This is a genomic window from Flagellimonas ochracea (assembly GCF_009903685.1).
GTDB lineage: Bacteria > Bacteroidota > Bacteroidia > Flavobacteriales > Flavobacteriaceae > Flagellimonas > Flagellimonas ochracea.
The window spans coordinates 57,672-115,342 of the sequence record NZ_JAAABI010000007.1; the positions used below are offsets into that span (position 1 = coordinate 57,672).

Below are 57,671 nucleotides of genomic sequence, written 5' to 3' on the forward strand. Positions count from 1 at the left end.
GTCTCCAAAATGGCACGGTTGCGCTCTCCTTCAGGTTTGGATAGGTCAATTGCCGCTATGAGTTCATTGATTTCCGACGTGGAAAGGGTGTCTGGTAGTTTTCTGCCCACCTTTGGAGTTTCAATTAAATCCATGGGATTGTCGTCCCGATAATCCTCAAAAACAAGGTAGTTGAAAAAGCCTTTCAATCCGGAAATAACCCGAGCTTGAGAGCGTGGATTTACAGTTTTTGCAAGATTATGTACAAATTGCTGAAGGGTTTCTTGTTGGATATCGATTGGGGAAATGGCCATGGCATGTAGCTCTAAAAAATCCATTAATTTTTGCAGGTCCAAGGCGTAATTGGCGATGGAGTTGTCAGAAAGACCACGCTCAATTTTTAAGTAATGCTTATAGTCAAGCAACGCATTTTGCCATCTCATGATAGCAAAGATAGGCACATAAATTTTTGTTCCATTCATTCACCGATTGGTCAACTGAAATGGGTGTTTGGTCAATTTACCCGGAAAACATGGATGAGGTTTGGATAATTTCATCCAGGATTACCAAAACGGTTTTTTAACATTTTTGATACTATATTGACTCAAGTCCCGTTTAGGCTTTAGTAAATTTTAACAATTATGAGAAAAACCTTATTAGTAACTGTGAGTTTGTTGGTATTGGTAACTATGAACAGCGTTGCGCAAGACAGGAGTAGTTTTAAGGCCGGAATTAATGCAGGGCTTCCAGTGGGCGATGCATCGGAAGTTTCAGATTTTAGTATCGGACTCGATGTAGCTTATCATTGGGGGGTATCAGAATGGCTGGATGCCGGTTTGGCCACTGGCTTTATTAATGTTTTTGGTAAAACAGAGACTATTTCCGAAGGACCAATAACTGTGACTACGGATTTTGAAAACTTTCAGTTTATACCCTTGGCAAGCTCCTTTCGTATTTACCCAACCTACCATTTTAAGTTTGGTGCCGATGTGGGCTATGGCGTTGCAGTTGATGCAGAAAGTGATGGAGGCTTCTATGTTAGACCTTCCGTTGGGTACAATATTACTGGAAATACGGAACTCAATGTCTCTTATATAAATATTAGCAATGATGGGAATTTTTCTATCGCTACGCTGGGAATTTTGTTTTTGTTCTGATTATTTGAAGGCAAATAGCAAAACAAGAAGAGCAACACCAAAAGATGAGAGCTATTGAAATAAAAGTTAATAACCCCGAATCAAATTTTAGATATTAACCACTAATTACTTATGAAATGAAAAAATTATTATTTGTTTTCGCATTTACCTCGTTGAGCATGATAACGGCCAAGGGTCAAACAAGCTATAGTGCTGCATTGGGCTTGGGTGTCGATACAGCTATTGAAGACGCAACCTTTGTTGGTGCAACAGGAAAGTTTTTCTTCTCCGACAATCATGTGGGACAGGCCGATTTAGGCTTTGAGGACAATGCTACCATAATCACTGCCTTGTACTCATACCATAAACAGTTTGTGGGAGCACGAGGGCTGCGATGGTATGTGGGGGTAGGGCCCAGTATTATCCTAATTGAGGACTTTGACAATGTTTTTGCATTACGTCCCCATGGTGGATTGGATTTTAAAGTGAATGGAGCACCTATTGTAATTAACTTTGATTGGCGACCTTCCATTATTTTAAGCGATGGTCCAGACAATGAAGTTGCAGCTTTTGGTCTTGGGCTTCAGTTTGCCTTTAATTAAAAATAATAAATGCACATAAAGGGCGGGTTTATCCCGCCTTTTCTTTTTGTTGTATTTTTATTCCCATGAAGTTAATCATTATCAACGGCCCCAATCTTAATCTGTTGGGCAAGCGCGAACCCGAAGTATACGGGAATACTACTTTTGAGGACTATTTTAAGAAACTACAAGAAAAATATCCCCGGGTGGCGATGGAGTATTTTCAGTCCAACGTTGAAGGGGAGCTCATAGACAAAATCCAAGAGGTTGGTTTTCATTATGATGGAATCATATTGAATGCGGCTTCATACACCCATACTTCCATTGGAATTGGTGATGCGGTAAAAGCCATTGATGCACCCGTGGTAGAGGTGCATATTTCCAACACCCATAAACGGGAAGAATTCAGGCATATATCTTACATATCCCCTGGAGCAAAGGGAGTTATTTTGGGCTTTGGCCTGCAGAGTTATGATTTGGCCATACAAAGTTTTTTACCCTAAATCTTTCAAATATTTCCTATCCGCATAAAAGGTTCCAAAGGGCAAGAGGGAGGCTAAGAAAAGAACTATAAATCGTTTTATGCTCCATTTTCGCTCCCAGCAAAACACTAAGGCCACAACCACATAAGCGATAAAGAGAAACCCATGTGCGTACCCTACAATCTTATTGGGTTCGAAGATTTCGGCCCAATATTTTAAAGGCATGGTAATGCCAAACAGGGCCAAATAGGAAATCCCCTCCAGAATAGCGGTTGCCCGAAAGAGTTTTAGCATCTCAGTTACAGGTGGATTACTTCGTCGTATGCATCAGCCACCGCCTCCATGACGGCTTCACTCATAGTAGGGTGGGGGTGGACTGCCTTGAGGACTTCATGACCTGTTGTTTCCAATTTCCTCGCCACAACGGCTTCAGCTATCATGTCGGTGACTCCTGCGCCAATCATATGGCAACCTAACCATTCACCGTACTTGGCATCGAAAATAACTTTGACGAAACCATCTGCATTACCCGATGCCTTGGCCTTACCACTGGCAGAAAACGGAAATTTACCGACTTTAATGTCATACCCCTTTTCCTTGGCCTGTTTTTCAGTCATTCCTACGGAAGCAACCTCAGGCATGCAGTACGTACATCCGGGAATATTTCCATAATCCAAGGGCTCCACATGCATTCCGGCAATTTTTTCCACGCAGAGTATGCCTTCTGCTGAGGCCACGTGTGCCAAAGCTTGTCCGGGAGTAACATCCCCAATGGCATAGTATCCTGGAATATTGGTTTGGTAGTAGTCGTTGACCAATATTTTGTCCCTGTCCACGGCGATACCTACATCTTCTAATCCGATATTTTCAATATTTGTTTTGATTCCAACCGCGGAAAGTACAATGTCAGCCTCCAAGATTTCTTCACCCTTGGAGGTTTTTACCGTGGCTTTTACACCATCACCGGATGTATCTACCTTGGTAACTTCCGCTGAAGTCTTTATTTTCACGCCGGCTTTTTTAAAACTACGTTCCAGCTGTTTGGACACTTCTTCATCTTCCACAGGAACAATATTCGGTAAGTACTCCACAACGGTAACTTCGGTACCCATGGAATTGTAGAAATAAGCAAACTCAATGCCGATGGCCCCACTACCTACCACAATCATTTTCTTGGGCTGCTTTTTTAGGGTCATGGCCTCGCGATATCCGATTACCTTTTTCCCATCTTGTGGCAAACTGGGAAGTTCCCGGCTTCGAGCGCCTGTGGCAATGATGATGTGGTCAGCTGTATATTCTGCAGTATCACCGTGCTCGCCTTTCACCAAGACCTTTTTACCGGGCTGCACTTTCCCAAAGCCGTTAAGGACTTCAATTTTGTTTTTTTTCATCAAGAATTGAACACCTTTGCTCATACTTTCAGCAACACCACGGCTTCGATTCACCACGGCATCAAAATCGTGTTCCACGTCCTTGACACTTAAACCATAATCCTCAGCATGTTTTAGATATTCAAAAACCTGAGCTGATTTTAGGAGTGCTTTAGTGGGAATACAACCCCAATTGAGGCATACACCTCCCAAACTTTCCTTTTCCACAATCGCCGTTTTGAATCCTAGTTGCGAAGCACGTATGGCCGTCACATAACCTCCAGGACCACTGCCCAAAACAATTACGTCAAATTTGCTCATCAGTTTTTGATTTTAGTTTTTATTCTTGAAGTTGCCCATTTGGGCAGCGCAAAAGTACGGAATTCAAAAGGCAAATCCCAAGGGCTAAAAATGAAAAAAAACTTTATTTCGGAAATCAGGTTTTGTCCTTTCCAAACATTTTTTTGTTAAAGGCTTCGGAACCTCCCTTGGGTATGGATAATGAAATCCACTCTTTTCCACGAATCATTTTTCCCAAGAAAACAATTTGCCCGACATGGCTTGCATAATGTGCCAATTGACGATTGAGAGCCTCAATGATGGTATGTTCTTCGTCCCTGATCTTGATTTTAGCATCAAAATTGGAAGTGTTTACCTCCTCCAAAGCATCGAACAAACATTGCCAACCTTTCTCCCATTCGGATAGCATTTCTGCTTTGGAGGAATAAGGGCCTTCAAATTCCATCTCACGTTCGCGCCATGTTTTTTCACCATCTTCGGTCAGAAAATTGGTCCATCGGCTCAGCATATTGCCCACTAGATGTTTCACAATAATGGCAATGGAATTGTCCGATTCTTGATACTGCCAACAAATGTCCCGTTCCGAAAGCTGTTCAAAAGTTTTATCCCCAAGCGTTTTATAGCGCTGGAATTCAAATTGGATGTTGGATAGATAGTTTTGCTGAAAATTCATTTTTCAGTACCGGGTTCAAAATCGATGCTTATAGAGTTGATGCAATATCGTTGCCCTGTGGTTTCTCTGGGACCGTCATTGAAAACATGGCCCAAGTGACTACCACAATTGGCGCAGACGGTTTCAGTACGAATCATACCGTGAGAAGTGTCTCTTATATATTCAATGGCACCCTCCACAGCTTGATCAAAAGAGGGCCATCCACAACCACTTTCAAACTTATGCTCGCTTTCAAAGAGTTTTGCATTGCAAGCCTTGCAGTGGTAATCCCCGTTATCGAAATGGAGGTTATATTCCCCTGTAAATGGTCTTTCTGTTCCTTTTTGACGTAGAACCCGATATTCATCGGAGGAAAGTTCCTTTTTCCACTCGTCCTCTGTTTTTTCGATACCATATTTTTTCATTCCTCGATACTTTTTGTGAGAGCTTAATTTACTGAAGCTGGAACAAAATCAAGGGCTGCCCCATTTATACAATGCCTTTTTCCAGTAGTTTCCCTTGGGCCGTCATTGAACACATGACCCAAATGACCACCGCAAGTGGCGCAGTGTTCCTCCGTACGTGCATAACCAATTTTGTAATCTACGTCGTAGGCTACGTTGCCCTCAATTTCCCTATCAAAACTGGGCCAACCGGTACCTGAATCAAATTTATGTTTACTTTCAAACAAAGGCGTACCGCAACCGGCACAAACATAAGTGCCTTTTTCTTTATTGTTCAGTAGTTCGCTGGTAAAGGCATTTTCAGTGGCTGCCTTTCGGAGAACATAATATTCCATATCGGTAAGTTCGGCCCGCCATTCCGCATCCGTTTTGGTGACAGGAAATACTTTTTCTTCCTTTTTGATGTCGTTTTTCTCTTCTTGGGAAATGCCTTTGCATCCGACGATGACAAAAAAGGCAATCCACAGCAATTTTTTCCCCATTATTATTTTAGTATTTAGACGAGTTTTCAATCTATTCCTATCAAAAATAAAAAACAAAAAAGTCCTATTGAAAACAACAGGACTTTTTATATGTACTATTTAAAGAATTATTGCAGGTCAAGTTTTTGAACACCAATTTCTTCAATGCCAAGTGCAGTCATTACATTTTGAATATTGGAGAGGTCTATTTCCGAGGAATTGGCAAACTCACTTGGCACAAAAACAATTCGGAATAATTGGTTATCCGTAAATGCGGTATCAAGGGCCGATAGGTCAAAATTTCCATCAATAAAAATCTCCACATCCAAAAATGTGTGAGTTGCAACATATTGAATGGTTCCTTCAGGCAGGAAAAAACTTTGGGGAATCTGGCTCCATGCATCGGCAGTACTGCCATCATTTAAATCGATAAGACCGTCAAATCGATATACTAGAACTGCGTCGGACTCAAACACTTCAAAATTAGTCACATCACTAAAAGTGATCAACGTACTGAAGATATTGCCATCTACATCGTAATCAAAATTTACGCCATCTACCTCAACCACCTGTCCCTGTATTCCATCCAAGCCATCTAAACCTGGCGCGCCGTCAAACCCTGGAGGTCCTGGAGGTCCTTGTGGGCCTTCACAGGAAACGATGAACAGAACAACAAGTGCACCAATAATTGTATTGAATTTTTTCATGATTTCTGATTTTTTTGATTTGTATTTTCCTTTGTCCCATGTCCTAAATCAAAAAGCGTTCCATAAATTATAACACCTTAAAAAAGCACATCAAGAAAAAAGAGGGTTTGCCACTGATTATTTGGTTTAATTTCTATATTTATCAAAACGGACCGACTAATTTAAAATTATGCTCAGGCAGCAGCGCGTTGTAATCGATAATGTTAAGCCACAACTGGATTGTGGTGAATTTTTTGTAAAACGAGTCGTTGGCGAAAAGTTGCATGTAACTGCAGATATTTTACCCGACGGCCATGATGTGATACAAGCGGAGCTTCTTTATCGCCATGAAAAAGAAAAAAACTTTGTCCAGGTTCGTATGCACCATGATGGCAATGATATTTATAGTGGCTCTTTTCAAGTAAAGAAACAAGGTTTTTACGAATATAAGTTAAAGGGCTGGGTGGATTACGCCCTAAACTGGCAACATGGGGTTGAGGCAAAACTGAAAGATGGCCAGCACTTAAAAAGCGAGTTGTTGGAGGGTGTTCAATATTTGAAGTACCTATCTGGAAAAGTAACTCAGCATGACAGCGACACACTAAAAAAATGGATGGATCAATTCAAAGATCCTGAAAAGTATGATGAAGCCCTAAAAAATGCAGTCTCCCAAAAACTACACGATTGGTTTGTTAAGTATCCGCAGCGGGTATTGGCAAACGAGACCAAAATCTTAAAAGTCTATGTGGATAGGAAAAAGGCCAACTTTAGTACATGGTACGAATTCTTTCCACGTTCTGCCTCACCGACGCCAAATACCCATGGCACCTTCAAGGATTGCGAGGCGTTGTTACCACGTATAGCCAAAATGGGCTTCGATACCCTGTATTTCCCACCAATTCATCCTATAGGCGAGGTGAACAGAAAAGGGAAAAACAATACCGTAAGCGCGCAAGAAGGAGATTCTGGAGTGCCTTGGGCGATTGGTTCCAAGCATGGAGGGCATAAATCCATCCATCCTGAATTGGGAAAGGAAAGCGATTTTAAACGCTTGGTTAAGAAAGCAAAGGATTTGGGAATTGAAATAGCCATGGACATTGCATTTCAGGCTGCTCCTGACCATCCTTATATCACTGAACACCCGGAGTGGTTCAGAAAAAGACCGGATGGAACCATTCAATATGCCGAAAATCCACCCAAAAAGTATCAGGATATTGTCAATTTTTATTTTGAGACAAAGGCATATAAAGCACTTTGGCAGGAACTTTTGAGCATTGTGCTGCATTGGATTGGATTTGGCGTTAAAGTATTCCGAGTCGATAATCCGCACACAAAGCCCTATTACTTTTGGAATTGGTTAATTTCGGAAATAAAGAAAGACCATCCCGATGTACTTTTCTTGGCGGAGGCCTTTTCTCGCCCCAAGGTTATGCAACAATTGGCCAAACAAGGATTTTCACAATCCTACACCTATTTCACTTGGAGGGTGAACAAACATGAGCTCACGGAGTATGTCACTGAATTGACACAAACTGATATGCGGGAATATTATCGACCCAATTTTTGGCCCAATACACCAGATATCAACCCCTATCATTTGCAGGGCGCCAATGAATCCATGCATTTGATACGATATAGTTTGGCTGCCACATTAAGTGGCAATATTGGAATTTATGGCCCGGTTTTCGAATATATGGTTACCGAGCAATTGCCCCCGAAAGAAGAGTATTTGGATTGTGAAAAATATGAAATTCGACATTGGGATTGGACCATAGAGAACAATTTGACCCATTACATCACTAAAATCAATGCAATCAGACATGAACATGGTGCGTTGCAGCAAACCAATAATATCAAATTTTGTGTTACACAGCATGACAACATGATAGCTTTTTACAAATGGGATGATGACAAGACCGATCATTTATTGGTTGTTATCAGCATGGACCCACACCATGTGATACAGGGTAACGTGCAGTTTCCTTGGTACGATTTGGAACCCATTCACGGACATGGGGTAAGGATGAAAGACCTTATCACCGAAAAGGAATACCATTGGTATGACGAATGGAATTTTGTAGAATTACATCCAAACGTACCCTTTCACATATTTCAAATAATAAAGGAGTAAACAAAAAATAATTTAGTTGAAGCCACCGTACGAATTCAATATTGCTTGGGAAAACCTTTTGGAAGATGAAGGATTTACGCAGGTTTTTCTCTCTACCGTACTTGAGGAGTATGTTCTTCGCCAGCGTTGGTATGGAGGTAAATCAAGTAAGCTAAAGTACATTGAACTTCCTGAGCACTTTAGGATTCAACAGCATGGCGAGGTTTATTATGGGCTTATTCTTGAAGTAAACTTTGAGGAAGCTTTCTATCAACATTATTTTTTGCCCATTGCCTTTGTTTCTGACGAAAAATTTGCCAAAAAGGACCGGATATTGCCACTTATTTTAAACGGACAGGAAGGATACATTATAGATGCCTTGAATCTTGATGCATTTAGAAAATTGGTCTTTGAACGTTTGATTAATGCGGAGCCCAATGACACTACGCGAGTACGATACCATAAAAGTTTGAACTTTACGGATACGGCATACCAATCTTCACGTTTTATGGGAATGGAACAGAGCAACACTTCCATTATCATGAACGACAAATACGTGATCAAGTTTTTTAGGCGTATTTATGCCGATAAAAATCCGGACTACGAAATGAGCCGTTTTCTTTCCGAAAAAAAGGAATATCGGAATACGCCGGCTTATATGGGTAGTTTGAGCATTATTGATTCCGATAATGCCAATATCACCATAGCTTTGATGCAAGAATTGTTGCCGAACAACGGCGATGCCTGGGATTACATGTTAAAGGAAATTGATGATATTTTTCAATCCTTGGAACGAAAACGAATAGATGTTCGCTCTTTACCCCAAACGCAACTTTTCAAACTACTGCAGATTTCCGATGTCCCTCCGCAAATAATCGACTGGGCGGGGCTAAGCATTTTTTTGAAACTACAGACCTTGGCCAAAAGAACTGCCGAAATGCATGTTGCCCTAGGTTCGGAATTTGAGGAAACCGCCTTTACGCCTGAGCGTTTTAATGGAGACTATGAGGTTTGGCTTAAAAATAGATTGCTCTATCAATTTCAGAATCGTCTCAATACGGTAGAAAACAATTTTGATAAATTGGAAGGGCTGTCCGCAACTCTGGCCGAAGAATTTTTAGAGCGTAAAAATGAAATTAGAAAACGTTTTATTGGTTTTGATTGGACCAAGCTCAAGGGGGAACGAATCCGTGTGCATGGCGATTACCACCTTGGTCAGGTTTTGGTAAAAGATGATGATTTTTACCTATTGGATTTTGAGGGAGAACCCGAAAGTACCATTCGGGACAGAAAAGTGAAACAACCACCATTGAAAGATGTGGCAGGCATTTTCCGCTCTTTTCACTATGCCATTTATGCCACTATTTTTAATAACGAAGGAAAATATCCCTATTCACAAGAAGACCTCTTCCATGCGGGGGAGATTCTGTACACCTATTTCATAGGGGTGTTTTTAAACACCTATGTTGAATTGATTCAAACAAACAACATCAACATTGGCTACGCCCAAGAACGCGTCTTCCTTTTGGAGTATTGCATGCTCGAAAAGGCCGTTTACGAATTGGGCTACGAAATGAATTCAAGGCCTCAATGGGCGGTTATTCCGTTGCGGGGCATAATGAGTATAATTAACAACACACAACAATGGCAAAAGTAGTTCCACATAGTTTCTTTACAGATTTCGATATCAATCTTTTCAAATCAGGGAAGCATTTTAGGCTTTATAACAAATTGGGTTCCCATTTGACGCAGGTAGATGGCGAAAATGGCACTTATTTTGCCGTTTGGGCACCTTCTGCAAAATCAGTTTCCGTTATTGGTGATTTTAACCATTGGAATGCAGGAGAGCACGAGCTTATGGTGCGCTGGGACGAAAGTGGTATTTGGGAAGGATTTATTCCGGGAGTTGATAAAGGCACCAAATACAAATACAAGATACAATCATATAACAACGACATTTGGACAGAAAAGGCGGATCCTTTTGCGAGATACTGTGAGCAACCCCCCAAAACAGCTTCATTGGTTTGGGATGCACCTTATTCATGGAAAGATGAAAAATGGATGGGTGAACGCGAAAAGCACAATGGGTTGGACAGGCCGTATTCAGTTTATGAAGTGCATTTAGGCTCTTGGAAGAAGAAAAATGGACAAGAGTTTCTCACCTATGATGAAATGGGTGAGGATTTGGTAAACTACGTGGACGAAATGGGATTTACCCATGTGGAGTTCATGCCGGTTATGGAATACCCGTTCGATCCTTCTTGGGGATATCAATTAACGGGCTATTTTGCCCCAACTTCTCGATTTGGTAAACCCGAGGAGTTTAAAATGTTGGTGGACAAATTCCACCAAAAAGGAATAGGGGTAATTTTGGACTGGGTTCCTTCCCACTTTCCGGAAGATGCCCATGGTCTTGGTTTTTTTGATGGTTCACATCTTTATGAACACCCTGATAGCCGAAGGGGGTATCATCCTGATTGGAAAAGTCTCATTTTCAACTATGGAAGAAATGAGGTGAGAGCATTCCTTATCAGCAACGCTGCTTTTTGGCTCGATCAATTTCACGTGGACGGACTCCGGGTGGATGCCGTGGCATCCATGCTCTATTTGGATTATTCGAGAGAGGATGGGGAATGGGAGCCCAATATGTACGGAAATAATGAAAATTTGGAGGCCATGTCCTTCATCCGTGAAATGAACATTGAGGTCTACGCCAGTTTTAAAGGAGTACAGACCATTGCTGAGGAATCTACTGCCTTTTCAGGAGTTACCAAACCTGTGCATTTAGGTGGACTTGGTTTTGGCATGAAGTGGATGATGGGTTGGATGCATGACACATTGGAATTCTTTAAAAAAGAACCCATTTACCGATCGTATGACCTTAATGACATAACCTTTAGCATGACGTACGCCTTTACGGAGAACTTTATGCTACCATTTTCCCATGATGAAGTAGTCTATGGGAAACAGTCCCTACTGTATCGCATGCCTGGCGATGAGTGGCAACGTTTTGCCAACCTCAGGTTACTTTTTGGTTACATGTTCACCCATCCCGGTGGAAACCTACTTTTTATGGGAGCCGAGTTCGGCCAATCTTCCGAATGGAATTTTCAAGAAAGCTTGGACTGGCATCTGACCCAATATGATTTTCATTCCGGAATTCAGGAGCTTGTCAAGGACCTGAACAAGGTATACCGCAGCAATCCGGCACTTTACGAAAAACAATTTAGTCCTGAGGGGTTTCAGTGGATTGAGCACAACGACCACGAAAATACCACCTTGACCTATATCCGAAAAGGAAACGATCCCAAGGATGATTTGATCATCGCCTGTAACTTTACCCCGGTACCAAGAGAGAATTATAGGGTAGGGGTGCCCAAAGACAAACAGTTGAGATTGATTTTCAATAGTGATGACACCAAGTATTCTGGCAGTGGAATGGGCAAGAAGACGCTTAAGCCCTCATCAAAGGAATGGAACGGATTTGAACACTCTGTTACAATGACACTTCCTCCGCTCGGTGTTGTTATTTACCGATGAACAGTTGGACGAAAACGTTGTAGTGTCAATGTTGTTAACATCCCTTTAATTTCTCGGTTGAATGTGTTTCTTTTGTTAGGCTCAATTAACTGACTAATGATTACCAACACGGAAATAGAAAAGCGGGGAAACCAACAACCCGACCACATAGTAGATTTCAAACAGGAGAATGACAAACTTCATTTTACCACCCAAAATGGAGTTATTCTGGAACTTACCATTTTGCGCGATAGTGCCATCCGGTTTCGTTATGCCACCGAGCATGTTTTCGAACCGGATTTTTCATATGCACTGAATGATGATGTGAATTCCGGTTATAATGAACTTTCCGTCGAAGAGGAAACAGCCGCGTACATAGTTTCGACTTCAAAAATCAACATCCACATAAAAAAATCCAATCTTAAAGTAAAAATAACTGACAAGGAAGGAACTGTTATTTCGGAAGACGAACTGGGTTTTCATTGGGAGGAGAACTATGATTATGGGGGTAACATAGTTAAGATGAGTAAAGTATGCCATTCTGGCGAGAGCTACTATGGCATGGGTGATAAGGCTTCGCATACCAATCTTAAAGGAAAGCGAGTGAACAATTGGGTAACCGACTCCTATGCCTACGGCAAAGATCAGGAACCGTTGTACAAGGCCATTCCCTTTTATGTAGGATTGAATCAAAACATGGCCTACGGTGTTTTTTTCGATAATTCTTTCAGTACTTATTTCGACTTTGCCAATGAGAAGAGAAATGTAACCAGCTTTTGGGCAGATGGCGGAGAGATGAACTATTACTTTTTTTACGGGCCCAAAATGGGTCAGGTGGTGGAAGCTTATACCGATTTAACGGGGGTTCCTGAACTTCCCCCCCTTTGGGCCTTGGGATTCCATCAGTCCAAATGGAGTTATTATCCTGAAAAAAAGGTAAAAGATCTAGCCGCAACCTTTAGGAAACTGGAAATACCTTGTGACGCCATTTATTTGGATATAGATTACATGGATGGTTTTCGATGCTTCACTTGGGACAAACAACGTTTTCCCGATCCTAAAAAAATGATTCAGGAACTGGAAGCAGATGGGTTTAAGACAGTGACCATGATAGATCCAGGAATCAAGATTGATCGTGATTACTGGGTATACCAAGAAGCTATGGAAAATGAATATTTCTGTAGACGGGCCGATGGACCTCATTTTAAGGGAAAAGTATGGCCAGGAGAATGCAAATTTCCCGATTTTACAAATCCCGAAGTTCGAGAATGGTGGGCGGGACTGTACAAGGAAATGATTGCCGATATGGGCGTCCATGGAGTTTGGAACGACATGAACGAACCCGCTGTGATGGAAGTTCCCACCAAAACTGCGAATTTGGATGTGCGCCATGATTATGATGGGCATCGTTGTAGCCATCGAAAGGCACATAATGTTTACGGTATGCAAATGGTACGTGCCACATACAATGGGATAAAGAAATATACCTTTCCTAAACGCCCTTTTGTACTTACTAGGGCGGCTTATTCTGGAACTCAACGGTATTGTGCCACATGGACTGGTGATAATGTAGCTACTTGGGAACATTTATGGATTGCCAATGTACAAATGCAACGCATGGCACTGAGCGGTTACTCTTTTGTAGGATCAGATATTGGTGGTTTTGCCGAGCAGCCCAACGGAGAGCTTTTTGCACGTTGGATGCAGCTGGCTATCTTTCATCCTTTTTGCAGAGTACACTCAAGCGGAGATCATGGAGACCAAGAACCATGGTCCTTTGGGCAAGAAATCACCGGTATTGTTCGAAAGTTTATTGAGTTGAGGTACAAGTTGTTGCCTTATATCTATACCACATTCTATAAATATATAAAAGATGGTTTGCCAATGATTCAATCGTTGGTGTTTTATGACCAAGAGGATACACAAACCCATTTCAGGACCGATGAGTTCCTATTTGGTGAGCAGATGTTGGTGTGTCCTGTTCAGGAACCCAACGCTCAGGGGAGAAGAATGTACTTTCCCAAAGGAAATTGGTATAATTATTGGACCGATGAGGTAATCTCAGGTGGCGTTGAAAAATGGGTTTCTGCTCCTTTGCATGTAATTCCTTTTTACATAAAAGAGGGGGCCATGATTCCAAAATATCCCGTACAACAATATGTGGGAGAAAAAGAGATAAAGGAACTCGAAATAGATATATACTTCAAAGAAGGAATGGAAAACTCCGAAGTTTACGAAGATCAGCAAGATGGCTACGATTACAAAAAAGGAAGGTTCAGTCTGCGAAGGTTTAGATTAAGGGGAAAAGAAAACGAATTGATCATTCAGCAGTTCAAAGATGGCAATTATATCACCACGTATGACATATTCAAACTTAGCTTTCATGGTCTTCCATTTACCATTGGTATTGTTGAGGTGGACAACGAGGAGGTCAGCCCGGAAGATATAAAACTGAATGGAAACAATTCGATTGAAATCAGCAAGGATTTCACCGAATTGCACATTATCGGAAAATAATTTTTTGTATTTTACCTCGGTCGACTAAATACTAAAAACGTCATGAAAAAATTAATTTTAGCCATAGTCATTTTTATGGGTGTTGCAGCGTGTAAAACGAACCCCTTTACCGGTAAAAGCACGTTGAATTTTTATCCAAACAGCCAAATTTTTCCTATGGCCTTTGCCCAATATGATCAGTTTCTGAACGAGAATAATGTGGTAACAGGCACTTCCGAAGCACAGATGATAACCCGTGTGGGCCAACGCATTTCCTCGGCAGCTGAAAGATGGTTAAATGCGAACGGATACCCGGGATACCTGAAAGATTATAAATGGGAATATAATTTGGTTAAAGATGAAACAGTGAATGCTTGGTGCATGCCTGGTGGTAAAATTGTTTTCTACACGGGAATTTTGCCCATTACACAAAATGAAACTGGAGTAGCAGTGGTTATGGGACATGAAGTTGCCCATGCCTTGGCAGATCATGGAGCCCAGCGTATGAGTGCGGGGATGTTACAGCAAATTGGCGCCGTTGCTGGTAATGTAGCAATTCAAGATCCAGAAAAAAGAAACATGTTCAATCAAGCCTATGGTTTGGGTTCCACTGTGGGGGTAATGCTCCCGTTCAGCAGAAGCCATGAGACCGAAGCGGACCGTATTGGATTACAGATTATGGCCATTGCAGGCTATAATCCTGATGAAGCAGCAGACCTTTGGCGAAGAATGAAAGCAAAAGCAGGAGGTCAGGCCCCTCCTGAGTTTTTAAGCACACACCCTTCCAACGATACCAGAATCAACAATCTGACAGCTTGGGCACCTGCAGCAAAGCAGGAAGCGGCCAAGTACGGGGTTACCTCATTCAAATAGTTTGAAAAGTATAACACAGAAATGTCATTTTGGGCATCTGAAGAGACCGCTTGTTACTATAAGCACTCTTTCATGAGACCAGAACGACATTTTTTTAAGCCTATCTATGACAAAAGTGCTGGCCATAAAAGGAAGTAAAAAATTATTGAATGCTTGGGCATTTTACGATTGGGCCAATTCCGTTTACAGTCTGGTAATTTCCTCCGCTATTTTCCCCATATTTTATGGGGCTCTTTTTCGTGTGGCCGGAATTGAAAAAGTAGTCATTTTTGGCGGCGAGATAGCCAGGGCACCATTAATAAGCTATGTAACATCCTTAGCTTTTGTGTTCATTGCACTGGTCACTCCATTGGTGTCCGGCATTGCCGACTATATGGGCAATAAAAAAGTTTTCCTCAAGTTTTTTTGCTATTTGGGTGCACTTTCCTGTATCGGACTTTATTGGTTTTCACTGGAGAATATATATTTGGGATTGACCTGTTACTTTTTTGGATTGGTTGGATTCTGGGTCAGTTTTGCCATCAACAACTCGTATTTACCAGATATAGCCTATCCCGAGCAGCAAGATGGTATAAGTGCCAAGGGCTTTTCTTTAGGATATGTAGGAAGTGTTATTTTGTTGGTTTTTAACCTGGCCATGGTGATGCAGCCTGCCGTTTTTGGAATTACGGACAGTGGTGGTGAGGTCGCCGAAATTAAGGCGATGAAATACTCATTTATTTCAGTAGGGGTATGGTGGATATTGTTTAGCCAGTACACTTTTGCACATCTTCCCAAGGGGAACAAAAGGCAAGGTGAGCCCACCAATATTGTCCTCAATGGATTTAAAGAATTACAAGGTGTATGGAGGCAACTGGGAACGGAAACCCGATTGAAGCGTTTTTTGGGAGCCTTTTTTGTCTACAGTATGGCTGTACAGACCATCATGTTGATTGCTACGTATTTTGGGGAAGAGGAAATCAGTTGGGGGTCGGACAGCGAGCGGACTACAGGACTTATCATTAGTATTTTGGTAATACAAATTGTTGCCATTTTGGGTGCAACAGTCACTGCAAGAGCTTCAAGAATTTTTGGCAACATAAGGAGTTTGATAGTAATAAACATGATTTGGGTTTTGTTGTGCATTTACGCCTATTTTCTTATTACCCCAATGGATTTTTACATAGCTGCCGGGTTGGTAGGTATTGTTATGGGTGGTATTCAGGCGCTTTCACGATCTACTTATTCCAAGTTTTTGCCTGAAACAACAGATACGGCGTCCTTCTTTAGTTTTTATGATGTGGCCGAAAAAATAGGAATCATCATTGGAACTTTTTTGTATGGCGCAGTGGCCCAAATAACAGGAAGTATGAGAAACAGCACTATTTTTTTGGGGCTCTTCTTTTTGGTGGGATTATTTTTGTTAACCCGTGTGAACAAGGAGAATAAATGACCCCCAAAATAAAAGGCCTTGAAAATTCAAGACCTTTGTTTGATTGTGTTTTTGATTGGTGATAAACTCCTGATTTATCCTTTTGTGATGTCCCCAGAACCTGAGGCTTTGGTATTTATTTTTGTTGGATTTCCCCGGTAAACGATATCTCCTGACCCGGATACCCTTGCATTTAGGGATTGATTTGCAGTGACCTTTACATCGGCTGACCCCGATATTTGAACATCAACATGTTCAGCCTCCAATTCAAAGGCCTTTACATCTCCTGAACCAGATACTTGTACATCAAGGTTGGAGGTTTTTCCCGATAGGGCAATGTCTCCAGACCCCGAGAGAGATGCACTCACTTCTTCAGCTTCTACATCAATATCAATATCTCCAGACCCTGCAATACTTACACTGAAGTCATCTGATTTTAAAGTTGTCTTGCCCACAATATCCCCAGAACCAGAGAGGGCCAAGGAGTTGATTTCTTCCACCGGAACGATTATCAATATGGAGTTGCCCCAACTGGATGGACGAAGATTAACACCTTTTTCCTTTTTAATGTGCAGTTTTCCATCCTTCACCTCAGTTTTGATATACTCTAATAAATTGGATTCACCCTTTAGGGTAATCTCCCCTTCACGGCCTTCTACTAGCTCTACATCGAACCATCCGGCCAAACCAATGGCTTCATAATCACCCACCGAGCGTTCTATGGTGACCACGTTCCCGTTTCCTTTTATTCTTTTGCCCCATTGTGCATTTGCTATTACTGTTAGGGACAATGCCAATCCTAGTGTGATGATTTTTTTCATGATTGTGTTTTAGAATAGTTTTTTGATTTGATTTTTAGTTTTGATTAAAGGTTATTCCACCATAGTCGCTGGTAATGCTGACCATGTTCCCTGAATTTTCACTTCCATAGTAACCCTTATAGTATCTTTCATTTGATTTTTCCTTGCTTACATTTATTTCAAAAGCATCTTTTCCGCTAACTCCTGCATAATCTGTTGAGATTTCAAAATCAAAATGGTACTGTGGGTTATACCCGATTTTGATTCCCGTATAGTCACTTTTAATGGTAATATCACCAGCATCTTGTGCCATTTCCTCAATTTTTAAGGACCCATAATCCGAGGTAATGTTTACATTGCCATGAATAGTTCCCAGCTTTACCCCGATGTAATCGCCGACACCATCGGCATTGTGCAATTCATGAACCTCGAGAGAGCCATAGTCGCTTGAATATTCCAAATCTTCCATCTTATTGATAACCGCGTTGGTATAGTCCGCTTTTATCGCCAGATTTCCTGCTTTTTCAATAGTAAAACCCGAATAGTCGGCTATTATTTCTGCACTATTTACAAAACCAAAGCTCGATCTTGATGTATAGTCAAAACGGAGTTCATTATTTCTGCCACGTAGCTCACCAATATCAATTTTCCCGTAATCACAATTGATTTTGGCATGACCATCAATGCGGTCTAGATAGATGTTACCGTAATCGTTATTAAGGTTTATATTATTTTTTACGGGTAGTTTTATGGTATAATTCACCTGTACACTTACCCTTTTTCTGCCTCCCCACCAGCCCCAGCGGTTGTTTCTGTCTCCAAAAATAGTTCTTGCAAAGACCAAATTGGGATTGTGTTCGAAATCAACATCGATTTCATTCAGTCTTTCCTGGACCTTTTCCTCGTTGTTGCCGTTGGTTTTGATGTGCACCTCTAACACCACTCTGTCTTCATTCCAAGAAGTGATGTTCAGGTTTCCGTAGCTGTTCTTTACTTTAAAAAGCGCGTTTGAATTTACCTTGAACTCCTTTTTAATTGTTTTTTCCTTGGTATATCTACCTTTCCATTTGTCCATGTTCGCAGATAGGAACAATGGAATCAGCATGAATGTCCAGAGGCTGCTCTTATATAGTAATGTTTTCATCATCGTAAGAATTAAAGTTTTTAATGTTTTCAATATTGCCCAACACTTCTTTGAGCAGATCTATTCTTATTTGGAAATTATTGATCATGGCATTGAGAATAATTTTGCTGTCGCCACCATTTACAAGGTCTTGCTCCAATTTTTTATAGTCCTCTTCCAGATGTTCCAATTGCATCAGTGTGTCGTCCACCAATTGTGCGGTCTGGGGTGTTTTTTCATCCTTTAAAAGCTGCACTTGCTCTTCTATCAAACTTGCGAAGTAAAACTCGGTATCGGATACCTCGGGCGCTATTTTTACCACCTGTTGCTTGATATTGGGTTCGATATTGAACACCTGTAGGCCCAATATGGCAATAAGTGCTAAGGATGCTGCTATGGACAACGATTTCCACCAAGTATTTTTTCTACTACGTAGCGGAATGGCCCCTTTATGTTTCTGCAGTTTTTCCATAAACCGCTCGCTGTGTCCTGTCACCGGTTCTTCAAAATCAATCTGCCCTTGCAGACGTTCAAAAAGTTGTTCAATATTGTCCTTTTCCATATTCATCATCAAGCATTTACGGTCAATTTTTTCCTTAAGCTTTGTTTCGCTCTCGAAATTGTAGTTCTACAATTAGCATAGCTAATGTTCATTATTTCACTTATTTCTTCGTAGTCGTACCCTTCTATTAAATGTAAGGTCAAAGAAACTCTGTAATTATCCTTCAAACTTTTCATGGTTTCCATCACTTTTTGAGCCTTCAGTTCCGTAAAACCACTGTTATTGGGCGTAACCGCTTCATTATCTTCGACCTTGTACATTATCTCGTTCAAATCCACTGCTCTGTTCTTTTGTTGTTTTTTGTAGTGATGGATGCTATTGTTGATTACGATTCGCTTTAACCAGGCCCCGAAGGCTACCTCCCTTTTAAATGTGTGCAACTTTGTGAAAGCGTTCAAAAAGGATTCCTGCATTACGTCTTCCGCTTCTGCTGGGTTTTTTACGATTCTATAGGCAACATTGTACATAGCTTTGTAATAGCGGTTATAAACTTCCATTTGCGCACTTTGCTTTCCTTCGCGACATAAGTCGAGCAACGTATCAATATGTTCATTTTGGTGGCTCAAAAAATGAATGGTTTGTCTTATAGAGGTATGAATTTATCAATTGTTACACTTATTTGTAAAAAAATAAATTTTAATGGCATGGGAATTGCCATCTATGTGTAGTAAATGAGCTTTGAATCTAGTAATTCTGTTGATTTTCAGAAGATTGTTTAGGTTCGAAAGACTAACAACAGAAGTGAAATTTTGTCCTTTATGACAAAATGACCGAAAAGATGATATGGGAGAAATGAAAATTTCAAATTTTGACAATATAGAATTACAAGGGCTGGACCAAGATGCAGAACTGATACCGTTGCTGACTCCTGAGGATGAGGAACAGATGAACCAGGAAGATCTTCCAGAAGTGCTTCCCATTTTACCCCTGCGGAATACGGTACTTTTTCCTGGCGTTGTAATTCCGATTACAGCTGGTCGAGATAAGTCCATAAACCTCATTAAAGATGCCAATAATGGCTCCAAGACCATTGGTGTGGTGGCCCAAAAGGACGAAGAAACTGAAAACCCCGGGGTTGAGGATATTAACACCATGGGTACAGTGGCCAGAATCTTACGGGTATTACAAATGCCCGACGGAAATACCACAGTGATAATTCAGGGAAAAAAACGCTTTCAAATAGAGAGCATCCTAACAGAAAAACCCTATTTGACCGCAAAGGTTGCAGAGGCGGAAGAGGTACGTCCTGAAACCAACAACAAGGAATTTGAGGCCATAATCGATTCCATAAAGGAGTTGGCCTTTAAAATTATAAAGGACAACCCAAACATTCCCAGTGAGGCCACTTTTGCTATCAAGAATATCCAGAGCAACTCGTTCTTGATAAACTTCGTTTCTTCAAACCTAAATCTGAATGTAGCTGAAAAACAAAAGCTGCTGGAAATTCCAAATTTGCAGGAACGGGCACTTACCACTTTGAAATATATGAATATGGAGCTTCAAAAATTGGAGCTACGAAACGATATTCAGTCCAAGGTGCGGAGTGATATGGATCAGCAACAGCGCGAATATTTCCTGCATCAACAGATGAAGACCATCCAAGAAGAGTTGGGCGGAATGTCGTACGAGCAAGAGGTAGATGAAATGCGGGGCAAGGCAAAAGACAAAAAGTGGTCCAAAAAAGTTGAAGAGCACTTTGAACGCGAGCTTGGGAAAATGCAGCGAATGAATCCCCAAGTTGCCGAATATTCCATTCAGCGCAACTATCTGGATTTGATTTTGGACCTGCCATGGAATGAGTATTCAGTGGACAAGTTCGACCTTAAACGTGCCCAACAAATATTGGATAGAGATCATTACGGTCTAGAAGATGTTAAGCGGAGAATTATTGAATATTTGGCCGTTTTGAAGCTAAGGAACGACATGAAGTCGCCAATACTTTGTTTATATGGACCTCCAGGGGTGGGTAAAACTTCCTTGGGGAAATCCGTTGCCGAAGCCTTGGGTAGGGAATATGTTCGCATGTCGTTAGGTGGCCTCCGTGATGAAGCCGAGATTAGGGGACACCGAAAAACCTATATCGGGGCAATGCCAGGTCGAATAATACAAAGTATAAAAAAGGCGGGGACATCCAACCCGGTTTTTATTTTGGATGAGATTGATAAACTTTCCAGCAGTCATCAAGGGGACCCCTCTTCTGCCATGTTGGAGGTTTTGGACCCTGAACAGAACAATGATTTTCATGACAACTTCTTGGAAATGGGGTACGACCTTTCCAAAGTCATGTTTATTGCCACTGCGAATAGTCTGTCCACCATTCAACCTGCATTGCGGGATCGAATGGAGATCATCAATGTTACCGGATATACCATTGAGGAAAAAGTGGAGATTGCCAAGCGACATTTGTTGCCAAAGCAATTGAAGGAACATGGTCTTTCAACCAAGGATTTGAAAATTGGCAAACGACAATTGGAAAAAATAGTGGAAGGGTATACTCGTGAATCAGGGGTAAGGGGATTGGATAAACAGTTGGCCAAAATGGTACGCTATGCTGCCAAGTCCATTGCCATTGAAGAGAAGTATAATATTAAGGTCGCTAATGAAGATGTAGAAAAAATACTGGGTCCAGCACGCTTGGAACGTGATAAATATGAGAACAACGAAGTGGCCGGAGTGGTGACAGGACTGGCATGGACAAGTGTTGGAGGGGATATACTTTTTATTGAATCAATACTGTCCAAAGGAAAAGGAAACCTGAACATTACAGGAAACCTGGGCAAGGTAATGAAGGAATCTGCAACCATTGCCATGGAATATATCAAATCCAATGCAGAGACATTTGGTATAGATGCCGATGTGTTTGAGAAATACAATGTACATATCCACGTTCCGGAAGGAGCCACTCCGAAAGATGGTCCAAGCGCGGGTATTACCATGCTGACCTCGCTGGTGTCGCTGTTCACACAGAAGAAAGTAAAGAAAAGTTTAGCAATGACCGGAGAGATCACCTTGCGTGGCAAAGTGTTGCCTGTAGGCGGTATCAAAGAGAAAATACTGGCTGCAAAAAGGGCCAGGATAAAAGAAATAATCCTTTGTGAAGACAACAGAAGGGATATTGAGGAAATTAAGGAAGAATACCTAAAAGGACTTACTTTCCATTATGTGACCGATATGAGCGAAGTGGTGGATATCGCCATAACAGATCGAAGGGTTAAAAATGCCAAGGAGCTGTAATACAAATTGATGAATAGTTACTCCTTTTCTCCCTATTTTTAACCAATGGGAAAGATAACAATAGCCATAGATGGGTATTCCTCCACCGGAAAAAGCACAATAGCCAAACAGTTGGCGACTGCATTGGGCTATGTATATGTGGATACGGGGGCCATGTACCGTGCAGTCACCCATTATGCAATAGATCAAGGCTTTACTGACCACAATGTTGATGCCCCAGCTTTGATAGCCCATTTACCCAAAATCAATCTCGAGTTCGTACCCAATCCGACCACCGGCCGTTCAGATATGTATTTGAATGGCAAAAATGTGGAAAAGGAAATCAGGACCATGAAGGTTTCCAGGCAGGTAAGCAAGGTTGCCGCAATAACGGAGGTCCGCGAAAAGTTGGTGCAAATGCAACAGCAAATGGGAAAGGACAAAGGTGTGGTCATGGATGGGAGGGATATTGGCACGGTGGTCTTCCCAGATGCGGAATTAAAACTGTTTATGACGGCTTCCGCTGAAACAAGGGCGGCCAGACGTTACAAAGAATTGTTGGGAAGAGGGGAACAGGTTACCTATGAAGAAGTGCTAAAAAATGTAAGGGAACGGGACCGGATAGATTCCACCCGTGAGGTTTCACCACTACGAAAAGCAGTAGATGCCATTGAACTGGACAACAGCGATATGGGATTACAAGAGCAGTATAATAGAGTACATGGATATGCACTCCGGTTAATCCAAAAACAAAAATAAAAGGCGTCCATGAGACGCCTTTTTAATTTAAGAAATTTGTCTGTTATAGATTTGGAATAACCAAAACCTGGTCGGGATGGATCAAATCCGGGTTTTTAAGGATGTTCGTGTTGGCTTCAAAAATTTTATTGTACTTCATAGCATCGCCATAATAGTGTTTGGCAATTTTGCTTAGGGATTCTCCACTTTTAACAGTATGTCTGTGGTATACCGAATCATCTTCAACACCAATGTTCGCCTTAATGTCAGATGGGCTTTCACCACCAATTTCCTTGATTTTGTCCCATATCAAGTTTTTCTCGTACTGGGTACCTGCGGTCCCCTTTATTTTTAGTACGCCACCTTCCTCACTTACATCCCCATCTTTGATGCTTAATTTTTCACCTAAATCCAAAACAGGTTGATATTTTGCTTTTACACTCATACTCGTATTTTTTAGTTAATAATTAGAATTTTCAATATAGGTATTATCAACATATTTTGCCATTAAATTTCGGTTATACTTTCACATTCTCCAAAGCTATGCTCCTTAAGCTTTGCGAAACAAGAATTTAGTTGTATTTTTGCACTCCTTTTTGACAAAAAACAAGAGGAAAAAGGAATTTGTAAAAAGTATTTAAAAACCCTTTCGCGGTAATTGTTTAACTCTTGTAAAACGCGGAATACAAATTAAAAATCAGCGCATGGCTGAAGAAAAGACAAATGTTGATGCAGTGGAAACTGTTGAAACAGCACAAGAAGTAAAAGAAGAAACCCAGACCCAAAAGGACCCGAAAGAATTTTTGGAAAACTTTGATTGGGAAAAGTACGAAGAAGGAATTGAGCGCGTTGACGATAAAAAGCTCAAGGAATTTGAAGCACTTGTAGAGGAAAATTTCGTGGATACTGCCGACGAGGAAGTAGTTGAAGGAACGGTAGTTCACATGACAGACCGTGAGGCAATCATTGATATCAATGCAAAGTCCGAAGGTGTTATTTCCTTGAACGAGTTCCGGTACAATCCTGATCTTAAAGTAGGGGACAAGGTCGAGGTACTTATCGATATTCGTGAGGACAAAACAGGGCAACTAGTATTATCCCACAGAAAGGCAAGGACCATCAAAGCATGGGATAGGGTAAATGATGCTCATGACAAAGAGGAAATTGTAACTGGTTTTGTTAAATGTAGAACCAAAGGTGGTATGATTGTGGACGTATTTGGTATCGAAGCATTCTTACCTGGTTCACAAATTGATGTAAAACCAATCCGTGACTATGATCAATATGTAGGCAAGACCATGGAATTCAAAGTGGTTAAGATCAACCATGAATTTAAGAACGTGGTTGTATCACACAAGGCATTGATTGAAGCGGACATCGAAGAACAGAAGAAGGAGATCATTGGTCAATTGGAAAAAGGCCAGGTATTGGAAGGTGTGGTCAAGAACATCACTTCGTACGGTGTGTTCATCGACCTTGGAGGTGTAGACGGACTTATTCACATTACCGATCTTTCTTGGAGTAGGATCAATCACCCCAACGAGGTTGTGGAATTGGATCAAAAGCTGAATGTGGTCATCCTTGATTTTGATGATAACAAATCCAGAATCCAACTAGGCCTTAAACAATTGGAGAAGCATCCATGGGATGCGCTTGGGGATGAGATTAAAATAGGCGACAAGGTAAAAGGTAAGGTAGTCGTTATTGCTGATTACGGTGCCTTTATCGAAGTAGCCGAAGGCGTTGAAGGTTTGATCCATGTTTCGGAAATGTCTTGGTCAACCCACCTGCGTTCTGCACAAGATTTTGTAAAAGTTGGTGATGAAGTAGAAGCCGTTGTATTGACTTTGGATAGAGAAGATCGCAAAATGTCATTGGGCATCAAGCAATTGACCCCTGACCCATGGACCGATATTACTTCCAAATACCCCGTCGGTTCAAGACATAAAGGTATTGTAAGAAACTTTACCAACTTTGGTGTGTTTGTTGAAATGGAAGAGGGAATTGATGGATTGATTTATATCTCTGACCTTTCTTGGACCAAGAAAATTAAGCACCCGTCTGAGTTTGTCAATGTAGGTGATACCTTGGAGGTTGAAGTATTGGAATTGGATGTTGAGGGCCGAAAGTTGAGCTTGGGCCATAAGCAGACCACAGAGAACCCATGGGACAAATATTCCAAGGAGTTTGCTGAAGGAACGGTTCACAAAGCAGCAATTGCTGAGGTAGTGGACAAAGGAGCCACTATTAACTTCAACGAAGATATTGTTGGTTTTGTACCTTCTCGACATATGGAAAAAGAAGACGGTAAAAAGCTTGTAAAAGGTGAAGAGGCCGAATTCAAGATCATTGAATTCAATAAGGATTTTAAGCGTGTTGTGGCCAGCCATACCGCTATCTTTAGGGAGCAAGAGAATCGCAATGTGAAAGCAGCCAAGAAAAGAGCGGTATCTTCAGACGAAGCGGCGCCGACCCTTGGTGATGCCAACTCACAGTTGCAGGCCTTGAAGGACAAAATGGAAGCAGATTCAAAGAAGAAGTAATCACGTTACCATACAGAATTAAAGCCCTGCCATTTTAGGCGGGGCTTTTTTTGCCCAATACATTCTAAAGAATTGATTACTTTTGTTTACAACTGAGTCGGTCGCAACGCAAATGAGTCAAAAAGTACTGCTTACTTCAAAGGAAATCCACATTATATTGCACCGTTTGGCCTGTCAACTCCTAGAAAACCACTTGGATTTTAGCAATACTGCTTTAATTGGAATCCAGCCGCGAGGAGTTTTTCTTGCAGAAAGACTGGCAAAAATCCTCAAAGAGGAATACAAGATAAAACACATTGCTTTGGGATTTTTGGATATCACATTTTTTCGGGACGACTTTGGACGCTTGGATAGGACTTTGACGGCAAATACTACCGAAATGAACTTCCTCGTTGAAGATAAGAAGGTGGTATTCATTGATGATGTGCTTTATACAGGTCGGAGTATTCGGGCAGCGTTGACCGCTATCCAATCCTTTGGTAGGCCGGCAGGTATCGAATTACTCACCTTGATTGATAGAAGATTCAGCAGACATTTGCCCATTCAGCCCAATTATAGAGGTAGGCAGGTGGATGCCATAAATGAAGAAAAAGTAAAGGTGATGTGGAAAGAGAATGATGGAAAGGATATTGTGTATTTAGTTAGCAAATAATGTGATGAGCGAATTGAGTGTGAACCACTTGCTGGGAATAAAATACCTTAATGAAAAGGATATTAAGCTCATTTTTGAAACGGCGGACCATTTTAAGGAAGTCATCAATCGATCTATTAAAAAGGTGCCTACCTTACGAGATGTTACCATAGCCAACATCTTTTTTGAAAACAGCACACGAACCAAGCTCTCTTTTGAACTAGCCGAAAAAAGGCTATCTGCCGATGTAGTGAATTTTTCCGCATCACAATCCTCGGTTAAGAAAGGAGAAACGCTCATAGATACCGTAAACAACATTTTGTCCATGAAAGTGGATATGGTTGTTATGCGGCACCCCAATCCTGGAGCTGGAATTTTTCTTGCAAGGCATGTGAATGCCTCCATAGTGAATGCTGGGGATGGAGCCCATGAACACCCGACTCAGGCTTTATTGGATTCGTATTCAATTCGTGAAAAACTGGGGGATGTTGGAGGTAAAAATGTGGTCATCGTGGGGGATATATTGCATTCCCGAGTGGCCTTGTCCAATATTTTTGCCCTTAAGTTGCAAGGGGCGCAGGTAAAAGTTTGTGGTCCTAGAACCTTAATCCCAAAGCACATAGAATCATTGGGAGTAACAGTTGAAACAGATTTGAGAAAAGCATTGGAATGGTGTGATGTGGCCAATATGCTCCGCGTGCAGCGTGAAAGAATGGATATCAGCTATTTCCCATCTACAAGGGAATATACCCAGCAATTTGGATTGAACAAACAACTGTTGAACAGTTTGGACAAATCAATTGTGGTCATGCACCCCGGACCCATAAATCGGGGAGTGGAAATCACAAGTGATGTTGCGGATTCCAACCAATCCATTATTCTTGAACAGGTGGAGAATGGGGTTGCAATTCGCATGGCAGTACTCTATTTATTGGCATCAAAAATTAAGTAAAATGATTTTCGACAAAGAAGGAACAACCACGATTGTTTTCCAGGAAAAAACTTCCTTAGCGACCTTCTTGGAAAATTTAAAAAGAGCATATCCCAAATTAAAACACGATAATATTATTGTAAATCTTTTTTCGTTCAGTAAGCTCACCGCTAACGATATGCTTGAATTTTTAGATATTTCCAATACCCATAAGGCTTCAAAGAAATCATTCGTATTGGTAACCGACAGGGTTTCCTATGATGAAGTGCCGGATGAAATGAGTGTGGCGCCTACACTGCAGGAAGCCAGGGACCTTATCGAAATGGAGGAAATAGAACGCGATTTGGATTTATGAGATTAACAATTTTAGGTTGTTACTCGGCAACTCCAAGAACGTTTACAAACCCGACCTCACAAGTACTCGAAGTAAAGAACCATCTTTTTCTAATCGATTGCGGAGAGGGAACGCAAGTGCAGCTTAGAAAGTGCAAAATCAGATTCTCCAGAATCAAACATATTTTCATATCCCATTTGCACGGCGATCATTTTTTTGGGTTACCGGGATTGATTTCCACGTTCAGGTTGCTCGGTAGGGAAACGGAACTTCATATATATGGCCCCAAGGGCATCAAGGAAGCGATTACCATATTGTTGAAGTTGGGCGATTCATGGACCAATTACCCTTTAGTCTTTCATGAACTCAGTTCCCAAAGTTCCGAACTATTGTTTGAAGATGACAAAGTAATTGTGCACACTATTCCACTAGATCACCGGGTGTATACCAATGGCTTCGTGTTCAAAGAAAAGCCATTGCCCCGCACTTTGAATGTTGAGGCTACCAGAAAATATGGGATAGATAAGAGTCAATTTATCAAAATAAAAAGTGGGAAAGATGGCATGAGTAAGGATGGTAACGTGATTGCCAATCAAAAACTAACTTTTGATCCTCCAAAACCAAAGAGCTACGCTTTCTGTAGTGACACAGCATATAATGAATCCATAGTGCCCCTAATTAAAAATGTGGATGTACTTTACCACGAGTCTACCTTTTTGGAGACCGAAGCAAGGCTTTGCGCCAAAACCAAACATTCAACTTCAAAACAGGCAGGAACCATAGCCAAATTGGCTGGTGCAGGTCAATTGATTCTGGGGCACTATTCCACGCGTTACAAATCCATAGAACTATTTAAGGAAGAAGCCCAAAAGGAATTTCCCAAAGTTGTATTGGCCGAAGACGGCAAAACTTTTGAGATATAATAAAAAAAGTAAAAACACGGCCCTAGGCCTTTTCCATTTCCTATCTTTTGTTGAAATTTGATGGTAAACGAGATTGATATCCATGCAAAATGACCTGAGCAATTATAGAAAGGCTTACAAAAGGAGTTCTTTGACGGAGAACACTGTTGATGCGAACCCAATGCAGCAATTTCAAAAATGGTTTTTTGAAGTCGAGGCCACCGATGGCCTTGAAGAACCCAATGCGATGACCATCAGTACTATTGGTTTGGACGGTTTTCCCAAAAGCAGGGTGGTCCTAATGAAAAAATATACCTATGAAGGATTTATTTTCTACTCCAATTACACGAGTGAAAAAGGCAAGGCCATTGAAAAAAATCCATCGGTATGTCTTTCCTTTTTTTGGCCCAATTTAGAACGCCAGGTCATAATCAAGGGAACTGCGGAAAAAATACCCGAAAACCTCTCGGATGGTTACTTTGAATCCAGACCAGATGGCAGTAAATTAGGTGCTATCGTCTCCAATCAAAGTGAGGTGGTCGACTCTAGAGAATATTTGGAAGAAGAATTGGCCGCGTTGGAAAAAAAATATGAAGGCAAGGAAATTAAGAGACCTCCCTATTGGGGAGGCTATCTGGTGCGCCCTGTTTCCATAGAGTTCTGGCAGGGGCGTCCCAACAGGCTGCACGACCGCATTAGATATACGCTTCAGGAAGATTTGGACTGGAAAATGGAACGATTGGCACCTTAAACGCAATTCAACATGAAACATTTGATTTTAATGCGGCATGGTAAATCCTCTTGGGACTACGATGTTTCGGACAAAGACAGACCGCTTAAAGAAAGAGGTATAAACGATACCCATTTGGTGGCCAAAAAGTTTGGAACCGCTCCCAGGACAATTGATCATGCATATTCCAGCCCCGCCAATAGGGCCTTGCATACCAGTATGATTTTTCTAAGAAACCAAGGATTTAGTTTGGAACAGTTTAAGGTAAACGAGGCACTATATGATTTTTCAGGACATAGTGTGGAGCAGTTCGTAAATCGACTGGACAACACCTTGGGCACAGTCGCCATTTTTGGCCATAACTATGCCTTTACATCACTTGCAAATGCATGGGGAGATAAGTATATTGAGAATGTTCCAACCGCTGGTTTGGTCCATATTGCGTTTAGAGAAAATAATTGGGCACAAATCTCAAGGGGAACCACTGAACAAATCATATTTCCAAAACACTTAAAGCATTAAATGGTCAAGGTTAAAAACGAATACATCAACAGAGAGATAAGCTGGTTGCATTTCAATGCAAGGGTGCTTCAAGAAAGTGCTGATAAAAATGTACCCTTGATTGACCGCCTGAGATTTTTGGGGATTTTCAGTAATAATTTAGATGAGTTTTTCAAGGTGCGGTATGCAACTGTTAAACGCATTGTAGATGCAGGAAAAACAGGTAAGAGTGTTTTGGGAGGTGAAAAAGCTAAAGATTTGCTGGAAGAAATCACAAAAATTGTGATTGCCCAGCAGGCTAGAAGTTTAGAAATACTAAGAAGTATTGAAAAAGAGCTAAAAGAGGAAAACATTTTCATTATCACCGAACAAGAAGTCAATGGAAAACAAGCTGAATTCATTAGGGACTACTACTTCAAAAAGGTGAACCAAGAGTTGATGACCATTATCTTGAACGATCTCACTGAATTTCCATTGCTTAAGGATACAGCTGCCTATTTGGCCGTAAAAATGGTAATGAAAAAAGATAATTTCAACAACAATGGACCGAATAGATACGCATTAATTGAAATTCCGAAGGGTATAGACCGTTTTGTGGTGCTTCCGAAAGAAGGGGATAAAAACTACATAATTATACTGGATGATTTGATTCGATTTTGTTTGGACAGCGTGTTCACCATGTTTGAATATGATTCCATTTCGGCCCACATGATCAAGATTACACGTGATGCAGAACTTGATATAGATAACGATCTTACAAAAAGCTTCATCGAAAAAATATCGTCGAGCGTAGAAAGTCGTAAAATAAGTGATCCCGTTCGTTTCGTCTATGATAAAAGCATTGATAAGGATACACTTCAGTTCTTAAAAGAAAAAATGAACATTGAGGACACGGATAGCGTGATTCCTGGTGGCAGATATCATAATAGAAGGGACTACATGGGTTTTCCTAGTTTGGGACGGCAAGACTTGATGTACGACAAAATTGAACCCCTACCGGTAAAGGGCTTCAGCATGCAGGGAAGTCTTTTGGACCTGATTGCGGAAAAAGATTATATGATTTATACCCCCTATCAATCCTTCAGCTATGTCACCAAATTTTTAAGAGAGGCGGCCTTAGACCCAAAAGTGCGCACCATCAAAATTACTGTTTACCGGTTGGCCGATGACAGTCAAGTGGCGTCTGCGCTGATCAATGCAGCTAAAAATGGAAAACAGGTCACCGTACAAATTGAACTACAGGCTCGGTTCGACGAGACAGCCAATATTGAATACGCCAACCAGTTGCAGGAAGAGGGGGTCAATTTAATTTTCGGAGTACCAGGACTCAAGGTACATAGCAAAATATGTATGATTGAAAGGGAAGAAGGCGAAATCATTAAAAGGTATGGCTTTGTAAGTACAGGAAATTTTAATGAATCCACAGCGAAGATTTATACGGATTACACACTGTTCACTGCCCATGAAGGCATTTTGAAGGACATGAGCAAGGTTTTTGGTTTCTTTGAGACCAATTATAAAATTTACAAGTATAAACACCTTATAGTTTCCCCACACTACACCAAATTCACCTTTATTAAGCTTATTGATGACGAAATAGCCAATGCCCAGGCAGGCAAGGAAGCTTATATCAAGGTTAAGATGAATAGTTTTACCTCATATAAAATGGTGGACAAGTTGTACGAGGCGAGCAGGGCGGGAGTCAAGATTCAGCTGATTATCCGCGGTATCTGCTGTTTGGTTCCAGGAGTTCAGGGAATGAGCGAAAATATTGAAGCCATCAGTGTCGTGGACAAATTCTTGGAGCACCCAAGGGTATTTATCTTTGGTAACGAAGGAAACCCCAAAGTGTTCATTTCATCAGCCGACTGGATGACTCGAAATCTCGATTTCAGAGTGGAGGTGGGCTGTCCAATCTATGACCCGGATATCAAAGAGGAGCTTTTGGATACTTTTGAGATTTCTTGGAGTGATAATGTTAAGGCCCGAGTTTTTTCTGATAAACAGGACAATGCCTATCGAAAACGTAAGGAAGGAAATTCCGAGATAAGATCTCAATTTGCCCTTTACGAGTACTACCAGAAAAAGTTGGAATCTTAAAAGCCGGTATCATGGTCATTCGCAAATTTGCAGCGATAGATATTGGTTCCAACGCAGTCAGGTTGCTCATCAATAATGTGATCGAACATGAGGATAAACCAACCGTGTTCAAGAAAAGTGAGTTGGTGCGTGTGCCGGTGCGTTTAGGAGAGGATTCGTTTTTACGGGCTGAGATTTCCGAAAATAGCCTTGCACGACTGATCAAGACCATGCAATCTTTTGATTTATTGATGCAGGTTTACGGTGTTGAAAAATATATGGCCTGTGCAACATCTGCACTTAGGGAAGCCAAAAATGGTAATGAGGTAGTGGACAAGGTGGAAAAGGCTTCGGGAATCAAGATTGAGATTATTGATGGCAAAAGGGAAGCCGAGATCATCGCCTCGACAGATTTAAAGGATGTTATTAAAAATGATAGGTGCTATTTGTATGTGGATGTAGGAGGGGGAAGCACTGAGTTCACTTTTTTCGAAAATGGTAAACCCCAAATTTCAAAATCGTTTAAGATAGGTACGGTAAGAATCCTAAACGACTTAGTTGAAGATTCTGTTTGGGATCAAGTCAAGGAGTGGATAATTCGTCATGTTAACCCAGAAAGTAAGATAGAAATAATCGGTTCTGGTGGAAACATCAACAAGCTGCATAAAATGTCTGGAAGAAAAGTGGGCCAGCCCTTATCCTATATCTGGTTGAACGCCCAATATCATTTTTTGAATAGTATGGACTATGAAGACCGTATTTCAGAATTGGGCTTAAACCAGGACCGGGCGGATGTCATTATTCCGGCCTCTAAAATATTTTTGAATGCGGCCAGGTGGAGCAAGGCCAAAAAAATCCATGTTCCAAAGATTGGTTTGGCAGATGGAATGATAAAAACTTTATACTACAAGAACTAACCGTGCATGGTTTCCTTTTTGCCCAAATTTTTCATTAGTTCAGCTTCATATTCCAGAAGGGCTTCCCATTTTTTGTCGACTTCTTCACGATTACCATATTTACGGGCGAATTTTAAGAACATGGTGTAATGATTCGCTTCGCTGACCATTAAATTCCTATAGAATTCTGAAAGTTCCTCGTCATTTATTTCTTCAGAAAGTAAGCGAAACCGTTCACAGCTTCTGGCTTCAATCAGAGCTGCATATAATAGTTTGTGGACCAAATGGGTTTCCCTGCTGCCTCCTTTGGGAAAGAATTTCATCAGTTCGATAACATATTCATCTTTGCGTTCCCGCCCTAAAACCCAGCCACGTTTCAATATTTTGTCATGAACCATGTTAAAGTGACCCATTTCTTCTCGTGCCAAGGCTGTCATTTCCTTTACCAATTCAGATTTTTCAGGAAAACCAATAATCAATGAAATAGCGGTACTTGCCGCTTTTTGTTCGCAATAAGCATGATCCGTTAGTATTTCTTGAATATTTTTTTCAACAATGTTCACCCATCTTGGGTCAGTTGGTAATTTTAAGCCTAACATGTAAAGTTGCGTTGTAAATAGTTATAAAACAAAGATACAAGGATTACCAATGAAGCCTAAAAATCGAGGTCAAACTCTTTTCTCAATAACTCTATTGCGGGATTCTTCTCTTTTAGTTTTTGGTATTTTTCTGCTGGAGTGAATGCAAATTTTTTAGCTGTTTCTTCATTAACGGTAATCTGAAGTGCAATGGAATAGTTGTTAAGTTTTTGCCTGAGATAATCCAAAATCAGGTTTTGTTCTTGTTCCACCTCTTTTTTCATGGTACCATTTGGGAGTTCAATCCATATAGTATGGTTGCCTTTTAGCTTGGGAATGTCCGTCAGCAAGTTACTGGACAGTATTTTTCTTCCTTTTTTACTGAGTTTTTGCGCAAAATCATTCCAATGCTGTTGCATGGCCTCTTCGGTAAAAGGATCTTTTGGGAGTTGTTCTTGGGAAACACTTGGAGCCTTAACATTCTCGTGGGCCTTTTTTGCCTGTATACTGGACAGCGATAAACCTGAAACCCGTTTTGATGGATTTTTTAGTTCAATTTTTCTTTTGGGCTGATAGTTGGAGGCAGGTTCTTGTAAAACCACTTCTTCTTGAGTTTCTCTGGAAACAGGTTCGACTTCAGAAGTTATCTCTTGCGCCTCGATTTTTTCTTCGACAAGGGGTTCCTGAAGCTTGTTTTGGTCGGCAGAGCTTGCTACTTCTTTGAAGTGAGAGGCAGGGATTAGGAAATCATGCTTTTTTTTTTCACCAATAAAGGCGAGGGAGGCTAATTTCATAAGGGTCAGCTCGACCAAGAGCCGTTGGTTTTTACTGGTTTTGTATTTTTGGTCACACTCATTGGCTAAATCCAGTGCTTTCAGCAAAAAACTGCTATCTACTTTTTTTGCTTGCTCCTTATATTGGAGTTTAACATCTTCGCTAACCTCCAATAAAATGATGGTATCAGGATGTTGACAAACCATTAAATCCCTAAAATGGGAGGCAAGCCCAGAAATAAAATGATGCCCATCGTACCCTAAGGAAAGGGTTTTGTTAAAGAGCAACAACAGCTCTGGTATGTTGTTCTCCAGAATCAATGCCGTAGTTGCAAAGTAAGTATCGTAATCAAGTACATTCAGATTTTCCGTAACCGCCTTTCTGCTCAGGCGTTTCCCTGAAAAACTTACCACACGGTCAAAAATGGACAGCGCGTCTCGCATGGCACCGTCGGCTTTTTGGGCAATGATGTGGAGTGCTCCTTCTTCAGCTTCTACTCCTTGCTGCTCAGCAATATATTTTAAATATTCTGTTGCATCCTTGACGGTGATGCGCTTAAAGTCGAAAATTTGGCATCGTGAAAGTATGGTGGGAATAATTTTATGTTTTTCGGTGGTGGCCAAAATGAAAATGGCGTGCTTGGGTGGTTCCTCCAAGGTCTTCAAAAAAGCATTAAAAGCTGACTGGGAAAGCATGTGCACCTCATCGATTATATACACTTTATACTTTCCAACTTGTGGAGGGATGCGTACTTGGTCAATCAAGTTTCGGATATCATCCACCGAATTATTGGAGGCGGCATCCAGTTCAAAAATGTTGAAGGCAAAATCTTCATCCTCTCTTTCAGTACCGTCCTGGTTTATTTGTTTGGCCAAAATTCTTGCACAAGTCGTCTTGCCCACTCCCCTTGGACCACAAAACAGCAAGGCTTGTGCCAAATGATTGTTCTCGATGGCATTGAGCAGCGTATTCGTAATAGCCTCCTGTCCCACAACATCTTTAAAAGTTTGTGGGCGATATTTTCGGGCAGATACTATGAAAGGTTCCAAAGTGTGGAAATTTCTGGTTAGTACAAATATAAAAATAGCAATAAGCAAACGTACTTTTGCCAACCGCTGTAACTTATTTTTTATTAACAATTGCCGTATCTTTGTATACAGCAGGCCACCTTATCGCTGCAACATAGGTTGGAGAGGAAAGTCTGGACACCATAGTGCGGCATAGCGGGTAACACCCGTCCACCGAAAGGTGAGGACCAGTGCAACAGAAAGCAAGTACAGTTCGGCTGTAGTGAAATCGGCAAACTCTATGCGGTGAAACGCCATGTAAACCAGCACTTGAGGGCTGCACGCTCGAGTTGGAGGGTAGGCGGATTGAGCTTTTGGGCAACCAGAAGCCTAGATAAATGATAGGGATATACAGAATCCGGCTTATGGCCTGCTTTTATTTTCAAAGAAACTGAAAACACTACCCCCGTATTTCCGTGCTTCCATGAATTGTTTATTTGCCGATAAATCCTTTTGTTCTTCATGTTCCAATATTAAAACTCCTCCATCTTCCAAAAGCTTTCTTTCCAGAACTGAATCTACGATTTGGGTAAGCTGATCTACATCAAAATTATAAGGGGGGTCGGCAAAGATAATATCAAATCTTTCTTGGGTACGATTCAGATATTTGAAAACATCCGATTTGATTGCAGTAATGGCAATATCCAATTCTTTGGCCGTTTTGGCGATATATTGGATACAGCCAGCAAAACTGTCGACAGCAATGATTTCTTCCACTCCCCTTGAAGCGAACTCAAAACTGATGTTACCAGTTCCTGCAAATAGGTCCAATACTTTAAGTCCGTCCCAGTAAAATCTGTTATTGAGAATATTGAACAACCCTTCTTTGGCCATGTCGGTGGTGGGCCGTACCGGCAGTTTTTTGGGGGCAATAAGCCTTTTTCCCTTAAATTTTCCAGAAATTATCCGCATCAAAGGGAACTTAATACGGTGAAATCGATGGTTTGGTCTTCCATTGCATCAAAAGGAAAGGCAGGATTGCTTGGAACAAAAACCGATACGTTTTTGATGTAATCGCGGCATAACTCATAAATGGCATCCCCCTCATTTATAGATCCGAACAATTTTAATTGTAATTTTTCCAAATCCAACTGTAATTGCTCCAATCCAAAGAGCAGAAAGTATAGCACGTCTTCTTTGGTACTATATTCAAACTGATTGTATAAAAGGAGCTTCTTATTCGCAATGACAACCATTTCCATTTCTTTATCGGAGACTTGTACATAGCAAATGGGCTCCGAATCAGCTCTACTTTGATTTAGTAGCATAGAAATTAAAACGGTTCCATTGTGTTTAAACTCGAATTCTCCAAAAAGATCAAAAAGGTAGTTGTTGATATTGGTAAAGGGAACATAAACGTTCACCATGTCATGGTTGGGAATTTCGTCATATGTGATTTGGTCATTGGCCATGATTTTCGCATTGAACTTTAGATAGTTTGGCAGCTCCTCTTTATGAAAAAGGGGTTGGGGCACCAAGCTGAAAAGTTTGTTTTTATGGATAACAATGACTTCAGAAAAATCTTTTAGTGCATCCTTATGCTCGTTTAGCACTGCCTTTAATTCTTTGAGCACCAGGTAGGGGGTGGAGGTCAGCTTAAAGTTGATCTTTTCGTGTACCAGTATTTTGTTGGAAATAGTGTCCAGAACACAAAAAGAAAGTCCATTCAAACCAACTTGAATGGACAGTTTCTTAAAAATGTTTTCAGTACTTTCTGAATCTATATTAGTTGTTTTTTCTATCATAGATAGGCGGCCAGTTACCATTGGTGCTTACGTCGGTAAGCGAACCTACTTTTATTTCGGTCCCATTTACTTCTTCAACACTTTGGTGTGCATTTTCGCGTGCTCTCAAATCCTCTGGCTGGTCGTACAGCACAACGTCTTTTTTGACTTTGGCTTCAAAAACCGGTGCTTTATACCCACTCTTATCAATGATGTCCGCTTTCATTTCAAACTTTTCATTGTTTTGGGCATAGGGAACATTCATCATGGATTTGTACCTTTCACTGTCCTTGAAAAGAGAATCCCTGATTTGGATAAAGCCCAAAGTGTCTACCACAATGGTGTCCTTTTGTAGTTCTATTTGATATACTTTATCAAAACGCATAAAAGAAGAATCACGTTGCTGGGTAATAGTAAAGCTGGCTGTATCAATAAATTGAACCAAGCTGTTAAAATCGTTGGCATACTTTCCGTTTACCACCTTGTAAGCTTCTTGGGAATCCCTGATGTCCTTTAATTTGGCAATAACTTGGGAAAACCTTTCTTGTCTTACCTTATTGAACTCAATAGGAGCATTGACGGATTGATATATTTTGTAGCCCAAGAAAATACTTAATAGTCCAAAAACGAGTACGAGTACAGGTTTAACTTTTTGGGGCAAGAATTTGTCAATAACAAACACGAGTCCTATAGTCACCAGGAATATAAGTACGACGATAAGAATTAAGTTTAACATAATTGGTTTTGTCTTTCTGAGTTAATTTAGCGGTTACAGACAAATCTACAATTTTTTTTTTATCACGAAACTTTTTGCTTTAAAAAACCACACTATCTTTAGCCCAAATGGACTACCCCACAACAACAGGTTTTTTACAGACTTTAACCGAGAAGTTTCCCCATATTCCGACCAAAAAACAGCACTTGGCCCTTGAGCGACTTTCCCAATTTATTTTGGAGGGCGGCAGGAACGAAATATTCTTATTGAAAGGTTTTGCTGGAACGGGAAAAACCACCATCGTGGCCACCATTGTCAACAATCTTTGGAGAGTTAAAAAAAAGGCGGTTCTTATGGCTCCGACGGGCAGAGCCGCCAAGGTAATGTCTGTATATGCTGGTGACAAGGCATTTACGATTCATAAAAAGATTTATTTCCCCAAAAAACAAGCAGGAGGCAATGTACAGTTTGTATTGGCCCCGAACAAACATAAAACCACGTTGTTCATTGTGGATGAGGCTTCCATGATTCCGGATACTCCGGCTGACTCCAAACTCTTTGAAAACGGCTCCCTTTTGGACGACCTTATGTACTATGTGCATTCAGGTCACAATTGCAAATTGGTTTTGATTGGAGATACCGCCCAATTACCACCGGTGAAACTGGAACTGAGTCCGGCCCTCGAAGAAAAACGACTTTCCCTGAACTATGACAAGGAGGTAAAAAGTATTGAGTTGGATGAGGTAATGCGGCAAACAGAGGATTCAGGGATTCTATATAACGCCACCAACCTTAGAGAGCAAATGCAATCTCAGTTTTTTGATGCATTTCAGTTTGAATTGGGACATTTTAACGACATTGTCCGATTGATTGATGGAAATGAAATTCAAGAAGCTATAGACTCTTCTTATTCACAAAAGGGAAAAGAGGAAACAGCCATTATTGTTCGATCTAACAAACGTGCCAACCTATATAATAAAAACATTCGCGAGCGCATCCTTTTTTTGGATAGTGAAATAGCCGTCGGCGACTACATGATGGTGGTCAAAAACAATTACTTTTGGCTCAGACCCAATTCAGAGGCCGGATTTATTGCCAATGGAGACATCATTGAAATATTGGAACTTTTCGCCATAAAGGAATTGTATGGCTTCTCCTTTGCCGAGGTAAGGGTGAAGATGGTGGACTATCCCAATCAAAAACCGTTTGAAACTGTGCTGCTTCTGGATACCATCAATGCAGAAACTCCCTCACTTTCCTATGAAGAGGGCAATAGGTTATATCAAGAGGTGATGCAGGACTATGCCCATGAAAAATCAAAGTACAAAAAGTTTTTAGGGGTAAAGAACAACCGATACTTCAACGCACTTCAGGTAAAATTCTCTTATGCCATCACTTGCCATAAATCGCAAGGGGGGCAATGGGATACGGTGTTTGTAGAACAGCCCTACCTGCCCAATGGAGTGGACAAAGAGTATTTAAGATGGCTTTATACAGCCGTAACAAGGGCTCAACGACAATTATACCTGATAGGATTTAAAGATGATTTTTTTCTTGGCTAGGAATGCCCTAATTTAGTCAAGACCATGAACATGTCTCCAGACACCATTATAAGTATATTTTTAGGAATCGGTTTGGCCGCTTCTGTGGGTTTCAGAGTGTTTTTACCCTTGTTTGCCCTGAGTTTGTCAGCCTATTTTGGGGTTTGGGAGTTGAATGATAACTGGCAATGGATAGGTAGCCTTACCGCACTTGTTGTCTTCGGGGTGGCCACTTTGGTCGAGATCTTTGCCTATTTCATTCCATGGGTCGACAACGTGCTGGACTCCATGGCCGTGCCCTTGGCCGCAATAGCAGGTACTGCCGTAATGGTATCCACAGTGGTCAATCTGGATCCCGTGGTCACATGGTCTTTGGCCATAATAGCAGGCGGCGGAACTGCCACAGCCATTAAGGGAGCAAATGCAGTCGGAAGATTGACCTCCTCAACCACAACGGGCGGTATAGCAAATCCAATTGTGGCCACCATCGAAACAGGAGCGGCGGTTGCCGTGTCCACGGCATCGATTTTGGTTCCCCCTATAGCTGCCATATTGGTCATTATAATATTGATATTTATCTTTAGAATATACCGTAAATTGCGGCCCAAAAAATAAACCTTCAACTTGATTTTGCAGCAGTGAGAGTAATTTCAATGATTCCAGCTAGGTACCAAGCCTCAAGATTTCCGGCGAAATTGATGCAAGATCTATGCGGAAAACCGGTTATTGTGCGCACCTACGAAGCAGCTGTTCAAACAGGGTTGTTTGATGCAGTATACGTGGTTACGGATAGCGAAATCATTGCAGAAGCGATTACCGAAGTTGGTGGACAAGTCATCATGAGCAAAAAACGGCATGAAAGTGGCAGCGATAGAATTGCTGAAGCTATAGTTGACATGGATGTGGATATTGTAATCAATGTTCAAGGAGATGAACCCCTTATTGATAGGGAGAGTTTGGCAAAGACCATAAAAGTCTTTAAAAATGATGAAAAAAAAGAAATAGACCTAGCCTCCTTGATGACCCCCATATCCGACTGGGAGGAAATTTCTAATCCCAATACCGTCAAAGTGGTTGTGGACAATCAAAATTTTGCGCTCTATTTTTCGAGATCGCCCATTCCTTATCCCAGAGATGAAGAAGTGGAAGTCACCTACTACAAACACAAAGGAGTTTACGCTTTTAGGAAAAGGGCCTTGTTAGATTTTCAACAATTGCCCATGTTGTCGTTGGAAGCCAAAGAAAAAATAGAAGCCATTCGGTTTTTGGAATATGGCAAGAAAATAAAAATGGTGGAAACCCATGTTTCAGGTGTAGAAATTGATACTCCTGAGGACTTGGAACGCGCAAGAAGAGCATGGAGGTAGATTTTAAAAACATAAAGGTCATAGGATTTGATGCTGACGACACTCTTTGGGTGAATGAAACTTATTTTCGGGAAACAGAAGAACGTTTTGCCGAACTGTTGGAAGACTATGAGACCAAAAACAAAATAGACCAAGAACTCTTTAAGATAGAGATGAAGAACTTGGAAACCTATGGTTATGGCATCAAAGGATTTATGTTATCGATGATTGAATCGGCTTTGGACCTGTCCAACAATCAGGTTTCCCAAGAGACCATTTCCAAGATTTTGGGATTGGGCAAAAAAATGATATCGCATCCAGTTGAACTTCTAGATGGGGTGGAGGAGGTCTTGTCTAAATTAGAAGGAAAATATAGATTAATAGTGCTCACAAAAGGCGATTTATTGGATCAAGAACGAAAATTGGAGAAATCTGGACTTTCAAAATACTTTCACCATGTGGAGGTATTGAGTGACAAAAAAGAAAGTAATTATCAAAATTTACTGGACCATTTGAACATTGATGTACAAGAGTTTTTGATGATAGGAAATTCCCTAAAGTCTGATGTATTGCCTATATTGAACATTGGGGCCAAGGCAGTACATGTTCCGTTTCATACGACATGGGCGCATGAAATGGTATCGGAAGACGAGTTGGTGAATAATCACTTGAAATTGAGCCGCCTTAAAGATATTTTGAAATATTTGGATAACTGATGAAGACGGAAAACAAATTGAAGAAAAAAGATACAATACCAAATAAGAAGACAGCCTACCGTAACTTTCCTATGGTGCCCAGGGTTGTTTTTGGAGCAGGCTGTTTTTCTCAATTAGGGGAAATACTGTTGCCCATGCGCAAAAATTCAGATGCTCCTTTCATTTTTCTTATTGATGATTTTTTTGAGAACAAGGACTTTACCTCTCGAATTCCAGTGATGTTCAACGATGAAATTGTCTTTGTTTCGGCTGAGGAAGAACCTAAAACCGAACAAGTGGATGCCCTGGTTTCCCACATTAATGGAAAGTACGACGAGAAACCATCCGGCATTATTGGAATCGGTGGCGGCACATTGTTGGATTTGGCCAAAGCGGTGGCCATTCTTTTGAACAACAAGGGATTGGCCAAAGATTATCAAGGTTGGGACCTGGTCAGTCGACCTTCTCTTTATCATGTGGGTATTCCCACCATTAGCGGAACAGGAGCCGAAGTATCCCGAACAACGGTACTTTTAGGGCCAGACAAAAAGTTGGGAATCAATTCAGATTATACCACGTACGATCAGGTAATTCTTGATCCCGATTTAACCAAAACCGTTCCTAAAGACCAATGGTTCTACACGGGAATGGATTGCTTCATCCACTGTGTGGAATCCTTGGAAGGCACCTATTTGAACGCCTTTAGCCAGAGCTACGGGGAAAAAGCACTAGAATTGTGCAAAGAAGTTTTTTTGGATGATGTATCCGAAGAGGAATCCAGAGATAAACTGATGATGGCCTCTTGGCACGGGGGAATGAGCATCGCTTATTCCCAAGTTGGGGTTGCGCATGCCATGAGCTATGGTCTTTCCTATCTGTTGGGTATAAAGCATGGCATTGGCAATTGTTTGGTTTTTCAACATTTGCAGGATTTTTATCCCAGAGGTGTTGAACTTTTCAAACAAATGCTTCAAAAACACCAAATACAATTGCCGCAAGGAGTTTGTGCCAATTTGACCCAAGATGATTTTGACACATTAATCAATGTTGCCCTGGGCATGGAAGCGTTATGGGAAAATGCCCTCGGACCAGATTGGAAAACAATAATGACCCCACAACGCCTGCAAGCCTTGTACGAAAAAATTTAGTGGTCATGGGCTACTTTTTGATTTAGACTACATTCCATTTGATGTATGCACAGACTATCCAAATTTATTTACTACAAGATACTTGGATGGAAAATGCAAGGCACTTTTCCCGAAGTGGATAAATGTGTGGTCATTGTAATTCCCCATACACATTGGTTGGATTTCTTTTTGGGTCTTGTGGTGCGCAAGGTAATCAACAAAGAAATCAACTATATCGGAAAAAAGAGTCTTTTTAAACCGCCTTTCGGGTGGTTTTTCCGATGGACAGGGGGCGCACCGGTAGATCGTTCAAAAAACTCCAACACGGTGGATAGCATCGTCCAGATTTTTAACGAAAGAGAAGTATTTCGATTTGCGCTGGCCCCGGAAGGAACCCGAAAAAAAGTGGATACCTTAAAAACAGGATTCTATCATATTGCAAAAAAGGCTGAAGTGCCCATTGTGATGGTTGCTTTTGATTTTGGAAAAAAAGAGGTCAAAATTTCTGAACCTTTTCACCCGACCGAAGACATGGAGCAGGATTTTGAAAAAATCCATGCCTTTTACAAAGGGGTAAAGGGCAAAGTTCCGGAATACAGCTTCTAGATTTTTTTCAAAACCTTCGGTTTGGGTTTCTCCACCTTTTTGGTGTTACCAGGAAAAACTATGTTGGTACTTGAATACGAGCTACCAAAAGTGAGTGCAGCGGCATATACTTGTTGAATGGCATCTTCGACCTGCGGCTCTGAGAGTTCTCTGAGCGGATGTGTGTAAACCGACCATATAATCTCATCGCTTAGCGCATATTTCACATCCAAAACCGAATGGAAATTAGCTACTAAGGCATTCAACAATTCCTCTTCTTCCAGTTTTTCACGTTCAACAATGGGACTGATAATTCGCATACGATTGGCCTTCTCATCAAACACACAGATCAACATGGATTTGTTCACTATAAACTGGTATGTGTTCCCTTGTACCCGAACTGTATCCGATTCTCTTTTGACAATTTCGTAGAGTTTTTCTGAGGTCATGTCCTGACTTTGGAGCAAGCCATGTGTTATAAAAAACAGAAAAATCAAGAAATTGGCTCGCATAATGGATGTATTTTAGTGATTGGTCGTAGAGCCATACGATGCTTTACAACTAAAATCAGGTTATTGAAAGGAATTATTCCTTCATGGTATGGTACACGTTCTGCACGTCATCATCTTCTTCAATTTTTTCCAATAGCTTTTCCACATCAGCTATTTCTTCTTCGTTGAGTTCTTTGGTCACTTGTGGAATACGTTCAAAACCTGAGGAAATGATTTCTATTTCACGGGATTCCAATTCCTTTTGTATGGCCCCGAAATTTTCAAATGGCGCATAAATATGTATGCCATCTTCGTCAACAAAAACCTCTTCCGTGCCATAATCGATCATTTCCAATTCCAATTCTTCCGGATCTATCCCTTCGGGATTGATAGTGAAGTTACAGGTATGGTCAAACATAAATTCTACAGACCCCGAGGTGCCCAAGCTTCCATTGCACTTGTTAAAATAACTTCGGATGTTGGCAACCGTTCGGGTGTTGTTGTCAGTCGCTGTTTCAATGAGAATGGCAATTCCGTGGGGAGCATATCCTTCAAAAAGAACTTCTTTATAGTCTCCTTGATTCTTATCTGATGCTCTTTTGATGGCCCTTTCAATATTATCTTTGGGCATGTTCACCGCCTTGGCGTTCTGGATGACCGCGCGTAGTTTGGCATTGGCATCGGGGTCAGGCCCACCTTCCTTCACGGCCATAACAATATCCTTTCCAATTCGGGTGAACGCTTTGGACATGGCTGCCCAGCGTTTCATTTTTCTGGCTTTTCTGAATTCAAATGCTCTTCCCATGTAAAAATTTGCTAGAGAGTACGGGCAAATTTAACAAAAAATGACCCCGTGTCAAGAGTCGCAGATTGGGGTTGGTTCAGGTTCTGATAATGTCTTCAATATGATTGGCCAATTCCAAATCTTTCTGGGTTACGCCGCCTACGTCATGTGTATTGAGTTTTATAGTAAGTTGATTGTAGACATTTTCCCAATTGGGATGATGGTTCATGGCTTCACACTCAAAAGCAATATGCGTCATTGCTGAGAAAGTTTCTTTAAAATCCTTGAATTTGAAGGACTTTACAATCATACCATCCTTCAGGGACCATCCTCTGAGTTTTTCAAGAGCCTTCATTACTTGATTATTATTTAATTTTTCCATAAAACCTTATTTCTTTTAAAGTTAGCCAAATCTTATTGCAAAACTAAACGGGAAGATGATGGTCTATAATCTCTTGATATTTGATACGAAGGTTTTTGGGAAGCTTGTTATGTTTGGGTAATGCAGCCAGATACCGGTCCTCATTGGTAGTGAACACCCGTTTTAAAATGGGGTGGTAGTTTCCCATTTTTCGTATCACTTCTTTAATAAACTCTTCATGTTGGATAAGGTCTTGGCTGCCCAGATGGAAAATTCCAGTTTTGTTCCTGTTGATCAAATAATGGATTTGCTGGGTAAGTCTGTCATCGTTGGTAACGTTGATGATGAGGTTAGGGAAGACTTCAATGGGCTCTTTGTTTTCGAGGTTTTCTTTTATCTCCTTTATTCTCGGCGAAGTGTTCCCAAACACCATGGGCACCCTTAGGATGGCGGTCTTTTCTTTTGGCAACCGCATCATCATGTTTTCAATTTTTATTTTTAAACGGCCGTAAACACTTTCAGAAAGGGTTTTGTCCAATTCATAGGAAGGGTATTTACTATACGCATCAAAAACGTTTGCGGAAGAAATGAAATATAATTTCACCTTATTTTTCATCAAATACTCCATCAGATGTTGATGGGCCTGAATCTGGGCCGAAAAATTCCCACGTAAAGAGGATACGATGACATCCGGTCGGACCCTTTCTAAAATTTTGAAGATGTCATCTTCTTCTAGGTCGTATCTTAAAAACTGCTGGTTTGATGAAAAGGAATGATTGGAACAATAGGTTCCGTAAGTGTCAAAATAGGAGCAAAGTTCCTTATAAATGGCGTTGCCTATAAACCCACTTGCCCCTAGTATCAGAATCTTTTTTTTATCCAAATATTAAAATATTGACAAACCGGTTTCGGTCGTTAGTTTTTCCAAAGCCCACATGCCTAGCTTCGAATTTCCTTTTTCGTTCAGTCCTGGTGCCCATGTCGCAACGCAGAATTTATTTGGCAACAACGCAACAATTCCACCCCCAACTCCACTTTTTCCAGGAAGTCCCACTTCGAAGGCAAATTCCCCTGCCTCATCGTAAAATCCACAGGTAAGCATAATGGCGTTTATACGCTTTACTTGTGACAAGGTGAGATGGGCATTGTTTCTAAGGCACTTGCCCCGGTTCATAAAAATGTAGAAGACCTTTACCAACTGCTCGCAGGACATACTCAATGAACAGGAATGAAAGTAAAAATCCAGTACGGTCTCAACATCGTTTTCAAGGTTTCCGAAGGATTTGATAAGATTGGCTGCAGCGTAATTCCTGAACCCCGTTCTCTTTTCAGATTTAGCTACCTTCTCATCATAGACTATCGTCGAGTCCCCAGCTATGTCCCGAATATATTCCAGAAATGCTGACGTAGGATTTTCAAGCCTAGAAACCAAAATATCACAAACTATTATGGCACCTGCATTTATCAACGGGTTTCGAGGTATGCCGTTCTCCATTTCCAGCAGCGATAAGTGATTGAAAGGGTCGCCCGAAGGCTCTACTCCAACCCGTTCCCACAATTTTTCCCCCACATGGGACATCGCCATGGACAATGCCAATACCTTGGAAATACTTTGTATCGAAAAGTTTTCTTTTGCATCACCGGTACTATGGACATTTTTGGTGCTATCTAAAACCGTCATTCCAAATTTATCTGGGTCTACAGCGGATAGCTCGGGAATATAGTCAGCTACTTTGCCCTTGGCAGTTTGCTTTCTGGCTGCTTTATGGATGTTGTCTAATATGGACTGAAAGTCTTGCATTATTCCTTGTAAAACGGAAGTTTTACTATTATGGCAGCAACTTGGTTCTTTCTAATCTGAATTTGAATTTTGGTATCGGTTGTTGAATATTCAGTGGGAACATACCCCAATCCAACACCTTTGGTAAGTGATGGAGACATGGTGCCTGAAGTAACTTCCCCGATTTCGTTTCCATCTTCATCCAAAATCGCATAGCCTTTTCTTGGAATACCTTTATCCTCAATCTGGAATGCCACTAACTTTCTCTTTGGGCCTTCCTCTTTTTCTTTGGCAAGGGCTTCACTGTTCACAAAATCTTTGGTGAACTTGGTAATCCAACCCAATCCAGCCTCAAAGGGGGATGTGGTGTCATCGATATCGTTACCATAGAGACAATAGCCCATTTCCAAGCGCAACGTATCACGAGCAGCCAGGCCTATGGGTTTTATGCCAAAATCGGCTCCAGCTTCCATAACCTTGTCCCATACTTGCTGAACTTCGAAGTTTTTACAATAGATTTCGAAACCTCCAGAACCTGTGTATCCCGTTGCCGAAATGATGACATGTTCGATTCCTGCAAAATCGGCGACCACAAAATTGTAAAACTTGATAGATGATAGGTCAACGGAAGTAATGGACTGCATGGCTTCAACCGCCTTGGGCCCCTGAATGGCCAACAAGGAAAAATCATCTGAAATGTTGCGCATGGTTGCCCCAATGGTCTCATTATATTTGGAAATATGTTCCCAGTCCTTATCAATATTCGATGCATTTACCACCAATAGATAGGTTTCGTCTTTGACTCGATATACGATAAGGTCGTCCACAATACCACCTGTTTCGTTGGGCAAACAGCTGTACTGTGCCTTTCCGACGGTCAATTTGGAAGCATCATTGGAGGATACTTTTTGAATTAGCTCAAGGGCTTTGGGCCCTTCTATCAAGAATTCACCCATGTGTGAAACATCGAATACTCCAACACTCTTTCGAACGGTTTCATGTTCTACGTTGACCCCTTCATAAGACACGGGCATATCATAGCCTGCGAAAGGAACCATTTTTGCACCCAATGCCTTATGGGTTTCGTGCAATGCGGTCGTTTTCATTCCGATTTATTTATGGAGGCAAATTTATTGAATTCACCCAAGATGAGCTTACCGCCAGAACAATGTTTTGAACAATCTTTTGTTAAATCAACCTATTCCAACACTAATGGACCAGCAAATGGGATTTTAGCCCTTCGTAGGTTGAAATTTTATATGATTTTTTCTCTTTACCCATTACTTTTTGGATCTGAGGTGGGATTTCGGGACTGAATCCAAGGGTTTCCTCTACAACATCCAAAAATTTGACAGGATGTGCGGTCTCCAAAAAAATCCCATAGGTATAGGGGTGGGATTTTTGATATTCTTTGAGACCGAGATAACCCACAGCCCCATGGGGGTCCATGGTGTACCCTGTTTTGGAGTATACTTTTTTCATAGCTTTTTTGGTTACATCGTCCGTAAAGGAATAGGAGAAGAGATTTTCTCGGAGTAGGTCCAAATCGTCTTGATACAAACGTCGGATACGTACAAAATTGCTTGGGTCGCCCACATCCATGGCATTGGATATGGTAGCCGTGGACGGTTGGGGTTTATAAATTCCCTTTTCCATGAATTTGGGCACCACATCATTCGCATTGGTGGAGGCCACAAAATGTTTTACGGGCATTCCCAGTTTCTGGGCTACCATCCCGGCACAAATGTTACCAAAGTTGCCGGATGGAACTGAGAAAACAATTTCTCTGCCCATGGACTTTACTTGCTTATAAGCAAATAAAAAATAAAACATTTGGGGCAGCCAACGCGCTATGTTGATGCTATTGGCCGAGGTAAGTTTTTTTTGTGCTGTGATTTCAGTGTCCAAAAAAGCGGTCTTTACCATACGCTGGCAATCGTCAAAAGTGCCTTCTACTTCTATGGCCTCAATATTTTTTCCGAGCGTGGTAAGCTGTCTTTCTTGAATGTCACTCACTTTGCCACTTGGGTACAGAATCAATACATTAACACCCTCTACACCCAAGAAACCATTGGCGACTGCCCCTCCAGTGTCTCCTGAGGTAGCCACCAAAACGGTGACTTCTTCTTTTTCCTCCTTTGAAAAGTATCCTAGACAGTTGGCCATAAATCGGGCACCTACATCCTTAAAAGCCATGGTGGGGCCGTGAAATAATTCCAATGCACCCATGTTATCCTCTATTTCTATTATAGGAAAATCAAAATCCAAAGTATTGGCTATAATTTCTTTTAAAATCGAATCGGGGATATCTCCTTCAACAAATTGATGGATAGCTTTAAAGGCAATTTCCTGATCTGAAAATTCCTCAATACTATTAAAAAATGTATTGGGAAGGGGGTTTATCCGCTCAGGAAAGTATAGCCCTTTATCTGGAGCTATTCCCGCAATGACGGCATTCCTAAAGGAAGTTTGGATAGATTGGTCATTTAGACTGTAGAATTTCATGGGTTTATCCAATTTTCTTTACGCCTTGGGTATTTATCCTGGACACATGCACTTCAAAGGGGATTCCAATACCACTATAGGTTTCATGCATGGACTGGGCCACCTTTTTTGCAGCTTCCATTCCTTTACTCAGAGCAAAAATAGAAGGTCCCGAGCCCGATATACCGCAGCCCAGTGCCCCGGCTTCCATGGCGTTAAACTTTACGTCACCGAACAAGGGAATTAAAATGGACCTGATTGGCTCCACTACATAGTCTTTCAAAGAACGTCCGATTAAATCGTAATCGTTTTTGAACAGCCCAGCAATCAATCCGCCAACATTGCCCCATTGCTGAATGCCTGTTTTAAGGGAAATGGTAGTCTTTAAAATCTTTCTGGAGTCCGATGTTCTTATTTCGATTTGGGGATGGATTATAGTGGCAACCAGCTCTGGTGGAGTGGGCAAAGAAACAATGTCCAACGGATTGTAGCTTCGTACCAGGGTGAACCCCCCATATAGTGCAGGTGCCACATTGTCGGCATGGGCCACATCACTGGCCAGTTTTTCGCCTTGCATGGCAAATTGTACCAATTCCAAGTTGGAGAATGGTTGTCCCAACAGTTCGTTCATGGCCCAAACCGCCCCAGCCGAACTAGCGGCACTGCTACCAATTCCGCTACCTGGTTTTATCCTTTTATCGATTTCAATTTCAAAGCCCCCTTGATAATCACTTTTTTCCAATAGGGCCATGCCTGCAATACCAGCTACATTTTTTTCAGCATCCTGTGGCAAATCCTGCCCCGTTATTTTTTTGATTCGAATTCCTTTTTCAGCAGTTTTGCGAACGGTCATCTCGTCACCAACAGCATCCAATGCCAATCCTAAAACATCAAATCCGCAGGATATGTTGGCAATTGTGGCAGGGCAGAATACGGTTATTTCTTTCATGGCTTAGAAGTTACCAATTCGAACTATGTCTGCAAAGATACCCGATGCGGTGACATCTGCACCCGCTCCTGCCCCTTTAATGATCAAAGGCTGGTCGGGATAACGCTCTGTATAGAAAAGAACAATGTTGTCGCTCCCCTCTAAATTGTAAAAATCATGGCCTTTGGGAATTTTTTGAAGCCCCACCTGGGCTTGACCATCTTCAAACTGGGCCACATACTTTAATTTACTTTCAGATTTAACAGCTTCTTTGTACAATTTTTGGAAATCGGCTTCGTATTTTTTTAACGATGCAAAGAACTCGTCATTGGTTTTGGTTTCAAGACTTTCCTTGGGTAGAAAAGAATCGTTGTGGATATCCCCAATATCCAACGGATAACCACTTTCTCTAGCTAAAATCAATATTTTGCGCATCACATCAATTCCACTTAGGTCAATGGTCGGGTCTGGCTCGGTATATCCTTGTTCCTGAGCCTCCTTTACCACGTCATGAAAAGTTACGGAGTTGTTGAATGTGTTGAAGATAAAATTGAGGCTTCCCGATAGTACGGCCTGTATTTTTCTGACTTTGTCACCAGAGGCTATCAAGTGTTTTAGGGTATCGATGATAGGCAATCCTGCTCCTACGTTGGTTTCAAACAGAAACGGGGCATTGTATTGTTTGGCCAGATGTTTTAACTCTTTATAATAGCCAAGGTCTGAAGAGCATGCTATTTTGTTACAGGTGACCACGGAGATGCTGTTGCGGAGATAATTGGTATAGCTATCGGAAACAGCTGCACTGGCCGTGTTGTCCACAAACACACTATTGCGGTAATTGAGGGATTTCACTCGGTCAAAAAATTGCTTTTTGTCCGCTTTTTCTCCACGAGACAAGGTAGCTTCCCATTCTTTTAGGGAAATTCCGTCCTCATCAAAGGCCATGGTTCTTGAATTACTGATACCAATGACCCTGACATTGAGTTTCATTTCCTCCTTAAGGTATTTTTTTTGTTGACGGATTTGTGCAAGAAATTTGGAACCAACATTGCCCACACCCATTACGAACAGATTGAGCTGCTTTATATTTTCTTCGAAAAATGTTTCATGTAGGGAATTAAGTGCCTTCCTGACATCATCTTTTCTGATGACCGCTGAAATATTACGTTCCGAAGCCCCTTGTGCAATGGCCCTTATGTTCACATTGTTCTTGCCCAAGGTGCTGAACATTTTACCGCTCAGCCCTTGATGACTTTTCATGTTGTCTCCTACCAAAGCAACAATGGTCAGATCCTTTTCAAGATTAACCGGCTTAATCCTATTTCTAGAAATTTCATAGGCAAAGGTTTCATTTACTGCCTCAGTTGCCACTTCAGCATCCCCATCTGCAATTCCCACACAAATGGAGTGTTCTGAAGATGCTTGGGTAATTAGCACAATGCTGATGTTTTTGAGAGATAGCGTTTCAAAAAAACGTTTTGAAATTCCTGGGGTGCCAATCATCCCAGGACCTTCTAAAGATAATAGACTGATATTGCCCACATGACTGATTCCCCTCACGGTTTTGCCTTGGCCGTTATGGTTTTCACCTATTAAGGTACCAAGACTTTCTGGTTCGAAGGTGTTTTTAATTGCAATGGGAATCTTTTTACCCAATACAGGTTGAATGGTAGGAGGGTATAACACCTTCGCCCCAAAATGGGAAAGCTCCATGGCTTCCTCATAACTGATTTGTGAAATACACTTGGCCTGTTTGACCAGTTTGGGGTTGGCGGTGTACATACCACTGACATCGGTCCAAATTTCAAGTATGCTGGCTTGTTGAGCAGCGGCAATTATAGCCGCTGTAAAGTCCGAACCACCTCTTCCCAGAGTGGTGGAATCACCAGATTTGCTCGATGCCATAAATCCGGGCAACAATACAATTTGATGTGTGTTTTCTTCAAAAAAAGCTTGGCAGTTGGCATTGGTTTCCGGAAAATCGACAACAGCTTTGCCATAGTTGTTATCGGTAATGATCAACTCGCGGCTGTCCTTAAAAGCTATATCCAGACCAACATTTTTGAAATATTCAGTGATGATGAATGACGAAAGTAGTTCACCATAGCTCACAATTTTATCAGAAAGTTTTGGAGTCAGCTCACCAATTAAGAATGATCCCTCAAGTAAGGTTTCCAAGGTATTGAGGTCACCTTTTACCTTACTCAGTACTTGGCTTTGTGCTTGTACGGGAATCAATTCCCTTATGGTGTTCAGATGTCGCTCTTCAATTTCTTGTAAGGACATTTTATAGTTCAAGTCCTGACTGGAAGCCAAATGGGCGGTAGTTATCAATAGATCGGTGACCCCGCCAAAGGCGGATACTACGACGGCTACTTTTTCTGAATCGAGGTTTTCTAGAATAGAACGAACCTTATTTATGTTTTCTGGATTGGCTACCGAGGTACCCCCAAACTTTAAGACTTTCATAGTTGAAATTTGCAATAAATATTGAAAAAAGGATTGATAAAACGGACGGAAAAATATATAGCACACTTACCCCAATGGGGTGGTGATAGTGGTGAAGATTGATGAAAAAGATTCCATCTGGTTAAAGTTACTATCCGTTTGTTTAAATTGCATTGTGCTTAAATAGAGGATAAAAGTAGCATATTTGGTCGCTTCTTCAAATCCTTGGCCTTGTTTTTACGAAATCCACAGTAATACATAACTTTTTTTGTTGAATGAAAATCTTTTCTGCCCATCAAATCTATGAAGCTGATAAATTCACAATAGAGAAACAGCAAATTTCAAGTGACGAACTTATGGAACGGGCGGCCACAAAACTGTTCGAGTGGATTCATTCCCGTTTGAGGGGCACTTCGGTAAACATTCAATTGTTTTGTGGTATTGGCAACAATGGGGGAGATGGTATGGCGTTGGCGCGAATACTCAAGGAAAACGAATATGCTATCCAGGTACATGTAGTGAACTACAGTGAAAAACGTTCTAAAGATTTCTTGTTGAACCTGGAACGATTGAAAGACCGAAAAGTATGGCCCGACTTCATCAATTCGGATAGTACTTTTCCCGAGATCGCACCGAACGACATTGTAGTGGATGCCTTATTTGGTATTGGTTTGAATCGCTCACCAGATACGTGGGTGGGCAATTTGATGAAATATATCAATGCTTCAAAGGCGTTCGTCCTTTCAGTTGATATTCCTTCTGGGTTACCCATGCATAGAGGCCCTTGGGACCCATCTTTTGTAATACGCGCAAACTATGTGTTGAGCTTTCAAGTGCCCAAATTGGTTTTTTTTCTTCCGCAGACCGGAATCTATGTCGACCAATGGGAAATTTTGGATATAGGTCTTGATAAAGAATTTCTGAACAAAGCCGATACGGATTTTGAGCTTATTGACCGTGAGCAAATGCTTTCTGTTTATAAACCTCGACCGAAGTTCTCGCATAAGGGAACCTATGGGCATGCAGTCATTGTTGGTGGAAGCTATGGAAAAATAGGTGCGGTACATCTAGCTAGTAGGGCTTGTCTGCAATCAGGCGCAGGATTGGTCACTGCCCTTGTTCCCCAGTGTGGTTATCTGCCTTTGCAAACAGCGGTTCCTGAGGTAATGGTTCTTGCCAAGGATAGAGAAAAAGAACTTTCAAATATGGAAATTCCTTTTAAGCCCACCGTTGTGGGTGTCGGCATGGGATTGGGTGTTCATGAAGAGACGGTTTCCGCAATGGGTTCTTTATTAAAAGAAGTTAAGTCTCCAATGGTTATTGATGCGGATGGGCTGAACATTATGCCGAAACATCCCGAGATGTTACAAGAAGTGCCGGAACTTTCCATTTTAACTCCTCATCCAAAGGAATTGGAACGTTTGGTCGGTCCATGGAAGGATGATTTTGAAAAGTTGGATAAGGTAAAGGCCTTTTCTCAAAAACATCATGTGATCATCGTAATTAAAGGGGCCCATACAATTACTGTCTTCGAAGAAAAAGGATATGTGAACACTACGGGTAACCCAGGTATGGCAACTGCGGGTAGTGGTGATGTTTTAACCGGAATGATAACTGCACTGATAGCCCAAGGTTACGAACCATTGCATGCTGCTACTTTTGGAGTGTACCTACACGGATTGGCAGGAGATATGGGGGCTTCCCAAAAGGGATATGAAGCGCTTACTGCTTCAGGAATTTTGGAAAATATTGGAAACGCCTATCTAAATTTTTTAAGACCTCAGGAAGTCGAGGTGAAAGAATAGCTTCATTTTTTTCTTTTGGCGGGCTTAATTTTTTTCTTCATCCAAGCCAATGCATTGTCGTATTCAATAAAGAACTCCATATTCTTTTTGTAGAACAGTTTCTCAATCTTGAAGTTATGCATGTCTATTTCTTTCTTGGATACAATGGCAAACGCCTTTAGGTTATCCAACCCTCTTAGATAATTGTAGATGGTGGGGTCTATGGCATACGAATTTTTTCGCAGGCTTATATAGCCAAAATCCTTGTCTCTAAAATGAATTTCTGAAATGCCGATTATTTGATAAGCCCTTTCCAAGGTAACCGTGGCTCCCTCATCAAAAGTTGCCACCATATAGTCTTCAAAAACCTGTACGCATCCAATATCCAAGTGATACTCGCGTACCACAATAGACTTCTTAGTCGAAGCTATTTTCATTCCCCAAAATAGTTATAGTGTCTCAGGGCGAAAATATGCGTAACATAGTAGGGTGGGAAAAATATTAGATTAAAGGCCAAAATATCGTATTAACGACAGCGGGATAAAAAAAGCTGGTCAATTGACCAGCTTTTTAATAGATAAAATTAAAATTTATTCTTCCGTTTCTGGTGATTTTTCCGCTTTCTTTATTTTAATGGTGAGCTCTTCTTTCTTCTCATCCAAATCCATAAAGATATTGTCACCTTCTTCCAATTTGGAATTTACAATTTCCTCTGCAAGGGCATCCTCAATATATTTCTGAATGGCCCTTTTGAGAGGTCTGGCTCCATATTGCCTGTCAAAGCCCTTTTCTGCTATATAGTCCTTAGCCTTATCAGAAAGGTCTAAGTGGTAACCTATATCCTTGATTCTTCCAAACAATTTTTCCAACTCAATATCGATGATTTTGTGGATATGCTCTTTTTCAAGAGGATTGAAGACAATTACATCGTCAATACGGTTCAAGAATTCGGGGGCAAAAGCCTTTTTCAAGGCATTTTCAATCACACTTTTTTGATGGGTGTCTGCCTGTGCTTTCTTGGCGGCTGTCCCGAAACCTACGCCTTGACCAAAATCCTTTAATTGTCTTGCTCCAATATTGGAGGTCATGATGATAATGGTGTTCCTGAAGTCTATCTTTCTTCCAAGGCTGTCCGTCAAGAAACCGTCATCCAATACTTGTAGCAGCATATTGAAAACGTCTGGGTGCGCTTTTTCAACCTCATCCAAAAGAATTACAGAATAAGGCTTGCGCCGGACTTTTTCGGTCAATTGACCACCCTCTTCATAGCCAACATATCCTGGAGGTGCACCTACCAATCTCGAAATGGCGAATTTTTCCATGTATTCGCTCATATCAATACGAATTAAGGCGTCTTCGGAATCAAAGAGTTCCTTGGCCAAAATTTTGGCGAGCTGTGTTTTTCCAACTCCAGTTTGTCCTAAGAAAATGAAAGAGCCAATGGGTTTATTGGGATCCTTGAGACCAGCGCGGTTACGCTGGATAGCCTTTGCCACTTTCGCAACGGCCTCATCCTGACCAATAACAAAGCCCTTGATCAATTCTGGTAGTTCGGCCAATTTATTGCTTTCGGTCTGAGCTATTTTATTTACGGGAATCCCGCTCATCATGGAGACCACATCGGCAACATTGTCCTCGGTTACGGTCTCCCTATGTAGTTTGCTCTCTTCTTCCCATCGTTCTTGAGCGGAAGCTAACTCTTTTTCCAGTCGTTTTTCGTCATCCCTAAGCTTGGCAGCCTCTTCATATTTCTGTTTTTTCACCACGCTGTTCTTCAACTCACGAACATCTTCCAATTGACTTTCCAGTTCTAGAATTTGTTTTGGAACGTCCATGTTTACGATATGTACACGCGAACCTGCCTCATCCAATGCGTCAATGGCCTTGTCTGGTAAAAATCTATCGGTCATATAACGGTTGGTAAGCTTCACACATGCCAAAATCGCCTCGTCCGTATAGTTAACATTATGGTGATCTTCATATTTACCTTTGATGTTCATCAAAATCTCAATGGTTTCCTCCACTGTGGTAGGCTCAACCATTACCTTTTGAAAACGTCGCTCTAGAGCGCCATCCTTTTCGATATACTGACGATATTCATCTAAAGTTGTGGCTCCTATACACTGTATTTCACCTCGGGCCAACGCAGGTTTGAACATATTGGAGGCATCCAAACTTCCTGTGGCACCACCGGCGCCCACAATGGTATGGATTTCATCTATGAACAGGATTATGTCATCATTCTTTTCAAGTTCGTTCATCACCGCTTTCATCCGCTCTTCGAACTGCCCACGATATTTGGTTCCGGCCACTAAGGAGGCCAAATCCAAGGTTACCACTCGTTTGTTATAAAGTATTCTGGACACCTTTTTATTGATGATACGTAGTGCCAGGCCTTCGGCTATGGCACTTTTGCCTACTCCAGGTTCTCCAATGAGCAAGGGATTGTTTTTCTTTCTACGGCTTAGTATTTGGGAAACCCGCTCAATTTCTTTTTCTCGCCCAACCACAGGGTCGAGTTTGTTATCTTCGGCCAATCGGGTAAGATCCCTACCAAAGTTGTCCAATACGGGAGTCTTGGATTTTTTACTTCCTTTTTGGGAAGAACTTGAACCAAACGTGCTCTCTTTGGAATCACCTCCATCTTCCGGATCACCTGGAAAGGATTCCGCCCTCGGGGAATCAACATAGTCATCATCACTGGTGATCATAGATTTGAACTGTTCTTTGACGTTATCGTAATCTACTTTTAATTTATGTAACAATTTTGTGGTTGGATCATTCTCATTTCTAAGGATACAGAGTAAGAGGTGCGCTGTATTAATGGAAGAACTCTGAAAGAGCTTGGCTTCCAAAAACGTGGTCTTTAAGGCGCGTTCTGCCTGTCGGGTCAAATGAAGGTTTTTCTTATCCTTTTGCATTGTTCCCGTATTTGGATTGGCAGGACTAAGGATTTCCACTTTTCTTCTCAAATGTTCCAAGTCAACATCAAGGGCATCCAAAATGTTGATTGCCTTACCATTTCCATCTCTTAAAAGACCAAGCATAAGGTGCTCCGTTCCAATGAAGTCATGCCCCAATCTAAGGGCTTCCTCCTTGCTGTATGCTATAACGTCTTTTACTCTCGGGGAAAAATTATCATCCATACGTTTCTTTTTCAGCAATTAAAATTAATAAAACTATTATTACGGTGGTCAAATACCGTACCCATATTCGATAAACTAGTGGTAAAAGTCGAAATACAGAACAATTTTTTAAGGTTTAACATAGCTTTATAATAGCTGGATAACTGTTGATAATTTTTTTAATAAAGTGTGTGGCCATCGCTTTGAAAGGTATGATTTTCCGTATATTGCCATGATATTTTAACCACTGAAAAACAATAAGATTTTAGCATGGCTGAAGGAGAAAAGTTAATTCCTATCAACATTGAGGATGAGATGAAATCTGCCTACATTGATTATTCAATGTCGGTCATTGTGTCACGTGCCCTGCCAGATGTTCGCGACGGCCTCAAACCCGTACACAGGAGGGTTCTTTATGGAATGCATGAATTGGGAGTGCGATCTACAAGTTCGCACAAAAAATCGGCGCGTATTGTAGGGGAAGTGCTCGGTAAGTATCACCCTCATGGAGATACCTCGGTATACGATACTATGGTACGAATGGCACAGGAATGGAGTTTAAGATATATGTTGGTCGATGGTCAGGGGAACTTTGGTTCTGTGGATGGAGACAGCCCGGCAGCCATGCGTTACACCGAAGCCAGGATGCGCAAGATTGCTGATGAAATGCTGGCTGATATTGAAAAGGATACGGTGGACCACCAGTTGAATTTTGACGATTCCCTCCAGGAACCCACAGTTCTTCCAACGCGGATTCCAAATCTTTTGGTAAATGGAGCCTCTGGTATCGCAGTGGGTATGGCGACCAATATGCCTCCCCATAACCTTTCT

Annotated in this window: 55 protein-coding genes, 1 other RNA gene and 1 pseudogene (2 of these 57 cut by a window edge); 29 read left to right on the forward strand and 28 right to left on the reverse strand. The window is 41.3% G+C overall.

Annotated features, from left to right (window positions below; all coding sequences use genetic code 11):
- Positions 1-422: the start of a site-specific tyrosine recombinase XerD gene (gene xerD, locus GTQ34_RS14900; RefSeq protein WP_166524605.1), read on the reverse strand. Its footprint begins 475 nt before the window's first position; 422 of the gene's 897 nt are visible here — the first part of the coding sequence; its start codon is at positions 420-422; its stop codon lies beyond the left edge, outside the window.
- Between the two features lie 198 nt (positions 423-620).
- Here xerD and GTQ34_RS14905 point away from each other — a divergent pair, with 198 nt between their 5' ends.
- The 3 genes from GTQ34_RS14905 to aroQ all read left to right on the forward strand — a co-directional run bounded on the left by GTQ34_RS14905 (position 621) and on the right by aroQ (position 2,199).
- Positions 621-1,136 (forward strand): outer membrane beta-barrel protein, encoded by a 516-nt coding sequence (locus GTQ34_RS14905; protein WP_166524606.1) that lies wholly within the window; start codon positions 621-623, stop codon positions 1,134-1,136.
- A gap of 116 nt (positions 1,137-1,252) precedes the next feature.
- Positions 1,253-1,717 carry a hypothetical protein gene (locus GTQ34_RS14910; protein WP_166524607.1) on the forward strand — a complete coding sequence of 155 codons (465 nt, stop codon included), beginning with the start codon at positions 1,253-1,255 and terminating at the stop codon, positions 1,715-1,717.
- Positions 1,718-1,782: 65 nt separating this feature from the next.
- Positions 1,783-2,199, forward strand: a complete 417-nt coding sequence (gene aroQ, locus GTQ34_RS14915) for a type II 3-dehydroquinate dehydratase (RefSeq protein WP_166524608.1) — start codon at positions 1,783-1,785, stop codon at positions 2,197-2,199.
- On the opposite strand, the gene GTQ34_RS14920 is transcribed toward aroQ, so the two are convergent.
- The 6 genes from GTQ34_RS14920 to GTQ34_RS14945 form a co-directional block, all read right to left on the reverse strand.
- Positions 2,191-2,472, reverse strand: a complete 282-nt coding sequence (locus tag GTQ34_RS14920) for a DUF3817 domain-containing protein (protein ID WP_166524609.1) — start codon at positions 2,470-2,472, stop codon at positions 2,191-2,193. The two genes, aroQ and GTQ34_RS14920, sit on opposite strands and share 9 nt — an antisense overlap.
- A gap of 5 nt (positions 2,473-2,477) precedes the next feature.
- Positions 2,478-3,869: a dihydrolipoyl dehydrogenase gene (lpdA, locus tag GTQ34_RS14925; RefSeq protein ID WP_166524610.1), complete on the reverse strand. Its 1,392-nt coding sequence runs from the start codon at positions 3,867-3,869 to the stop codon at positions 2,478-2,480.
- A gap of 115 nt (positions 3,870-3,984) precedes the next feature.
- Positions 3,985-4,521, reverse strand: a complete 537-nt coding sequence (locus tag GTQ34_RS14930; RefSeq protein ID WP_166524611.1) for a DUF1572 family protein — start codon at positions 4,519-4,521, stop codon at positions 3,985-3,987.
- Positions 4,518-4,925, reverse strand: coding sequence for a peptide-methionine (R)-S-oxide reductase MsrB (msrB, locus tag GTQ34_RS14935; protein ID WP_166524612.1), 408 nt, complete (start codon positions 4,923-4,925; stop codon positions 4,518-4,520). Before msrB (GTQ34_RS14935) ends, GTQ34_RS14930 begins: the two co-directional genes overlap by 4 nt.
- Positions 4,926-4,948: 23 nt before the next feature.
- Positions 4,949-5,446, reverse strand: a complete 498-nt coding sequence (gene msrB, locus GTQ34_RS14940) for a peptide-methionine (R)-S-oxide reductase MsrB (protein ID WP_166524613.1) — start codon at positions 5,444-5,446, stop codon at positions 4,949-4,951.
- A gap of 107 nt (positions 5,447-5,553) precedes the next feature.
- The gene (locus GTQ34_RS14945; RefSeq protein ID WP_166524614.1) at positions 5,554-6,132 is read right to left on the reverse strand and encodes a collagen-like protein; all 579 of its coding nucleotides are present in this window, start codon (positions 6,130-6,132) and stop codon (positions 5,554-5,556) included.
- A 169-nt stretch (positions 6,133-6,301) separates the two neighbouring features.
- Between GTQ34_RS14945 and GTQ34_RS14950 the strand changes: the two genes are divergently transcribed.
- The 6 genes from GTQ34_RS14950 (at position 6,302) to GTQ34_RS14975 (ending at position 16,541) form a co-directional block, all read left to right on the forward strand.
- Positions 6,302-8,242, forward strand: a complete 1,941-nt coding sequence (locus tag GTQ34_RS14950; protein WP_166524615.1) for an alpha-1,4-glucan--maltose-1-phosphate maltosyltransferase — start codon at positions 6,302-6,304, stop codon at positions 8,240-8,242.
- A gap of 16 nt (positions 8,243-8,258) precedes the next feature.
- On the forward strand, positions 8,259-9,878 hold the full coding sequence (locus GTQ34_RS14955) for a trehalose synthase (RefSeq protein ID WP_166524616.1): 1,620 nt from the start codon (positions 8,259-8,261) through the stop codon (positions 9,876-9,878).
- A complete protein-coding gene (gene glgB / locus GTQ34_RS14960) occupies positions 9,866-11,761 on the forward strand; it encodes a 1,4-alpha-glucan branching protein GlgB (protein WP_166524617.1) in 1,896 nt (631 codons plus the stop codon). The genes GTQ34_RS14955 and glgB overlap by 13 nt, the downstream gene beginning before the upstream one ends.
- 96 nt (positions 11,762-11,857) lie before the next feature.
- Positions 11,858-14,257, forward strand: coding sequence for a glycoside hydrolase family 31 protein (locus GTQ34_RS14965; protein WP_166524618.1), 2,400 nt, complete (start codon positions 11,858-11,860; stop codon positions 14,255-14,257).
- Between the two features lie 42 nt (positions 14,258-14,299).
- Entirely contained in the window at positions 14,300-15,109 is an 810-nt protein-coding gene (locus GTQ34_RS14970) for a M48 family metallopeptidase (protein WP_166524619.1), read from the forward strand.
- Positions 15,110-15,215: 106 nt separating this feature from the next.
- Positions 15,216-16,541: an MFS transporter gene (locus tag GTQ34_RS14975; protein ID WP_166524620.1), complete on the forward strand. Its 1,326-nt coding sequence runs from the start codon at positions 15,216-15,218 to the stop codon at positions 16,539-16,541.
- Between the two features lie 74 nt (positions 16,542-16,615).
- Here GTQ34_RS14975 and GTQ34_RS14980 read toward each other — a convergent pair whose 3' ends face one another.
- Genes GTQ34_RS14980 through GTQ34_RS14995 form a run of 4 tightly spaced genes read right to left on the reverse strand, consistent with a single transcriptional unit; the run spans position 16,616 to position 19,571 of the window.
- Positions 16,616-17,341, reverse strand: a complete 726-nt coding sequence (locus tag GTQ34_RS14980) for a head GIN domain-containing protein (protein ID WP_166524621.1) — start codon at positions 17,339-17,341, stop codon at positions 16,616-16,618.
- Between the two features lie 34 nt (positions 17,342-17,375).
- Positions 17,376-18,464: a DUF4097 family beta strand repeat-containing protein gene (locus tag GTQ34_RS14985; protein ID WP_166524622.1), complete on the reverse strand. Its 1,089-nt coding sequence runs from the start codon at positions 18,462-18,464 to the stop codon at positions 17,376-17,378.
- The gene (locus GTQ34_RS14990; RefSeq protein WP_166524623.1) at positions 18,445-19,005 is read right to left on the reverse strand and encodes a hypothetical protein; all 561 of its coding nucleotides are present in this window, start codon (positions 19,003-19,005) and stop codon (positions 18,445-18,447) included. The genes GTQ34_RS14985 and GTQ34_RS14990 overlap by 20 nt, the downstream gene beginning before the upstream one ends.
- An 8-nt stretch (positions 19,006-19,013) precedes the next feature.
- Positions 19,014-19,571, reverse strand: a complete 558-nt coding sequence (locus GTQ34_RS14995; protein WP_166524624.1) for an RNA polymerase sigma factor — start codon at positions 19,569-19,571, stop codon at positions 19,014-19,016.
- Between the two features lie 217 nt (positions 19,572-19,788).
- On the opposite strand from GTQ34_RS14995, the gene lon reads away from it, so the two are divergent.
- Both lon and cmk read left to right on the forward strand, forming a co-directional pair.
- Positions 19,789-22,239, forward strand: coding sequence for an endopeptidase La (lon, locus tag GTQ34_RS15000; protein ID WP_166524625.1), 2,451 nt, complete (start codon positions 19,789-19,791; stop codon positions 22,237-22,239).
- A gap of 45 nt (positions 22,240-22,284) precedes the next feature.
- Positions 22,285-22,977 (forward strand): (d)CMP kinase, encoded by a 693-nt coding sequence (gene cmk, locus GTQ34_RS15005; RefSeq protein WP_166524626.1) that lies wholly within the window; start codon positions 22,285-22,287, stop codon positions 22,975-22,977.
- A 43-nt stretch (positions 22,978-23,020) separates the two neighbouring features.
- On the opposite strand, the gene GTQ34_RS15010 is transcribed toward cmk, so the two are convergent.
- Positions 23,021-23,401, reverse strand: a complete 381-nt coding sequence (locus GTQ34_RS15010) for a LysM peptidoglycan-binding domain-containing protein (RefSeq protein WP_166524627.1) — start codon at positions 23,399-23,401, stop codon at positions 23,021-23,023.
- Between the two features lie 259 nt (positions 23,402-23,660).
- On the opposite strand from GTQ34_RS15010, the gene rpsA reads away from it, so the two are divergent.
- The 9 genes from rpsA to GTQ34_RS15055 all read left to right on the forward strand — a co-directional run bounded on the left by rpsA (position 23,661) and on the right by GTQ34_RS15055 (position 32,524).
- Positions 23,661-25,499 (forward strand): 30S ribosomal protein S1, encoded by a 1,839-nt coding sequence (gene rpsA, locus GTQ34_RS15015; protein WP_166524628.1) that lies wholly within the window; start codon positions 23,661-23,663, stop codon positions 25,497-25,499.
- A gap of 112 nt (positions 25,500-25,611) precedes the next feature.
- Positions 25,612-26,151 (forward strand): bifunctional pyr operon transcriptional regulator/uracil phosphoribosyltransferase PyrR, encoded by a 540-nt coding sequence (gene pyrR, locus GTQ34_RS15020; protein WP_166524629.1) that lies wholly within the window; start codon positions 25,612-25,614, stop codon positions 26,149-26,151.
- Between the two features lie 4 nt (positions 26,152-26,155).
- Positions 26,156-27,082 (forward strand): aspartate carbamoyltransferase catalytic subunit, encoded by a 927-nt coding sequence (locus tag GTQ34_RS15025; protein ID WP_166524630.1) that lies wholly within the window; start codon positions 26,156-26,158, stop codon positions 27,080-27,082.
- Between the two features lies 1 nt (position 27,083).
- On the forward strand, positions 27,084-27,416 hold the full coding sequence (locus GTQ34_RS15030) for a ribonuclease Z (protein WP_166524631.1): 333 nt from the start codon (positions 27,084-27,086) through the stop codon (positions 27,414-27,416).
- On the forward strand, positions 27,413-28,318 hold the full coding sequence (locus GTQ34_RS15035) for a ribonuclease Z (protein WP_166524632.1): 906 nt from the start codon (positions 27,413-27,415) through the stop codon (positions 28,316-28,318). The genes GTQ34_RS15030 and GTQ34_RS15035 overlap by 4 nt, the downstream gene beginning before the upstream one ends.
- Before the next feature lie 82 nt (positions 28,319-28,400).
- Complete coding sequence (gene pdxH, locus GTQ34_RS15040; protein WP_166524633.1) at positions 28,401-29,048, forward strand: pyridoxamine 5'-phosphate oxidase; 648 nt, start codon at positions 28,401-28,403, stop codon at positions 29,046-29,048.
- Positions 29,049-29,060: 12 nt separating this feature from the next.
- A complete protein-coding gene (locus tag GTQ34_RS15045) occupies positions 29,061-29,549 on the forward strand; it encodes a SixA phosphatase family protein (protein ID WP_166524634.1) in 489 nt (162 codons plus the stop codon).
- Entirely contained in the window at positions 29,550-31,628 is a 2,079-nt protein-coding gene (gene ppk1 / locus GTQ34_RS15050) for a polyphosphate kinase 1 (protein ID WP_166524635.1), read from the forward strand. It begins immediately after the preceding gene.
- An 11-nt stretch (positions 31,629-31,639) separates the two neighbouring features.
- Positions 31,640-32,524: a Ppx/GppA phosphatase family protein gene (locus tag GTQ34_RS15055; RefSeq protein ID WP_166524636.1), complete on the forward strand. Its 885-nt coding sequence runs from the start codon at positions 31,640-31,642 to the stop codon at positions 32,522-32,524.
- Here the strand turns inward: GTQ34_RS15055 and GTQ34_RS15060 are convergent.
- Positions 32,521-33,102 (reverse strand): MiaE family protein, encoded by a 582-nt coding sequence (locus GTQ34_RS15060; protein ID WP_166524637.1) that lies wholly within the window; start codon positions 33,100-33,102, stop codon positions 32,521-32,523. The genes GTQ34_RS15055 and GTQ34_RS15060 overlap by 4 nt on opposite strands.
- A 56-nt stretch (positions 33,103-33,158) precedes the next feature.
- Complete coding sequence (locus GTQ34_RS15065; protein WP_166524638.1) at positions 33,159-34,904, reverse strand: DNA polymerase III subunit gamma/tau; 1,746 nt, start codon at positions 34,902-34,904, stop codon at positions 33,159-33,161.
- A 107-nt stretch (positions 34,905-35,011) separates the two neighbouring features.
- Here GTQ34_RS15065 and rnpB point away from each other — a divergent pair.
- Positions 35,012-35,303, forward strand: an RNA gene (gene rnpB, locus GTQ34_RS15070) — RNase P RNA component class A.
- Here rnpB and rsmD read toward each other — a convergent pair.
- From rsmD to GTQ34_RS15085, 3 genes and pseudogenes are all read right to left on the reverse strand, one after another.
- A pseudogene (gene rsmD, locus GTQ34_RS15075) lies at positions 35,298-35,834 on the reverse strand (16S rRNA (guanine(966)-N(2))-methyltransferase RsmD); the annotation flags it as partial. The gene rnpB and the pseudogene rsmD overlap by 6 nt on opposite strands.
- The gene (locus GTQ34_RS15080; RefSeq protein WP_235915056.1) at positions 35,834-36,667 is read right to left on the reverse strand and encodes a DUF3822 family protein; all 834 of its coding nucleotides are present in this window, start codon (positions 36,665-36,667) and stop codon (positions 35,834-35,836) included. The pseudogene rsmD and the gene GTQ34_RS15080, both read right to left, overlap by 1 nt.
- A complete protein-coding gene (locus GTQ34_RS15085) occupies positions 36,648-37,382 on the reverse strand; it encodes a hypothetical protein (protein ID WP_235915057.1) in 735 nt (244 codons plus the stop codon). The genes GTQ34_RS15080 and GTQ34_RS15085 overlap by 20 nt, the downstream gene beginning before the upstream one ends.
- A gap of 107 nt (positions 37,383-37,489) precedes the next feature.
- On the opposite strand from GTQ34_RS15085, the gene GTQ34_RS15090 reads away from it, so the two are divergent.
- The 6 genes from GTQ34_RS15090 to GTQ34_RS15115 are packed head-to-tail and all read left to right on the forward strand — an operon-like array spanning position 37,490 to position 42,676.
- Positions 37,490-38,923 (forward strand): ATP-dependent DNA helicase, encoded by a 1,434-nt coding sequence (locus tag GTQ34_RS15090; protein WP_166524640.1) that lies wholly within the window; start codon positions 37,490-37,492, stop codon positions 38,921-38,923.
- 30 nt (positions 38,924-38,953) lie between these two features.
- Positions 38,954-39,517 (forward strand): DUF4126 domain-containing protein, encoded by a 564-nt coding sequence (locus tag GTQ34_RS15095; RefSeq protein ID WP_166524667.1) that lies wholly within the window; start codon positions 38,954-38,956, stop codon positions 39,515-39,517.
- Positions 39,518-39,555: 38 nt separating this feature from the next.
- A complete protein-coding gene (gene kdsB, locus GTQ34_RS15100; protein ID WP_208103909.1) occupies positions 39,556-40,269 on the forward strand; it encodes a 3-deoxy-manno-octulosonate cytidylyltransferase in 714 nt (237 codons plus the stop codon).
- Positions 40,260-40,964 (forward strand): HAD family hydrolase, encoded by a 705-nt coding sequence (locus GTQ34_RS15105; protein ID WP_166524642.1) that lies wholly within the window; start codon positions 40,260-40,262, stop codon positions 40,962-40,964. Before kdsB ends, GTQ34_RS15105 begins: the two co-directional genes overlap by 10 nt.
- Positions 40,964-42,091, forward strand: a complete 1,128-nt coding sequence (locus GTQ34_RS15110; protein ID WP_166524643.1) for an iron-containing alcohol dehydrogenase family protein — start codon at positions 40,964-40,966, stop codon at positions 42,089-42,091. The genes GTQ34_RS15105 and GTQ34_RS15110 overlap by 1 nt, the downstream gene beginning before the upstream one ends.
- 45 nt (positions 42,092-42,136) lie before the next feature.
- Complete coding sequence (locus tag GTQ34_RS15115; RefSeq protein WP_166524644.1) at positions 42,137-42,676, forward strand: lysophospholipid acyltransferase family protein; 540 nt, start codon at positions 42,137-42,139, stop codon at positions 42,674-42,676.
- Here GTQ34_RS15115 and GTQ34_RS15120 read toward each other — a convergent pair.
- The 9 genes from GTQ34_RS15120 to thrA all read right to left on the reverse strand — a co-directional run bounded on the left by GTQ34_RS15120 (position 42,673) and on the right by thrA (position 51,952).
- The gene (locus tag GTQ34_RS15120) at positions 42,673-43,167 is read right to left on the reverse strand and encodes a hypothetical protein (protein ID WP_166524645.1); all 495 of its coding nucleotides are present in this window, start codon (positions 43,165-43,167) and stop codon (positions 42,673-42,675) included. The genes GTQ34_RS15115 and GTQ34_RS15120 overlap by 4 nt on opposite strands.
- Positions 43,168-43,240: 73 nt before the next feature.
- Positions 43,241-43,951 carry a YebC/PmpR family DNA-binding transcriptional regulator gene (locus tag GTQ34_RS15125; RefSeq protein WP_166524646.1) on the reverse strand — a complete coding sequence of 237 codons (711 nt, stop codon included), beginning with the start codon at positions 43,949-43,951 and terminating at the stop codon, positions 43,241-43,243.
- Positions 43,952-44,027: 76 nt separating this feature from the next.
- A complete protein-coding gene (locus tag GTQ34_RS15130; RefSeq protein ID WP_166524647.1) occupies positions 44,028-44,312 on the reverse strand; it encodes a 4a-hydroxytetrahydrobiopterin dehydratase in 285 nt (94 codons plus the stop codon).
- Between the two features lie 43 nt (positions 44,313-44,355).
- Complete coding sequence (locus GTQ34_RS15135; protein ID WP_166524648.1) at positions 44,356-45,174, reverse strand: sugar nucleotide-binding protein; 819 nt, start codon at positions 45,172-45,174, stop codon at positions 44,356-44,358.
- A gap of 3 nt (positions 45,175-45,177) precedes the next feature.
- Positions 45,178-46,092 carry a glutaminase gene (locus GTQ34_RS15140; protein ID WP_166524649.1) on the reverse strand — a complete coding sequence of 305 codons (915 nt, stop codon included), beginning with the start codon at positions 46,090-46,092 and terminating at the stop codon, positions 45,178-45,180.
- On the reverse strand, positions 46,092-47,177 hold the full coding sequence (gcvT, locus tag GTQ34_RS15145; RefSeq protein ID WP_166524650.1) for a glycine cleavage system aminomethyltransferase GcvT: 1,086 nt from the start codon (positions 47,175-47,177) through the stop codon (positions 46,092-46,094). Before gcvT ends, GTQ34_RS15140 begins: the two co-directional genes overlap by 1 nt.
- Before the next feature lie 103 nt (positions 47,178-47,280).
- Positions 47,281-48,576, reverse strand: coding sequence for a threonine synthase (gene thrC, locus GTQ34_RS15150; RefSeq protein WP_166524651.1), 1,296 nt, complete (start codon positions 48,574-48,576; stop codon positions 47,281-47,283).
- Positions 48,577-48,580: 4 nt separating this feature from the next.
- Positions 48,581-49,504 carry a homoserine kinase gene (locus tag GTQ34_RS15155; protein ID WP_166524652.1) on the reverse strand — a complete coding sequence of 308 codons (924 nt, stop codon included), beginning with the start codon at positions 49,502-49,504 and terminating at the stop codon, positions 48,581-48,583.
- Positions 49,505-49,507: 3 nt separating this feature from the next.
- The gene (thrA, locus tag GTQ34_RS15160; RefSeq protein WP_166524653.1) at positions 49,508-51,952 is read right to left on the reverse strand and encodes a bifunctional aspartate kinase/homoserine dehydrogenase I; all 2,445 of its coding nucleotides are present in this window, start codon (positions 51,950-51,952) and stop codon (positions 49,508-49,510) included.
- Between the two features lie 254 nt (positions 51,953-52,206).
- On the opposite strand from thrA, the gene GTQ34_RS15165 reads away from it, so the two are divergent.
- Positions 52,207-53,736: an NAD(P)H-hydrate dehydratase gene (locus GTQ34_RS15165; RefSeq protein ID WP_166524654.1), complete on the forward strand. Its 1,530-nt coding sequence runs from the start codon at positions 52,207-52,209 to the stop codon at positions 53,734-53,736.
- 2 nt (positions 53,737-53,738) lie between these two features.
- On the opposite strand, the gene GTQ34_RS15170 is transcribed toward GTQ34_RS15165, so the two are convergent.
- On the reverse strand, positions 53,739-54,152 hold the full coding sequence (locus GTQ34_RS15170; RefSeq protein ID WP_166524655.1) for an STAS/SEC14 domain-containing protein: 414 nt from the start codon (positions 54,150-54,152) through the stop codon (positions 53,739-53,741).
- A 153-nt stretch (positions 54,153-54,305) separates the two neighbouring features.
- Complete coding sequence (locus tag GTQ34_RS15175) at positions 54,306-56,861, reverse strand: ATP-dependent Clp protease ATP-binding subunit (protein ID WP_166524656.1); 2,556 nt, start codon at positions 56,859-56,861, stop codon at positions 54,306-54,308.
- Positions 56,862-57,110: 249 nt separating this feature from the next.
- Between GTQ34_RS15175 and gyrA the strand changes: the two genes are divergently transcribed.
- Positions 57,111-57,671: the 5' portion of a DNA gyrase subunit A gene (gyrA, locus tag GTQ34_RS15180; protein ID WP_166524657.1), read on the forward strand. Its footprint extends 1,926 nt past the window's final position; 561 of the gene's 2,487 nt are visible here — the first part of the coding sequence; it begins with the start codon at positions 57,111-57,113; its stop codon lies off the right edge, out of view.

Coding starts and splice junctions, on each gene's coding strand:
- GTQ34_RS14905 (WP_166524606.1), top strand. CDS start 621: ATGAGAAAAACCTTATTAGTAACTGTGAGTTTGTTGGTATTGGTAACT.
- GTQ34_RS14910 (WP_166524607.1), top strand. CDS start 1,253: ATGAAAAAATTATTATTTGTTTTCGCATTTACCTCGTTGAGCATGATA.
- aroQ (WP_166524608.1), top strand. CDS start 1,783: ATGAAGTTAATCATTATCAACGGCCCCAATCTTAATCTGTTGGGCAAG.
- GTQ34_RS14920 (WP_166524609.1), bottom strand. CDS start 2,472: ATGCTAAAACTCTTTCGGGCAACCGCTATTCTGGAGGGGATTTCCTAT.
- lpdA (WP_166524610.1), bottom strand. CDS start 3,869: ATGAGCAAATTTGACGTAATTGTTTTGGGCAGTGGTCCTGGAGGTTAT.
- GTQ34_RS14930 (WP_166524611.1), bottom strand. CDS start 4,521: ATGAATTTTCAGCAAAACTATCTATCCAACATCCAATTTGAATTCCAG.
- msrB (WP_166524612.1), bottom strand. CDS start 4,925: ATGAAAAAATATGGTATCGAAAAAACAGAGGACGAGTGGAAAAAGGAA.
- msrB (WP_166524613.1), bottom strand. CDS start 5,446: ATGGGGAAAAAATTGCTGTGGATTGCCTTTTTTGTCATCGTCGGATGC.
- GTQ34_RS14945 (WP_166524614.1), bottom strand. CDS start 6,132: ATGAAAAAATTCAATACAATTATTGGTGCACTTGTTGTTCTGTTCATC.
- GTQ34_RS14950 (WP_166524615.1), top strand. CDS start 6,302: ATGCTCAGGCAGCAGCGCGTTGTAATCGATAATGTTAAGCCACAACTG.
- glgB (WP_166524617.1), top strand. CDS start 9,866: ATGGCAAAAGTAGTTCCACATAGTTTCTTTACAGATTTCGATATCAAT.
- GTQ34_RS14965 (WP_166524618.1), top strand. CDS start 11,858: ATGATTACCAACACGGAAATAGAAAAGCGGGGAAACCAACAACCCGAC.
- GTQ34_RS14970 (WP_166524619.1), top strand. CDS start 14,300: ATGAAAAAATTAATTTTAGCCATAGTCATTTTTATGGGTGTTGCAGCG.
- GTQ34_RS14975 (WP_166524620.1), top strand. CDS start 15,216: ATGACAAAAGTGCTGGCCATAAAAGGAAGTAAAAAATTATTGAATGCT.
- GTQ34_RS14980 (WP_166524621.1), bottom strand. CDS start 17,341: ATGAAAAAAATCATCACACTAGGATTGGCATTGTCCCTAACAGTAATA.
- GTQ34_RS14985 (WP_166524622.1), bottom strand. CDS start 18,464: ATGAAAACATTACTATATAAGAGCAGCCTCTGGACATTCATGCTGATT.
- GTQ34_RS14990 (WP_166524623.1), bottom strand. CDS start 19,005: ATGGAAAAGGACAATATTGAACAACTTTTTGAACGTCTGCAAGGGCAG.
- lon (WP_166524625.1), top strand. CDS start 19,789: ATGGGAGAAATGAAAATTTCAAATTTTGACAATATAGAATTACAAGGG.
- cmk (WP_166524626.1), top strand. CDS start 22,285: ATGGGAAAGATAACAATAGCCATAGATGGGTATTCCTCCACCGGAAAA.
- GTQ34_RS15010 (WP_166524627.1), bottom strand. CDS start 23,401: ATGAGTGTAAAAGCAAAATATCAACCTGTTTTGGATTTAGGTGAAAAA.
- rpsA (WP_166524628.1), top strand. CDS start 23,661: ATGGCTGAAGAAAAGACAAATGTTGATGCAGTGGAAACTGTTGAAACA.
- pyrR (WP_166524629.1), top strand. CDS start 25,612: ATGAGTCAAAAAGTACTGCTTACTTCAAAGGAAATCCACATTATATTG.
- GTQ34_RS15025 (WP_166524630.1), top strand. CDS start 26,156: ATGAGCGAATTGAGTGTGAACCACTTGCTGGGAATAAAATACCTTAAT.
- GTQ34_RS15030 (WP_166524631.1), top strand. CDS start 27,084: ATGATTTTCGACAAAGAAGGAACAACCACGATTGTTTTCCAGGAAAAA.
- GTQ34_RS15035 (WP_166524632.1), top strand. CDS start 27,413: ATGAGATTAACAATTTTAGGTTGTTACTCGGCAACTCCAAGAACGTTT.
- pdxH (WP_166524633.1), top strand. CDS start 28,401: ATGCAAAATGACCTGAGCAATTATAGAAAGGCTTACAAAAGGAGTTCT.
- GTQ34_RS15045 (WP_166524634.1), top strand. CDS start 29,061: ATGAAACATTTGATTTTAATGCGGCATGGTAAATCCTCTTGGGACTAC.
- ppk1 (WP_166524635.1), top strand. CDS start 29,550: ATGGTCAAGGTTAAAAACGAATACATCAACAGAGAGATAAGCTGGTTG.
- GTQ34_RS15055 (WP_166524636.1), top strand. CDS start 31,640: ATGGTCATTCGCAAATTTGCAGCGATAGATATTGGTTCCAACGCAGTC.
- GTQ34_RS15060 (WP_166524637.1), bottom strand. CDS start 33,102: ATGTTAGGCTTAAAATTACCAACTGACCCAAGATGGGTGAACATTGTT.
- GTQ34_RS15080 (WP_235915056.1), bottom strand. CDS start 36,667: ATGATAGAAAAAACAACTAATATAGATTCAGAAAGTACTGAAAACATT.
- GTQ34_RS15085 (WP_235915057.1), bottom strand. CDS start 37,382: ATGTTAAACTTAATTCTTATCGTCGTACTTATATTCCTGGTGACTATA.
- GTQ34_RS15090 (WP_166524640.1), top strand. CDS start 37,490: ATGGACTACCCCACAACAACAGGTTTTTTACAGACTTTAACCGAGAAG.
- GTQ34_RS15095 (WP_166524667.1), top strand. CDS start 38,954: ATGTCTCCAGACACCATTATAAGTATATTTTTAGGAATCGGTTTGGCC.
- kdsB (WP_208103909.1), top strand. CDS start 39,556: ATGATTCCAGCTAGGTACCAAGCCTCAAGATTTCCGGCGAAATTGATG.
- GTQ34_RS15105 (WP_166524642.1), top strand. CDS start 40,260: ATGGAGGTAGATTTTAAAAACATAAAGGTCATAGGATTTGATGCTGAC.
- GTQ34_RS15110 (WP_166524643.1), top strand. CDS start 40,964: ATGAAGACGGAAAACAAATTGAAGAAAAAAGATACAATACCAAATAAG.
- GTQ34_RS15115 (WP_166524644.1), top strand. CDS start 42,137: ATGCACAGACTATCCAAATTTATTTACTACAAGATACTTGGATGGAAA.
- GTQ34_RS15120 (WP_166524645.1), bottom strand. CDS start 43,167: ATGCGAGCCAATTTCTTGATTTTTCTGTTTTTTATAACACATGGCTTG.
- GTQ34_RS15125 (WP_166524646.1), bottom strand. CDS start 43,951: ATGGGAAGAGCATTTGAATTCAGAAAAGCCAGAAAAATGAAACGCTGG.
- GTQ34_RS15130 (WP_166524647.1), bottom strand. CDS start 44,312: ATGGAAAAATTAAATAATAATCAAGTAATGAAGGCTCTTGAAAAACTC.
- GTQ34_RS15140 (WP_166524649.1), bottom strand. CDS start 46,092: ATGCAAGACTTTCAGTCCATATTAGACAACATCCATAAAGCAGCCAGA.
- gcvT (WP_166524650.1), bottom strand. CDS start 47,177: ATGAAAACGACCGCATTGCACGAAACCCATAAGGCATTGGGTGCAAAA.
- thrC (WP_166524651.1), bottom strand. CDS start 48,576: ATGAAATTCTACAGTCTAAATGACCAATCTATCCAAACTTCCTTTAGG.
- GTQ34_RS15155 (WP_166524652.1), bottom strand. CDS start 49,504: ATGAAAGAAATAACCGTATTCTGCCCTGCCACAATTGCCAACATATCC.
- thrA (WP_166524653.1), bottom strand. CDS start 51,952: ATGAAAGTCTTAAAGTTTGGGGGTACCTCGGTAGCCAATCCAGAAAAC.
- GTQ34_RS15165 (WP_166524654.1), top strand. CDS start 52,207: ATGAAAATCTTTTCTGCCCATCAAATCTATGAAGCTGATAAATTCACA.
- GTQ34_RS15170 (WP_166524655.1), bottom strand. CDS start 54,152: ATGAAAATAGCTTCGACTAAGAAGTCTATTGTGGTACGCGAGTATCAC.
- GTQ34_RS15175 (WP_166524656.1), bottom strand. CDS start 56,861: ATGGATGATAATTTTTCCCCGAGAGTAAAAGACGTTATAGCATACAGC.